At 53.6% G+C, this 57,671-nt stretch carries 54 protein-coding genes and 1 tRNA gene (2 of these 55 running past the window's edge); 33 read left to right on the top strand and 22 right to left on the bottom strand.

Translation table 11 applies throughout. The features are described 5' to 3' along the window. On the top strand, window positions 1-282 hold the end of the coding sequence (gene thiS / locus AMM48_RS00870; protein WP_102782552.1) for a sulfur carrier protein ThiS. Its footprint begins 717 nt before the window's first position; the window shows 282 of its 999 coding nt (coding positions 718-999); its start codon lies off the left edge, out of view; the stop codon is at window positions 280-282. 127 nt (window positions 283-409) lie between these two features. Here thiS and AMM48_RS00875 read toward each other — a convergent pair whose 3' ends face one another. From AMM48_RS00875 to AMM48_RS00885, 3 genes are all read right to left on the bottom strand, one after another. Continuing rightward, window positions 410-1,171 carry a DsbA family protein gene (locus AMM48_RS00875; RefSeq protein WP_102782553.1) on the bottom strand — a complete coding sequence of 254 codons (762 nt, stop codon included), beginning with the start codon at window positions 1,169-1,171 and terminating at the stop codon, window positions 410-412. A 76-nt stretch (window positions 1,172-1,247) separates the two neighbouring features. Continuing rightward, entirely contained in the window at window positions 1,248-1,961 is a 714-nt protein-coding gene (locus AMM48_RS00880; RefSeq protein ID WP_244271069.1) for a hypothetical protein, read from the bottom strand. After that, on the bottom strand, window positions 1,958-3,325 hold the full coding sequence (locus tag AMM48_RS00885; protein ID WP_022733484.1) for a M48 family metalloprotease: 1,368 nt from the start codon (window positions 3,323-3,325) through the stop codon (window positions 1,958-1,960). Before AMM48_RS00885 ends, AMM48_RS00880 begins: the two co-directional genes overlap by 4 nt. Between AMM48_RS00885 and AMM48_RS00890 the strand changes: the two genes are divergently transcribed. Together AMM48_RS00890 and AMM48_RS00895 are read left to right on the top strand one after the other, a co-directional pair. After that, window positions 3,312-4,700: a gamma-glutamyltransferase gene (locus tag AMM48_RS00890; RefSeq protein ID WP_102782554.1), complete on the top strand. Its 1,389-nt coding sequence runs from the start codon at window positions 3,312-3,314 to the stop codon at window positions 4,698-4,700. The two genes, AMM48_RS00885 and AMM48_RS00890, sit on opposite strands and share 14 nt — an antisense overlap. Window positions 4,701-4,782: 82 nt before the next feature. Next, window positions 4,783-5,934 carry an aminotransferase class I/II-fold pyridoxal phosphate-dependent enzyme gene (locus tag AMM48_RS00895; RefSeq protein WP_102782555.1) on the top strand — a complete coding sequence of 384 codons (1,152 nt, stop codon included), beginning with the start codon at window positions 4,783-4,785 and terminating at the stop codon, window positions 5,932-5,934. A gap of 79 nt (window positions 5,935-6,013) precedes the next feature. Here AMM48_RS00895 and AMM48_RS00900 read toward each other — a convergent pair whose 3' ends face one another. Next, the gene (locus AMM48_RS00900) at window positions 6,014-9,091 is read right to left on the bottom strand and encodes an Rne/Rng family ribonuclease (protein WP_102782556.1); all 3,078 of its coding nucleotides are present in this window, start codon (window positions 9,089-9,091) and stop codon (window positions 6,014-6,016) included. A 691-nt stretch (window positions 9,092-9,782) separates the two neighbouring features. On the opposite strand from AMM48_RS00900, the gene AMM48_RS00905 reads away from it, so the two are divergent. The 8 genes from AMM48_RS00905 to AMM48_RS00940 all read left to right on the top strand — a co-directional run bounded on the left by AMM48_RS00905 (window position 9,783) and on the right by AMM48_RS00940 (window position 20,293). Further along, complete coding sequence (locus tag AMM48_RS00905) at window positions 9,783-11,078, top strand: N-acetylmuramoyl-L-alanine amidase (RefSeq protein WP_102782557.1); 1,296 nt, start codon at window positions 9,783-9,785, stop codon at window positions 11,076-11,078. Window positions 11,079-11,397: 319 nt separating this feature from the next. Continuing rightward, complete coding sequence (locus AMM48_RS00910) at window positions 11,398-13,809, top strand: penicillin-binding protein 1A (RefSeq protein WP_244271070.1); 2,412 nt, start codon at window positions 11,398-11,400, stop codon at window positions 13,807-13,809. A gap of 255 nt (window positions 13,810-14,064) precedes the next feature. Beyond that, window positions 14,065-15,636 carry an alkaline phosphatase D family protein gene (locus AMM48_RS00915; protein ID WP_102782558.1) on the top strand — a complete coding sequence of 524 codons (1,572 nt, stop codon included), beginning with the start codon at window positions 14,065-14,067 and terminating at the stop codon, window positions 15,634-15,636. Between the two features lie 171 nt (window positions 15,637-15,807). Next, window positions 15,808-16,936 (top strand): peptide chain release factor 2 gene (gene prfB, locus AMM48_RS00920; protein WP_102782559.1). Its coding sequence is split into 2 segments (ribosomal slippage): window positions 15,808-15,876 and window positions 15,878-16,936, totalling 1,128 coding nucleotides; the frame shifts between segments, so codons are not numbered across the junction. Between the two features lie 265 nt (window positions 16,937-17,201). After that, window positions 17,202-17,456 carry a hypothetical protein gene (locus AMM48_RS00925; protein WP_022733494.1) on the top strand — a complete coding sequence of 85 codons (255 nt, stop codon included), beginning with the start codon at window positions 17,202-17,204 and terminating at the stop codon, window positions 17,454-17,456. A 134-nt stretch (window positions 17,457-17,590) separates the two neighbouring features. After that, entirely contained in the window at window positions 17,591-18,196 is a 606-nt protein-coding gene (locus AMM48_RS00930) for a nucleoside deaminase (protein WP_102782560.1), read from the top strand. Between the two features lie 46 nt (window positions 18,197-18,242). Beyond that, a complete protein-coding gene (locus AMM48_RS00935) occupies window positions 18,243-19,760 on the top strand; it encodes a DNA-3-methyladenine glycosylase 2 family protein (RefSeq protein ID WP_244271071.1) in 1,518 nt (505 codons plus the stop codon). Further along, a complete protein-coding gene (locus AMM48_RS00940; protein ID WP_244271072.1) occupies window positions 19,760-20,293 on the top strand; it encodes a methylated-DNA--[protein]-cysteine S-methyltransferase in 534 nt (177 codons plus the stop codon). Before AMM48_RS00935 ends, AMM48_RS00940 begins: the two co-directional genes overlap by 1 nt. Window positions 20,294-20,340: 47 nt before the next feature. Here the strand turns inward: AMM48_RS00940 and adhP are convergent, their stop codons facing one another. The 5 genes from adhP to AMM48_RS00965 all read right to left on the bottom strand — a co-directional run bounded on the left by adhP (window position 20,341) and on the right by AMM48_RS00965 (window position 27,116). Further along, window positions 20,341-21,366, bottom strand: coding sequence for an alcohol dehydrogenase AdhP (gene adhP, locus AMM48_RS00945; RefSeq protein ID WP_102782562.1), 1,026 nt, complete (start codon window positions 21,364-21,366; stop codon window positions 20,341-20,343). Window positions 21,367-21,489: 123 nt separating this feature from the next. After that, window positions 21,490-22,314 (bottom strand): ferritin-like domain-containing protein, encoded by an 825-nt coding sequence (locus AMM48_RS00950; RefSeq protein ID WP_102782563.1) that lies wholly within the window; start codon window positions 22,312-22,314, stop codon window positions 21,490-21,492. 142 nt (window positions 22,315-22,456) lie between these two features. Then, a complete protein-coding gene (locus AMM48_RS00955; RefSeq protein ID WP_244271073.1) occupies window positions 22,457-23,290 on the bottom strand; it encodes a response regulator in 834 nt (277 codons plus the stop codon). A gap of 162 nt (window positions 23,291-23,452) precedes the next feature. Beyond that, entirely contained in the window at window positions 23,453-23,917 is a 465-nt protein-coding gene (gene bcp, locus AMM48_RS00960) for a thioredoxin-dependent thiol peroxidase (protein WP_022733501.1), read from the bottom strand. Between the two features lie 157 nt (window positions 23,918-24,074). After that, window positions 24,075-27,116, bottom strand: coding sequence for a bifunctional [glutamine synthetase] adenylyltransferase/[glutamine synthetase]-adenylyl-L-tyrosine phosphorylase (locus AMM48_RS00965; protein WP_279627463.1), 3,042 nt, complete (start codon window positions 27,114-27,116; stop codon window positions 24,075-24,077). Between the two features lie 220 nt (window positions 27,117-27,336). Between AMM48_RS00965 and AMM48_RS00970 the strand changes: the two genes are divergently transcribed. Beyond that, entirely contained in the window at window positions 27,337-30,861 is a 3,525-nt protein-coding gene (locus AMM48_RS00970) for an AsmA-like C-terminal domain-containing protein (RefSeq protein WP_102782565.1), read from the top strand. Between the two features lie 99 nt (window positions 30,862-30,960). On the opposite strand, the gene tyrS is transcribed toward AMM48_RS00970, so the two are convergent. From tyrS to AMM48_RS00990, 4 genes are all read right to left on the bottom strand, one after another. Next, window positions 30,961-32,214 carry a tyrosine--tRNA ligase gene (tyrS, locus tag AMM48_RS00975; RefSeq protein ID WP_102782654.1) on the bottom strand — a complete coding sequence of 418 codons (1,254 nt, stop codon included), beginning with the start codon at window positions 32,212-32,214 and terminating at the stop codon, window positions 30,961-30,963. 147 nt (window positions 32,215-32,361) lie between these two features. Beyond that, entirely contained in the window at window positions 32,362-33,024 is a 663-nt protein-coding gene (locus AMM48_RS00980; RefSeq protein WP_102782566.1) for a cupin domain-containing protein, read from the bottom strand. A gap of 104 nt (window positions 33,025-33,128) precedes the next feature. Then, on the bottom strand, window positions 33,129-33,899 hold the full coding sequence (locus tag AMM48_RS00985; protein ID WP_198413485.1) for an SDR family NAD(P)-dependent oxidoreductase: 771 nt from the start codon (window positions 33,897-33,899) through the stop codon (window positions 33,129-33,131). Between the two features lie 85 nt (window positions 33,900-33,984). Next, a complete protein-coding gene (locus tag AMM48_RS00990; RefSeq protein WP_102782568.1) occupies window positions 33,985-34,548 on the bottom strand; it encodes a TetR/AcrR family transcriptional regulator in 564 nt (187 codons plus the stop codon). Between the two features lie 124 nt (window positions 34,549-34,672). Between AMM48_RS00990 and AMM48_RS00995 the strand changes: the two genes are divergently transcribed. Continuing rightward, the gene (locus AMM48_RS00995) at window positions 34,673-35,788 is read left to right on the top strand and encodes an anhydro-N-acetylmuramic acid kinase (RefSeq protein ID WP_102782569.1); all 1,116 of its coding nucleotides are present in this window, start codon (window positions 34,673-34,675) and stop codon (window positions 35,786-35,788) included. 48 nt (window positions 35,789-35,836) lie between these two features. On the opposite strand, the gene AMM48_RS01000 is transcribed toward AMM48_RS00995, so the two are convergent. Further along, complete coding sequence (locus AMM48_RS01000) at window positions 35,837-36,475, bottom strand: alpha/beta hydrolase (protein ID WP_022733510.1); 639 nt, start codon at window positions 36,473-36,475, stop codon at window positions 35,837-35,839. A gap of 245 nt (window positions 36,476-36,720) precedes the next feature. Here AMM48_RS01000 and cysE point away from each other — a divergent pair, with 245 nt between their 5' ends. The 13 genes from cysE to AMM48_RS01065 all read left to right on the top strand — a co-directional run bounded on the left by cysE (window position 36,721) and on the right by AMM48_RS01065 (window position 47,221). Then, a complete protein-coding gene (gene cysE / locus AMM48_RS01005) occupies window positions 36,721-37,449 on the top strand; it encodes a serine O-acetyltransferase (protein WP_102782570.1) in 729 nt (242 codons plus the stop codon). 97 nt (window positions 37,450-37,546) lie between these two features. After that, the gene (locus AMM48_RS01010; RefSeq protein ID WP_022733512.1) at window positions 37,547-38,029 is read left to right on the top strand and encodes an Rrf2 family transcriptional regulator; all 483 of its coding nucleotides are present in this window, start codon (window positions 37,547-37,549) and stop codon (window positions 38,027-38,029) included. Window positions 38,030-38,089: 60 nt separating this feature from the next. Further along, window positions 38,090-39,217 (top strand): cysteine desulfurase family protein, encoded by a 1,128-nt coding sequence (locus tag AMM48_RS01015; protein WP_102782571.1) that lies wholly within the window; start codon window positions 38,090-38,092, stop codon window positions 39,215-39,217. Window positions 39,218-39,245: 28 nt separating this feature from the next. Beyond that, complete coding sequence (locus tag AMM48_RS01020) at window positions 39,246-40,469, top strand: IscS subfamily cysteine desulfurase (RefSeq protein WP_022733514.1); 1,224 nt, start codon at window positions 39,246-39,248, stop codon at window positions 40,467-40,469. 74 nt (window positions 40,470-40,543) lie between these two features. Beyond that, a complete protein-coding gene (iscU, locus tag AMM48_RS01025; protein WP_022733515.1) occupies window positions 40,544-40,948 on the top strand; it encodes a Fe-S cluster assembly scaffold IscU in 405 nt (134 codons plus the stop codon). 44 nt (window positions 40,949-40,992) lie between these two features. After that, window positions 40,993-41,334 (top strand): iron-sulfur cluster assembly accessory protein, encoded by a 342-nt coding sequence (locus tag AMM48_RS01030; RefSeq protein ID WP_022733516.1) that lies wholly within the window; start codon window positions 40,993-40,995, stop codon window positions 41,332-41,334. A gap of 172 nt (window positions 41,335-41,506) precedes the next feature. Further along, window positions 41,507-42,151: a Fe-S protein assembly co-chaperone HscB gene (hscB, locus tag AMM48_RS01035; RefSeq protein ID WP_244271074.1), complete on the top strand. Its 645-nt coding sequence runs from the start codon at window positions 41,507-41,509 to the stop codon at window positions 42,149-42,151. A gap of 26 nt (window positions 42,152-42,177) precedes the next feature. Next, on the top strand, window positions 42,178-44,076 hold the full coding sequence (gene hscA / locus AMM48_RS01040; RefSeq protein ID WP_102782572.1) for a Fe-S protein assembly chaperone HscA: 1,899 nt from the start codon (window positions 42,178-42,180) through the stop codon (window positions 44,074-44,076). Window positions 44,077-44,222: 146 nt separating this feature from the next. Next, complete coding sequence (locus AMM48_RS01045) at window positions 44,223-44,558, top strand: ferredoxin family 2Fe-2S iron-sulfur cluster binding protein (protein WP_022733519.1); 336 nt, start codon at window positions 44,223-44,225, stop codon at window positions 44,556-44,558. A 60-nt stretch (window positions 44,559-44,618) separates the two neighbouring features. After that, complete coding sequence (iscX, locus tag AMM48_RS01050) at window positions 44,619-44,816, top strand: Fe-S cluster assembly protein IscX (RefSeq protein ID WP_022733520.1); 198 nt, start codon at window positions 44,619-44,621, stop codon at window positions 44,814-44,816. A 182-nt stretch (window positions 44,817-44,998) separates the two neighbouring features. Continuing rightward, entirely contained in the window at window positions 44,999-45,697 is a 699-nt protein-coding gene (gene tenA, locus AMM48_RS01055) for a thiaminase II (protein WP_102782573.1), read from the top strand. Between the two features lie 112 nt (window positions 45,698-45,809). Next, window positions 45,810-46,955, top strand: coding sequence for a tRNA 2-thiouridine(34) synthase MnmA (mnmA, locus tag AMM48_RS01060; RefSeq protein WP_022733522.1), 1,146 nt, complete (start codon window positions 45,810-45,812; stop codon window positions 46,953-46,955). 189 nt (window positions 46,956-47,144) lie between these two features. After that, window positions 47,145-47,221 (top strand) — tRNA-Met (locus AMM48_RS01065). Window positions 47,222-47,439: 218 nt separating this feature from the next. Here the strand turns inward: AMM48_RS01065 and AMM48_RS01070 are convergent. After that, entirely contained in the window at window positions 47,440-48,327 is an 888-nt protein-coding gene (locus AMM48_RS01070; protein ID WP_102782574.1) for a LysR family transcriptional regulator, read from the bottom strand. A 112-nt stretch (window positions 48,328-48,439) separates the two neighbouring features. Between AMM48_RS01070 and gstA the strand changes: the two genes are divergently transcribed. The 5 genes from gstA to AMM48_RS01095 all read left to right on the top strand — a co-directional run bounded on the left by gstA (window position 48,440) and on the right by AMM48_RS01095 (window position 51,899). Further along, the gene (gstA, locus tag AMM48_RS01075; RefSeq protein WP_102782575.1) at window positions 48,440-49,048 is read left to right on the top strand and encodes a glutathione transferase GstA; all 609 of its coding nucleotides are present in this window, start codon (window positions 48,440-48,442) and stop codon (window positions 49,046-49,048) included. After that, window positions 49,048-49,428, top strand: a complete 381-nt coding sequence (locus AMM48_RS01080; RefSeq protein ID WP_102782576.1) for a nuclear transport factor 2 family protein — start codon at window positions 49,048-49,050, stop codon at window positions 49,426-49,428. The genes gstA and AMM48_RS01080 overlap by 1 nt, the downstream gene beginning before the upstream one ends. Before the next feature lie 3 nt (window positions 49,429-49,431). Next, entirely contained in the window at window positions 49,432-49,653 is a 222-nt protein-coding gene (locus AMM48_RS01085) for a 4-oxalocrotonate tautomerase family protein (RefSeq protein ID WP_102782577.1), read from the top strand. Between the two features lie 471 nt (window positions 49,654-50,124). Further along, window positions 50,125-51,444: a diguanylate cyclase gene (locus AMM48_RS01090; RefSeq protein WP_102782578.1), complete on the top strand. Its 1,320-nt coding sequence runs from the start codon at window positions 50,125-50,127 to the stop codon at window positions 51,442-51,444. Continuing rightward, window positions 51,444-51,899 carry a GNAT family N-acetyltransferase gene (locus AMM48_RS01095; RefSeq protein WP_102782579.1) on the top strand — a complete coding sequence of 152 codons (456 nt, stop codon included), beginning with the start codon at window positions 51,444-51,446 and terminating at the stop codon, window positions 51,897-51,899. Before AMM48_RS01090 ends, AMM48_RS01095 begins: the two co-directional genes overlap by 1 nt. Window positions 51,900-51,987: 88 nt before the next feature. On the opposite strand, the gene AMM48_RS01100 is transcribed toward AMM48_RS01095, so the two are convergent. The 7 genes from AMM48_RS01100 to AMM48_RS01130 all read right to left on the bottom strand — a co-directional run bounded on the left by AMM48_RS01100 (window position 51,988) and on the right by AMM48_RS01130 (window position 56,859). Then, window positions 51,988-52,356 carry a type II toxin-antitoxin system HicB family antitoxin gene (locus tag AMM48_RS01100; protein WP_158246413.1) on the bottom strand — a complete coding sequence of 123 codons (369 nt, stop codon included), beginning with the start codon at window positions 52,354-52,356 and terminating at the stop codon, window positions 51,988-51,990. A gap of 48 nt (window positions 52,357-52,404) precedes the next feature. Then, window positions 52,405-52,503 carry a type II toxin-antitoxin system HicA family toxin gene (locus AMM48_RS01105; RefSeq protein WP_102782581.1) on the bottom strand — a complete coding sequence of 33 codons (99 nt, stop codon included), beginning with the start codon at window positions 52,501-52,503 and terminating at the stop codon, window positions 52,405-52,407. Window positions 52,504-52,680: 177 nt separating this feature from the next. Continuing rightward, on the bottom strand, window positions 52,681-53,184 hold the full coding sequence (locus AMM48_RS01110; RefSeq protein WP_102782582.1) for an SRPBCC domain-containing protein: 504 nt from the start codon (window positions 53,182-53,184) through the stop codon (window positions 52,681-52,683). After that, window positions 53,174-53,518 carry a metalloregulator ArsR/SmtB family transcription factor gene (locus AMM48_RS01115; RefSeq protein ID WP_102782583.1) on the bottom strand — a complete coding sequence of 115 codons (345 nt, stop codon included), beginning with the start codon at window positions 53,516-53,518 and terminating at the stop codon, window positions 53,174-53,176. Before AMM48_RS01115 ends, AMM48_RS01110 begins: the two co-directional genes overlap by 11 nt. A gap of 95 nt (window positions 53,519-53,613) precedes the next feature. Further along, on the bottom strand, window positions 53,614-54,654 hold the full coding sequence (locus tag AMM48_RS01120; RefSeq protein WP_102782584.1) for a DMT family transporter: 1,041 nt from the start codon (window positions 54,652-54,654) through the stop codon (window positions 53,614-53,616). Window positions 54,655-54,878: 224 nt separating this feature from the next. Then, complete coding sequence (locus AMM48_RS01125) at window positions 54,879-55,787, bottom strand: EamA family transporter (protein WP_102782585.1); 909 nt, start codon at window positions 55,785-55,787, stop codon at window positions 54,879-54,881. A 172-nt stretch (window positions 55,788-55,959) separates the two neighbouring features. Then, complete coding sequence (locus AMM48_RS01130; RefSeq protein ID WP_102782586.1) at window positions 55,960-56,859, bottom strand: LysR substrate-binding domain-containing protein; 900 nt, start codon at window positions 56,857-56,859, stop codon at window positions 55,960-55,962. A gap of 160 nt (window positions 56,860-57,019) precedes the next feature. On the opposite strand from AMM48_RS01130, the gene AMM48_RS01135 reads away from it, so the two are divergent. Together AMM48_RS01135 and AMM48_RS01140 are read left to right on the top strand one after the other, a co-directional pair. Next, window positions 57,020-57,364 carry a hypothetical protein gene (locus tag AMM48_RS01135; protein ID WP_102782587.1) on the top strand — a complete coding sequence of 115 codons (345 nt, stop codon included), beginning with the start codon at window positions 57,020-57,022 and terminating at the stop codon, window positions 57,362-57,364. A 133-nt stretch (window positions 57,365-57,497) separates the two neighbouring features. Then, window positions 57,498-57,671 carry the 5' portion of an AraC family transcriptional regulator gene (locus tag AMM48_RS01140; RefSeq protein ID WP_102782588.1) on the top strand. The gene runs 762 nt beyond the window's last position, so only the first 174 of its 936 coding nucleotides appear in the window; its start codon is at window positions 57,498-57,500; the stop codon falls past the right edge of the window.

Raw genomic sequence — 57,671 nt, forward strand, 5'->3', positions numbered from 1 at the left:
GGCATTCTTAATCCGGTGAACATCGCCCTGATCAAGCAAAACGCCAGTGTTCCGGTTTTGGTTGATGCCGGGGTCGGGACGGCGTCGGATGCGGCCTTTGCGATGGAGCTTGGCTGTGACGGGGTTTTGATGAATACCGCCATTGCCGGTGCCAAGGACCCAATTCGTATGGCGCGTGCGATGAAGCATGCGATCATTGCCGGACGTGAATCGTTCCTGGCTGGACGGATGCCAAAGAAACAATATGCCGATCCGTCATCGCCATTGGCCGGGATCATCTGATTACGCTTGCTCAACGGTAATCCGTGCAAACAAAAGGCCGTTTCATGAACGAAACGGCCTTTTGTTGTTTATTGGGTATACGAAACGGCTTGACTGCAAATGTAGTCAGTCAGCGTCTGATCCGCGATCAAGATGCCTTTTCAAGACCCGCCTGTACCAGCGCGTCGACCCGTTCCATATCCGCACCCGAGACCATGGTGCCATTGATGATAAAGGCCGGGGTGCCACTGATCCCGACAGTCTGTGCCATGGCGGAATATTGCGCCAGCATGCCATTGATTTCCGGCGATTGCATATCTGCGCGCATCTGATCAACATCAACACCGGCAGCAGCCGCCAGATCATTGATGCGGTCTTCGTCAAGCAAACCGCGATTTGTCATGAAGGCCTGATGGACTTCAATGTATTTGCCTTGCTTGGCCGCAGCCAAGGCGGCACGTGCTGCCGTTGCACTTTCTTCGCGCAGGATGGGAAGTTCGACGAAAATGGTCCGGACCTTGCCATCAGAATTTTCGACAATCTCCATCACGCCATCAAGCGCACGTTTGCAATAGCCGCAATGGTAATCAAAAAACTCAATCACGGTGACGGGCGCATCGGCGGGGCCAATGGATGGAACCGAGGCATCCGCGACCAGTGCATCCCAGACCGGGATGATGGCTTCGGATTGCTGACGGGACTGTTCAGCAGCCTGCCAGCTCTGAACATTCTGGATCGCACGCAAAAGAACATCCGGATTCTTAATCAGATATTCCTCGATCATCGCGTCGATTTCGGTTTTCTGCGCCGGGCTGAATTGGTCATCTGCCTGTGCAGCCGGAACAGCAAACAGCATGACTGCGGCAATACTAGCACCACCAAGAAGGCGTTTAACGATCTGAGAATTCATAGGACGTCCTTATTGTCATTGGGCAGTATTTTACCCGACGGAAAATATCATTGCTCTGTGATACGGGATCGAGTGGCTAACGGGAAAGTAAAATCTGCGTTAGGTATGTTACGCTGGTCACAGCAGCATACTTATCCTTGCCTGACGCGATACCGATCCAGACCAACCGAACCTCCTCACCCGGTGCATCTGGCCAATACCGGCGATAGACGCCCGCAAGGTCGAAATATTCGCGTTGCCATTGGCCATAGGTCACCTGACTGTTCCCAACCGGGATGCGGACGGTGTGATCGGTTGGTGGTTTGCCCGTGCCAAGGTCATTCTCGGCCCAGTCGCCTTGATCTTGCAGGCGAAATCCCAGAACAAGCTCAACGTCACCGACCTGTGCGGTGCTGTTTTGTTGCCAGTCAAACGACAAATAAGGGGATGCGAGCACAAGAATGTTGGTGCGACGCCCCAACTCAAACGGGCCTGCCGCCGGGCGTGCAGCCAGTGCAATTTTGCCGTCCTTGTCCTGCCATTCAAGGGCCACCGAGGATGGCGCACCTGTCGTAGAAGCATTGGTCTGATGATTGTATTGCCAGTATTTTGGCGGGTTCGAGAGCGAAAAAGGCGCATAAAGCAATTTTAAATCGCCGCCGACATCGACCCCGGACCCGGGCAATGTGCACGCAGATAAATGCAAACCCGCTGCCACAAGAAGGCCAAACAGGCAAAAACGACGGTGACCTGTAATCAGTGCTGACGTCCATGCATCAAATTGTGGGTGGTTGCCAAGGCAACCGGTCACTTCGGTGCGTCTTTCTCTGCGTTCTTTTTGTCTTGCCCGTCTGGATCGGTGGCCTGAAGAATATCCTGCGACCGCAACCAAGTAGCAGTCCCTTTTTCCAATTTCCGTTCTGCCTGAACCGCGTGATAGCTCGCGGCCTGCCGGTCGCCGGAAAGAAGGCTGTATTCAGCCTGTGAAAGCGATGCTTCGCCTTCATTGCCAAGGCGGCTTTCGACGATGGCACGGAAACGCCACGCAGATGAATTGCCACGTTCACGTGACAGAACCCCGATCAGATTGGCTTTTGCCGGTTCGAGCATTGCCGGGTCGCCGGTTTCAATCATCGCATGGGCCAAAAGCAAACGAATAAGCGGCGCGCCACCAGAAAGATCTACTGATTTTTGCAAGGGCGGCACGGCATCTGCAGCGCGTCCGAATTCAAGCAGAACCTGACCTTCAAGTTCTTCGAAGTAGGGGTTTTCAGGTTCATCAGCGATCAGACCTTTGATGATTTCAAGGGCGGGATCAAGCTGCGAATCGCGATAATAGGCAATGGCGCGCGCATAGCGTGCTGCGATGCTGGTATCGGTTTCGGGATAGGTACGTAACGTATTCTGGATGTGATTGGTAAAGGCATAAAGTTTGGCGCGCATGCGGGCATGGCGTTCATACAGCTCCGGGCTGACTTTTTTGTCCTTAAGGTCGGAGTTGGCCACAAAGTTTGCCAAAAAATCAACACGTTCTGTGGTCAAAGGGTGACTGCGCAGATACGGGTCCTGACTGGCGGTGCTGAGAAGTTCCTGACCTTCAAGCTTTTTCATGAAGTCCAGCATTCCGCGCGATGAAATGCCAACATCTGTCAGGAATTTAACCCCCGCCTGATCTGCGCTGCTTTCCTGTGTCCGCGAATAGGCCAGAAAGTTACGTTGAGCAACATTTTGACCGCCCAGAATTGCCGCGGTACCAACATCGGAACGCCCGGCTGCAACACCGGCTGCGACACCAGCCAAGGTCGAAAGAATGGAGATTGCAGACGCATTACGCAGCTGATCATGAATGCGCGAAAGGTGCCCACCGGCAATGTGCCCAGTTTCGTGGGCCATGACGCCCATAACCTGTTCTGGAGTATCTGCTTTTAACAACAGCCCAGTATTGATAAAAAGCTTTTGGCCGCCTGCAACAAATGCGTTCAGGCTGTTGTCGGAAACGATGTAAACAGACACACCATTCGCATCGAGCCCCGCCGCCTGAAAAATCGGCGTGGCATACATACGTAAGGTTTCCTCGATCTCGGTATCGCGGATAAAAGAACGACCCTGTGCGAAAACCATGCTAGGCAGGGCAACAAGGAAAATGGCAGTGAGAGTTACAATGCGTCTGAGCAAAATGTGCGTTCCATATTTTCGTTCATCTGATGTCGGGTCGCGTCCGACGCGCAAGCCATCATGGCGGATCGCGGTCGCAATCGCAATGACTGCTGGTATGGCGGCTTGCAGTTCTAATGAACCTGAAAATATTGGTCAAATAGGGGCAGTAAGCGGTTATCTCGGGGGCGTGGTTGCTGATGAACCGCGCGCTGTACGCAATGCACGCGATGTTCTTTCTGCCGGCGGAACGGCTGCGGATGCTGCTGTCGCTCTTTATGCGACCATGACAGTCACCAAGCCGTCGGTTGCGGGGATCGGTGGTGGCGGTGTGTGTGTTGTCCATGATCGCGTATCGAAAAAAGTCGAAGTTCTTGATTTTTGGCCGCGCCCGGGCACCCGGACGTCATCTGATCAGATTGCAACGACCATTCCAGCTGTGCCGCGCGGGCTTTATGCCCTAAGTGCGCGTTATGGTCGTCTTGAATGGCGCTCGTTGCTTAGTTCTGCGGAACAATATGCCCGTCTTGGCGTGCCGGTGTCGCGTTCGTTGGTTAATGATATTGAAGCCAACCAGGACCAAGTTTACGCAAGCCCGATGCTGCGCAACAGCTTTATGCCCAATGGCAAGGTGGTGCAGGTCGGCGACCGCATTCGGTCGGTTAACCTTGCAGCCCTTCTGACATCCTTGCGGGTTCAGGGGCCGGGCGAGTTTTATAACAGTGCCCTTGGTGCGCGTGTTGCCGATGCTGTTCAGGAAGCCGGTGGGACGCTGACGGCGGATGATCTGCGCAATTACCGCCCGGAATGGAAAACCGCGACCGAGGTCAAGGTTGGCAATGAAACCCTTTATCTTGCCTATCCGCCGCGATCCGATAGTGGTCCGTCGGTGATCAGTCAGGGCGAAGAACTTGGGGACATCTTAAACCGTTACCTTGCCGATATTACCGCAGGTGACAATAGCGCACAGGCCGCGTCAGGGCGCAGTGGCTTTGTTGTTGTGGACCGTGCGGCCAATGCGGTCGCCTGTGTCACCACGATGAACAAACCGTTTGGTGCCGGACTGGGGGCTGAGGCCTTCGGCCTTGGCCTTGCCGCCGGGGATGTTGCCCATGCTGCGACCCCCTTGATCGGGCCAGCTTTGATGGTGAACCCGTATGTTTGGGAATATTACTACGGTATTGCAGGCACCGGCACACCGGCAGGTGCGACCAAACAGATTGCAACCATGGCCGAAGATTTGATTGGTTCAGGGGCTGCGTCAGGGATTGCGATGAGTACAGACGGGAAAGCGTCGGTCAATGTCATTCGCTGCCTTGAAGGAACGCCACCTCATCCGGAAAGTTGCCGCTTCATTGCCGATCCGGCAGGCGGCGGCATGGCCGGAACCCGATAAACCGATACATACAGGTTTGAGATCACAGGGCAGGGCGTCGGTCTTGCCCTGTTGCTTTTCACGATAATGCAGGACCCCACTCATGGCATTGAAACAGTCGCTTCGCGGTGCAATTTCACCCTTTATCGTTATGGACGTGATGCGCGCGGCCAATGCGCGCGAAAATGACGGTAAGGCTGTCTTTCATCTTGAAGTCGGTCAGCCGGGGACGCCTGCACCTCGCAAAGTGCGCGAAGCCGCGGCCAAGGCGCTTGAAGCCGATTTGATTGGCTATACCAATGCCATGGGCATTGATCCCCTACGCGAAGCCATTGCGGGGCATTACAAATCCAAGTTTGATGTATCGGTTGATCCGACACGGGTCTGTGTTGCCAGTGGTTCGTCCTCGATCTTTGTGTTGGCGTTTCTAGCGGCCTTTGATGCGGGTGATCGAGTGGCGATGGCCGCACCGGGGTATCCGGCCTATCACAACATTCTAAGTGCGCTTGGGATTGAGACGGTCAATCTTCCTGCCGGACCAGAAACCCATTATCAGCCGACGGTTTCAATGTTGCGCGACCTTGAGGACCCGATTGACGGTTTGATCGTTGCCAGCCCGTCAAACCCCGCGGGCAGTATGATTGATGTTGAAACATACCGGGAACTGGCAACCTATTGCCGGGAAAATGGCATTCGCCTGATCAGTGACGAGATCTATCAGGGGATTTCCTTTGGTGACGTCAAGGATTGCACTGCACTTGAGTTCGGCGATGATGCGATCATCATCAACAGTTTTTCCAAATATTTCTCGATGACCGGTTGGCGCTTGGGTTGGGCAGTTATCCCGCCTGATTTGATGCGCGCGGTGGAATGCTTGCAGCAGAACCTGTTTATTTCAGCGCCTGCATTGTCGCAGATTGCTGCCGTTGCCGCTTTTGATTGCGAAGACGAACTTCAGGCCAATATCGCGGCCTATGCGCGCAACCGTGAAATCCTGCTTGATGGTCTGCCGAAGGCCGGGTTCACCAAATTCGCCCCGGCGGACGGTGCATTTTATCTCTATGCCGATGTGCGAGAACTGACTAACGACAGCGAAGCATTCTGCAAACGGATGCTTAATGAAACCGGCGTTGCCACCACGCCGGGTACTGATTTTGATCGCATGCGCGGCAAGGGCTATGTGCGGTTTTCCTTCGCGCACAGCGAAGCAACCATGATCGGGGCGGTCAAGGCATTGCAGAGCTGGAAACGTTAAACCGATCTCGATTTACGAACCTGAAACAAAAATGGGCTGCCTGAAGGCAGCCCATTTTTTTATGTTCGGAGCAAAAGTCTTAGCGACCAAGGCTCCACCAACCGCGTTTCTTCGGCTCGGATTTTTTATCTTTTGCCGGTTCAGCAGCCGGAGCTGGTTCTGATGCCGGTGTCGGTTTTTCAGCAGCAACCGGTTCCGGTTTTGCCTCGGCCTTAGGTTCAGGTGCCTTTTCTGCCGGTTTCTCGGCTTTCGGTGCGACCTTTTCTTCTGGCTTTGGTGCCGGTGTGGCTGCCTTAGGTGCAGCTACTTCCGCCGGTGCAGCAGCAGGGGCTGCTGCGGTGGCGTCAGGTTTGCTGTTTGCATCTGCTTCAGGGGCCGGGCCGCTCTGGATCGGGATGTTTTTCACATCACCGCGATCATTGCCGCCGTCGTTGTTGCCGTCTTTGCCACGAGGACGATCATTGCGATCACGGCGGTTACGACGGTTGTCATTGCGATCACGACGCGGGCGCGCAGGGGCCGGTGCAGTTGTACTGCGTGAACGTCCTTCGCGAACACCTTCCTGATCAAAGCTGTCAGCATCCTGACCTTCGCTTTCGGCGTCAATCACGGTGCTTGCTTCGGCACCGTCCGGTGCTTCGTGATCACGGTTACGGCGTGCTGCTGTCAGGGCCGGATCATCATTTGGCGACCGTGTGCTTTTGGCTTCAAAGTCCTGACGACGCGAACGGCGACGACCACCACGTTTGCCGCGACGGCGACGTTTGCGCTGGCTTTCTTCGTCGTCGTCATCTTCGTTGTCGCTGTTCTGATCGGCATTGTCATCATTGCCTGCTTCGGCGTCTGACGCTTCCTGCTGCTGATCATTGCGATCATCACGGTCATCGTTGCGACCACGACGGCGACGACGGCGACGGCGACGTTTTCCGCCCTGTTCTTCGTCATCCTGCGCGGTGTTTTTGGCCGACGGAGCTTCTTCTTCTTCCTCGTCGTCATCGTCAGTATCGACCGGGTTTTCAATCGCGGTGAGTGAAACACTGTCGGTATTGAGGACGGCAGGAACGTCTTCGAGCTCATCGCCTTTTTTCGCGCGCGAACGTTCGATCCGGTGATCCGGAGAAATCAGGCTGTCATCGCCAAAGATCATCACCGTGAAACCGTAACGCTGTTCGATCTCGGCGAGCGTTTCGCGTTTGCGGTTAAGGATATAAAGGGCGACTTCACTTGCAACATGAACGGTCAGGGAGCCGGACCGGCGACGCATGCCTTCTTCTTCGAGCACGCGCAGCAAATGAAGGGCCGCACTTTCGATTGAACGGACAAGGCCGACACCACGGCAATGGGTGCAAACTTCAAATGCACTTTCAACCAGCGAAGGACGCAGACGCTGACGCGACATTTCAAGCAGACCAAACGGGCTGATACGACCGATCTGAAGACGTGCACGGTCATTGCGCATGGCTTCTTTGATCTTGCGTTCAACCGCACCCTGATTGCGGTGATCTTCCATGTCGATGAAATCGACAACGATCAAACCGGCCAGATCGCGCAGACGCAGCTGGCGTGCCAGTTCTTCTGCAGCTTCAAGGTTGGTCTTGTAAGCAGTTTCTTCAATGTTGCGTTCACGGGTCGAGCGGCCGGAGTTAACGTCAATCGCGACCAAGGCCTCGGTCGGGTTGATAACGATATAACCACCCGATTTAAGCTGAACGACCGGGTTTAGCATCGCATCAAGCTGGCTTTCTACCTGGAAACGGTGGAACAGCGGAACGCCCTGATCTTTATAAGGCTGCACACGCTTGGCATGTGACGGCATCAACATTTTCATGAAGTCTTTAGCGATCCGGTAACCTTCGTCACCTTCAACCAGAACTTCATCAACATCACGTGCATAAAGGTCACGGATGGAGCGTTTGATCAGATCGGCTTCTTCGTAAATTAGGCAAGGTGCCTGACTTTGAAGGGTGGTTTCGCGGATACGATCCCACAGACGCATCAGATAATCAAAATCGCGTTTGATCTCGGCTTTGGTCCGTTCCGCACCCGCGGTACGAACGATTACAGCCATGCCGTCCGGAATTTCCAGCTCGGCAAGAATGGATTTCAGACGCTTGCGATCTTGCGCATTGGTGATCTTGCGTGAAATGCCACCACCACGCGGGGTGTTGGGCATAAGAACGCAATAGCGACCTGCAAGCGACAGGAAGGTCGAAAGTGCAGCACCCTTGTTGCCGCGTTCTTCCTTAACAACCTGTACCAGAAGGATCTGGCGGCGTTTGATAACTTCTTGAATCTTGTAACGTTTCTGAAGCTGACGGCTGTGCGATTCGACAAATTCGTCGGCATCGTCACCGCCAAGGTCTTCGATGTCTTCTTCGTCTGATTTCGCGTTGATTTCAGAAACCGTGTCGCCATCACTGCCATCGGCATCAATGTCGACAGTCAGTTCAGCGACTTCTGCTGACATCGCGGCATTGCCACCTGTCGGAGTGTCATCACCATCAGAACCGGTGTTTGCATCTGACGTGTTATCCTCAGAAGGTGAGGCGTCTTTTGCATCTGCATCGGCCGTTGAAGCATCTACTTCATCGGATTTCTTGCGACGGTTGCGCGTCCGGCGACGACGCGGTTTGGCGTCTTCTTCGTCCGAGCCCGTGGTCGCATCGTTTTTGCTGTCAGGGGATGTTGTTGCGTCCGCAGTTGCGGTTGCTTCGACTGGCGAAGCATCCCCATCTGCGGCTTCAACCGTCTCGTCCTTGTCCTTCGCACGCGGTTTGCGGCGCGAACGCGAACGCGTCGGTTTCTTTTCTTTTTTCGGGCTGTCTTCACCGTCGCTGACATTGTCTTCGACAATTTCAGCATCCTTGACGTTGCGCGTATGGCTTTGCGTCAAGGCTTCGCGGTCAGCAACCGGGATTTGATAATAATCGGAATGGATTTCGCTAAAAGCAAGGAAACCATGGCGGTTTCCGCCATAGTCGACAAATGCCGCCTGCAATGACGGTTCTACTCGCGTCACTTTCGCGAGATAGATGTTTCCCTTGATTTGTTTCTTCGTCGAAGTTTCGACGTCGTATTCTTCTAAGCGATTTCCGTTAATAACAACGACGCGGCTTTCTTCCGCGTGCGTTGCATCGATGAGCATGCGTTTAACCATTCGGAACCTGTTCCTGGAGGCCCCGCCAGTTCAATGCCTAAAGCGTAGTTGTGCTGATATGCAAACAAACCGGCGTGACCGGAGGCGCCGTACATTGAGTCCGCGATATGTCCTGTATGTCTCTGGTTCATCGCGTGTCGGCTGCTCTTCCGGTTTGGACCTGGTCTTGGTGTTGAAAAAAAAACTTGGTTGCGTATTTTCGAGCGCGCCAAGACAGCCTTTTTTAGGAGGGCTCTATCGGGAGCGGGAATTGCCGCGTCACCGAGACACCGACCGTAAGAACTGCTCTAGTCGCGTCCTCAACTTGGTGGATTTTTAGTGTCTTACCACAAAGCATTAGGAATCTCGTTTGCAACATATCTGGTTTATGCGTCTGCGACAAACAGTTTTGTTACATCTTTTGTCGTGTTTTTGGTCTCTTGTTCAAAAATCAGGAAGTTTTCCGCTCTATTTCGCCGCGCACGGCCAATGTCGGGCAAATCTATGAAAACGCAATGTTTTTAACCGGGGCATTAAAATGCCTTTGTTCTCGAAAGGGTGATCATCCTTGTGATTAGGGTCTGAACCCATTTCAAGCATTCAATTGGGTTCAGACCCTAAAGTCAGCCTTTGGTCAATTGCCCGTTAACCAACGCGTTGCTATAAGCGCTTATCAATGGCTCCAATCGTGAAAATGGGCACAGCAGGGTAAATGGCATCACCAGCGGCAAACGTGCATTGCAATGCACAAAATGGAAAATGGTCCGGTCGTGTCGGTAACGCTGCTCGCAAAACCGGGCAGGCGGTTACGTTGCTGTTTTTGTTCCTGTTTTCCCTTAACTTTGCCATGGGAACAGCACTGGCCGACAGTGCCAAAGTCCTTGGTGCGCGCCTTGGCGTGTATCCGGATTACACCCGTTTTGTTATTGATCTGGATCGGAATGTTGATTTCACATATTTCCTTCTGCCCGATCCGTATCGCATCATTATCGATATGCCCGAAATCGACTGGAGCGCGCCTCCGGGTAATGTAACGTCGGGCGGTGGACTGATTTCCGGCTTGCGCTATGGCTTGTTTAAGCCCGGTACGTTCCGGGTTGTTTTGGATGTTGCCGAGCCATCGCTGGTATCAAAGATTTTCTCGCTTCCGGCATCGGCGGATAAACCGAACCGGCTTGTCGTCGATTTAACCCCGGCCAAGCGCGAAGCCTTTATGGAGGCGTCGCGTGAAAGCATGGTCGCCTATTCCGCACGCAGCCGGAATGACACCAGTGCAACCGAACAAAGTGCTGATGTGGCTGTCAAATCGGGACGTCCGGGGGATAATAAGCCGTTGATTGCAATCGATGCCGGTCATGGCGGTGTTGATCCCGGTGCCATCGGGGTTGATGGTGTTTACGAGAAAAACCTGACCCTTGCGGCGGCCCGGCAATTGGCCGATACCCTGACCGCATCGGGCCGGTATCGCGTTCTTTTGACCCGCGATAAGGACGTTTTCCTTAAATTGCGTCAGCGTGTCGAAATTGCGCGTAAAAACGGTGCAGACCTTTTCATCTCGTTGCATGCCGATTCTATCGCCAATCCGAAACACCGCGGCGCGTCTGTTTATACCTTGTCTGAAAACGCGTCGGATAAAGAAGCCGCCGCACTGGCATCCAAGGAAAACAAGGCCGACGTGATTGCCGGTCTTGATTTGTCAGACGAAAATACGTTGGTACAAAGTATCCTGATTGATCTTGCCCAGCGCGAAACCATGAACCTGTCGGCAACCCTTGCGGCCAATATGGTCAGCCAATTGGCGAAAAGCATCGAATTGCAGCGCAGAACGCACCGTTTTGCCGGGTTTGCGGTGCTTAAGGCACCTGATATTCCCTCGGCACTGTTTGAGATGGGGTATCTTTCAAACGCGCAGGATGCCAAGCTTCTGCAAAGTCCCGCCCACCGTAAAAAAGTTGCCGAGGCTGTCATGCGGGCCATCGATATTTATTTCGATACCCACAAATTCTAAGACAGCGGCCTTTCCGGTCCGTGTGAAAATTCGAAATTATGCCTGGACGGGGCTTTTTCACACACGCAAAAGCCCAATATCGTAATGATGGGATCGGGCCGGTTGAAAAAGCAATGTCGATGGAAAAAACAATGACAGTGCGAGCTGTCACAACCTCGTCACTTTTAAACCGCTATAGTCATCTTAAGTGAGGGGGATATGCCTCAACAGCGGCGTGTTCCTTTGGGATGATTGCATTTGGGGGGATTGTGCATGATGATGCGCGATCTTTCCGATCCGGCCAACAAAACGAAAAAGACCTGCATAAATGCGAATATTAATGATTATCTTCGGCTTTCTGTTTTTGATGGCTGTCGCGGGTGGCGCCGGTGTTATGGCGATCTTTTGGCATTTTGGTCAGGATTTGCCTGACTACACACAGCTTGAAGACTATGAGCCCCAGGTCATGACGCGTGTCCATGCGGCAGATGGTGCCTTGATTGCGGAATATGCCCGCGAAAAACGCGTGTTTGTGCCAATCACCGCCATTCCGCACAAAGTCACGGACGCCTTTGTTGCCGCCGAAGATAAGAATTTCTGGTCGCATCCGGGAATTGATTTTGCATCGGTACTGCGCGCTGCTGTGACCAATGTCGTCAACCTTGGCACCGGGCGTCGTCCGGTTGGGGCGTCGACAATCACCCAGCAGGTCGCAAAAAACTTCCTTTTGACCAACGAAGTTTCCTACGAACGGAAAATCAAGGAAGCCATCCTGTCATTCCGTATCGAACGCGCCTTTTCCAAGCAGCATATTCTTGAGCTGTATCTCAACGAGATTTACCTTGGCAGTGGCAGTTACGGCGTTGCCGCAGCGGCCCTTCGCTATTTCGATAAATCGCTTGATGAGGTGAACGTCGAAGAAGCTGCCTATCTGGCGGCACTGCCAAAGGCCCCCTCAAATTATCATCCGGTCCGCAACCACGACGAAGCCAAAGCGCGTCGTAATTGGGTCATTGGCCGGATGCTTGAAGAAAAATACATCACCGAAGCCGAAGCACAGGCTGCATGGGCGGCCCCGCTGATTGGCAAAACACGTGAGTCGGTCGATACCTATCAGGCTGATTTCTTTGCCGAGGAAGTACGCCGCCAACTGGTGGATCGCTACGGTGAGGGGATGCTTTATGACGGCGGACTTTCGGTTCGATCAACCGTTGATCCGCGCATGCAGACGATTGCCGACAAAGCCCTGCTTGAAGGATTGGTGGATTATGACCGCCGCCATGGCTGGCGCGGTCCGATCACGACAATTGAGCTTGCCGATGACTGGCAACAAAAACTGCGTGAAGTTGAAGTCCCTGCCGATATCCCGTGGGACCGGGCTGTTGTCTTGTCGACGGATGCTGATGAGGCAATTCTTGGCCTTATGACCGGTGAGCAGGGCCGTATTCCGAAGCGATTCCTGACATGGGCGCGTCCGTGGCAAAAAGGTCAAACATTGGGACCGGTGGTAAATAAACCGTCCGACGTGATCAATGCTGGCGATGTGATCTATGTGAAGCATTTTGCCGAACTGGATGGCGAACAGCTGCCCCCCAACACGTATGGTCTGCGTCAGATTCCCAATGTGAATGGGGCGCTTGTGGCGATGGATCCGCACACCGGACGTGTCTTGGCAATGTCGGGTGGCTTTTCGCACGACCTGTCAAAATTTAACCGCGCAACACAGGCGCGTCGTCAGCCGGGTTCGGCGTTTAAGCCGTTCGTTTATCTGGCGGCCCTTGATCAGGGCTTTACCCCGTCTACACTGGTTCTTGATGCACCGTTCGTGATTGATCAAGGGCCGGGGCTTGGAAAGTGGAAGCCGGGCAACTACAGCGGCAAGTTCTATGGTCCCTCGACCATGCGCCTTGGGATTGAAAAATCGCGAAACCTGATGACCGTTCGTTTGGCTCAGACCATTGGCATGCCGGTGGTTGCCGATTACGCCGAACGTTTCGGGATTGTCGATAAACTGCCAGAAGTTCTTTCCATGGCGCTTGGTGCGGCGGAAACGACAGTGATGCGTTTGACCGCGGCCTATGCCGAACTGGTCAATGGGGGCAAAAAAATCACCCCGACCCTGATTGATCGTATTCAGGACCGTCGCGGCAGTGTGATTTATCGCCGTGATGAACGTGACTGTGCGCAGTGCCAGGATGTTGCGTTCCGCAATCAAATGCCGCCAGATTTGCCAGATACCCGTGAACAGCTGACCGACCCGGCCAGTGCGTTCCAGATGGTCCACATCATGGAAGGCGTGATTCAAAGCGGTACAGGCCGGACGATTGCTGAACTCGGGTACCCTTTGGCCGGTAAAACCGGAACAACCAATGATTCCCGCGATGCATGGTTTGTCGGTTTTGCGCCTGACCTTGCGGTTGGGGTGTATGTCGGCTTTGACGATAACCGATCCCTTGGTGATCGCGAACAAGGTGCAAGTGCCGCAGCGCCGATCTGGAAAGAGTTCATGCGCGGCGCACTCGAAGGCACCAAAGCCATTCCATTTCGAACACCGCCGGGTATCCGTATGGTCCGGGTGGATTCCCGTACCGGGCTTCCTGCCGGTCCGGGGGCCCAGGATGTGATCTGGGAAGCCTTCAAGCCCGGCACCATTCCGGCCTCAAATGATAATGTCATTGATGGCGGTTATGACGGAAACAGCGGATCAGACGGCGGCAGTGGTGCCGTTTCGGGACCAGGCGGAATTTACTGATCACGCAGAAATGCGATAATCGTAAATTTGATGTTTATGACACTCAATATATGAACAAAGCCGGATGTGAGCAGCATCCGGCTTTTTCTGTGTTTGCGAGTGTTCGTCTGAAAGAATTTACGTTCGTTTGGGCCGAAAATCCCCCGTCAACCGTCATCAAACATTGATAAAATCATCAACCGTGTGACACTGGCATGTCACGCAGTTTTGTCATGATCTTCAAGATTTCAGTTCACGCCTTGAAGAGGTTTAAAAATGACTTTTCGTCTTTCCCGCCGCAAGTTCCTCACCACCACGGCAACAGCTGGTGCCGCATCGACGATGGGTGGTTTTTTCATGCCGTCGATTTCGCGTGCTGCGAATCGCCCTGTGATTACCCATGGCGTACAAAGTGGTGATGTTACCGCGAACACGGCCTGCATCTGGGGGCGTGCTGACCGTGCATCAAAGATGGTGACCGAAATTGCAACGACCGAAGGGTTCAAGAACTCGGTGCGTATTCCGCATATGAATGTCGTGCCCCAGCGTGATTTCGCGGGCAAATTGACATTGCAGGATTTACCTGCCGGACAGGACATCTTTTACAAGATTCATTTTGAAAACCTTGACGATGGCCGCGCGTCATCCGAACCGCTTATCGGTCATTTCAGAACTGCCCCGGCAGCCAAACGCAATATCCGGTTCGGCTGGTCTGGAGATACCGCCGGGCAGGGCTGGGGCATTGATGAGGACCGCGGCGGTATGAAAACATATGCCACCGTAACCAAGCACAATCCCGATTTCTTTATCCATTCGGGTGATACGATTTATGCTGATGGGCCGTTCGAAAAACAGGCGAAAATGCCAGATGGTGACGTTTGGAAAAATGTCACCACCGAACACACCGGCAAGGTTGCAGAAACGATTGACGAGTTTCGGGGTAACTACAAATACAACATGCTTGATAAGAACGTTCTGGAATTCAACCGTATGATGCCGGTTTATTATCAATGGGATGATCACGAAGTTCTCAATAACTGGTATCCGGGTGAAATATTGACCGGTGATGACCGTTATAGCGAAAAGTCGGTTTCGCTTTTGGCATCGCGGGCCAATCGGGCCTTCCGGGAAATGCTGCCGATTACCGAGTTTGATACCGAACCTGGCCGTGTTTATCGCAAGGTGTCCTATGGACCGTCTCTTGAAATTTTCTTCCTTGATATGCGGACCTATCGCGGGCCGAACGATGCTAATGATAGCCCGGTTCCAACCAATGATACGGATTTCCTTGGCCGCACACAGATTGAATGGCTTAAACGCAGCCTGCTAAATTCAAAGGCAACTTGGAAGGTCATCGCAGCAGATATGCCGATTGGCATGATTGTGTATGACGACTGGAAGACCAAAAGCACATTCGAAAATTTGGCAAATGGGGATGGTGCACCAAAGGGACGTGAGTTGGAAATCGTCGAACTTCTGCGGTTTATCAAATCGGCCAAAATCAATAACACGGTCTGGCTGACAGCTGACGTGCATTACACCGCAGCCCATTATTATGATCCGAACAAAGCCCAGTTCCAGGATTTCGAACCGTTCTGGGAATTTGTTTCAGGTCCGCTCCATGCCGGGACATTCGGCCCCCAGGACATGGACAATACATTCGGCCCACAGGTGAAATTCACCAAGCACCCCAGCAAAGAACAAGGCATCAACCTGCCGCCATCATTTGGAATGCAGTTCTTTGGTCTCGTCGACATTGATGCCGACACTGAACAGTTCCGGGTGTCGTTGCGCGATGTTGCCGACGAAGAGCTTTACACCGTGACACTCGATCCGGTTTATAGCTGACGCTTAGTTTTCGGGCCTTGTCCTGTTGATGAAACCCGGCACATTCACTGTGCCGGGTTTTTGCATGGTTGCAGGGGTTTCAACTGAGACAAAAACTGTTATAACCGCCGCCTACATAGCCATATGTCATGTATGGCCGAACAGAATTTCATATGAATAACGGAGACATCAATGCGCGCTGAAGCACAGGCATTGGTCGATGAAATCAAGCAGTCGATGGCACTGCTGAGGAGGCATCTTTGACTGGGATAACGCACTTAGGCGCCTGGACGAACTGAATGCACTGGCCGAAGACCCAACCCTTTGGGACGATGCGGCCAATGCGCAGAAAATCATGCGCGAACGTACCCAACTTGACGATGCGATTAACGGCTATAAAAAGCTCGCGCAAGAGCTTGATGACAATGTCGAACTGATCGAACTTGGCGAAGCCGAGGGCGACGACGATACTGTTGCGGAGGCCGAAGACGGCCTGCGGTCTATCCACAAGATTGCCGCACAGCGTGAACTTGAAAGTCTGCTTTCAGGTGAAGCCGACAGCAATGATGCTTATCTTGAAATCCATGCCGGTGCCGGTGGTACTGAGGCACAGGATTGGGCAAGCATGATGGCGCGCATGTATTATCGTTGGGCAGAGTCCAAGAAATACAAGCTTGAGATGCTTGAGGAAAGTGATGGCGAGGAAGCCGGTATCAAGTCGGTGACCTATAAGGTTTCCGGTCACAATGCTTATGGCTGGCTGAAGAATGAAGTTGGGGTGCATCGTCTGGTGCGGATTTCGCCCTATGACAGTTCGGCGCGTCGCCATACCAGCTTCTCGTCCGTTTGGGTCTATCCGGTGATTGATGACGATATCAATATCGAGATCCTTGATAAGGATCTTCGCGTTGATACTTACCGGGCATCCGGGGCGGGTGGTCAGCACGTTAACCGTACCGATTCTGCGGTGCGCATGACCCATATTCCGACCGGGATTGTTGCCCAGTGCCAGAACGACCGATCGCAGCATAAAAACCGCGATACGGCGATGAAGATGCTTAAAGCCCGTCTGTATGAGGCGGAACTTAAAAAACGCGAAGCCGAAGCACAGGCTGTCGAAGACAACAAAACCGATATCGGTTGGGGCCATCAAATCCGGTCCTACGTCTTGCAGCCTTATCAGATGATCAAGGACCTGCGCACAGGAACCGAAACATCCGATACTCAGGGTGTTTTGAACGGTGATCTTGATGCCTTTATGGCGGCTGCCCTGGCGGCAAAAGTCACCGGATCAGCAGGCGAAATCGAAGATATCGATTGATCGCACCAAAGTGATCGAAATGAGAACACCCCGCCGGTTTTGGCGGGGTGTTCTATTTCAAAGGCTTGGCGTGTTTACCGGGCGCTAACCTGCATAATTCTGCGCTTTGCCCGTAAAAATTCCATTTCTGTCACACAATTGCCGGATATGCCTGCCACGGTGTGGCTAAGCGACACCTGCCAAGCAATAACAAATGACCAGATCATGACTGGTTCCTGGCAGGAACAGCTCTGAGCAAACGTCTATCATTCAGGTGAAGTCCAAAATGGCCCAACAGTCCCTTGGCCCGGTCGCAGTCGGCGACCAGTTCAAACTTGCTACTCCCAACGGTCCGGTCTTCGTGGTGGTTAAAATCCGTGAAATGAAGCCCGTTGATCATGCCCAGATCACAAAAGTCCGCGATACCAAATCGCCAACCCTTATTGCCGTTACCACATTGTTGAACCGTGATTTCTATATTCCGGTTGCGCCTGAAAACCGCCAAACTCCTGATAACGACGGCATATTGCGCGGTTCCTGACAGGCTTACCGTGTGATTATAAAATCGGGCAACAGGCTGTTTCACGAGAATGTTCGCAAGAAAGAAGTTGGCATGGCGGCCCACACGCGGTGAAATGGATCAAATTTTAATCCATGCCATCAGGGGCCGCCAACATGTCACACGGAACGTTGCAAACGGAACTGCTTGATACCCTGTTTTCCGTTCTGGAAAACGATGTTTTACCTAAAACACGATCAGGCGTTGCGGCGGGGAATAAGGTCTTTGGCGCCGCTATTTTGCGTAAATCCGACCATGCGCTGGTGATTGCCGAAACCAATAATGAAATGGAAAACCCGCTGTGGCATGGCGAAGTCCATTGTTTGAAGCGGTTCTATGAAATGCCGGCCGATCGGCGACCGGTAACCTCAGACCTTATCTTCCTATCGACCCACGAACCTTGTTCGATGTGTCTGTCGGCGATCACTTGGGCCGGATTTGATAATTTCTATTATTTCTTTTCGTATGAGGATTCCCGCGATGCGTTCGCCATTCCCCATGATCTGAAAATCATGCAGGAAGTCTTCACCCTGAAAGACGGTGAATACAATAAATCAAACGCGTTCTGGGACAGTCATTCGATGATGGGCATGATCGCCGAATTGCCCAAAGACCAGCAGGACGCATATATCGCGCGTGCGCAGGCCATTTCCGATCAGTATGATCAGCTTTCCACACAGTATCAGGATACAAAATCGGACAACGACATTCCGCTGAACTAAAGCAGGTTAGCGGTTTGACGTTTGAGTCCGAAACTGGCGAGTTTTATTGTCGCATTCTGCTACACTGTGCGGCATGGAACAGCTCAATAATGACATATGCTATCAAGCACTCAAAACCCGGGACCGTCGGTTTGATGGGCGGTTTTATACCGCCGTTCTGACCACCGGGATTTTCTGTCGTCCGATTTGCCCAGCCGTGACGCCCAAACGGGTGAATGTCGAATTTTATCCCAGTGCAGAATCAGCAATCGCCCATGGGTTCCGTCCGTGTTTGCGGTGCCGCCCCGAAGCCGCTCCCGGCAGCCCCGCCAGTGCCGGTGTGCATGCCACGGTCGCGCGCGCGGTGCGTCTGATTGATCAGGGCATGCTGGAAACCGGTTCTATTGCCGATTTGGCAGATCGGTTGGGGGTAGGGGACCGGCATCTGCGCCGGATTTTCAAAGAACATACCGGCGTTACCCCGCAAGATCACGCCAAGGCGCGCCGATTGCTCCGCGCCCGTCAGTTGATTGTCGATAGCAACCTTTCCATGACAGATATCGCTGACATTGCCGGGTTTGGCAGTTTGCGCCGGTTTAATGATGCGATGAAAAAGGCCTATGGGCAGGCGCCAACGGCGTTTCGTCGTGGCCTGAAATCGCCACCACTCGCGGGCATGAAAAAAGATGACCCATGTGCGCGTCGCGATGATGATTTGGTTTTGCGCCTGCGCGCCCGACAGCCATTTGATGCCAATTACCTTTTGGCATTTTTCCGTGCGCGCGCCATTCCCGGTCTGGAATCGGTTGGCGATCGTACGTATGTGCGGGGCTTTCGGATTGGCGATTTGATTGGTCTGATGATTTGTCGTTTCCCAAATGATAACAGCGGGGTAGAGGTGATCTTGCGCGGGCCTGCCCGTGGGGCGGTTCTTGAAATTGGGTCCCGGGTACGACGTCTGTTTGATCTTGATGCCGATGTCCCGTCGATCACCGCACAATTCGCCAATGACCCGTTGCTTGCCCCGTTGATCGATAAACGTCCGGGGCTGCGTGTGCCCGGATGCTGGGATCAATTTGAATTGGCGATCCGTGCTGTCTTGGGGCAGCAGGTTTCGGTGGCTGCGGCCCGAACGCTGGCCGGGCGATTGGTACAGGGATATGGCGACGCGTTGCCGGATGATTTGACCGAGGATACCGGCATCACTCACGTGTTTCCACAGCCTGAAACACTAATGGGTTTGGATCTGATTGGCATTGGATTAACACGACGGCGCGCCCAAACCGTGTCGGATGTGATTGATATGTTTGCCGCCCCCGATTGCGATCAGAAAAGTGGCGATGCCTTGATCACGGAAATGACCGCGATCAAGGGGATCGGACCATGGACCCTGAATTATTTTGGCCTGCGGGGTTTAGGCGATCCCGATGCCTTCCCGGCCGCCGACCTTGGGATATTAAAGGCATCTGTCATGGGCGGGGGGCCAGATAAAGCCAAGGCACTCGAAACACTTTCGGAAAGCTGGCGGCCATGGCGTGCCTATGCGGCGCAATATCTTTGGTCTGCCCTTGAAGGAGAAGGATGATGACAACAACCATGACCACCAAAATCAATGTCGTACGCCATGATAGCCCGATTGGGATGCTGAGCCTTGCAAGTGTTGAGGGCAAACTGGTGCATCTGGATTTTGACGGCAATGATGATCGACTTAAAACCATTCAGAACCGCCGTTTCAAAAATCTTGAATGGGCTGAAAACGGTAACGTTCCAGCATCCGTCATCAGATGGCTGGAGGGGTATTTTGATGGTGAATGCTCAGCTTTGCCGATGGCCGATATCAATATGATCGGTACAGATTTTCAGAAATCCGTGTGGGATGCACTGATCACGATCCCGTTTGCCACAAGCGTATCCTATGCCGGGCTGGCCGATCAGCTGGGCAACCCAAAGGCCGTGCGGGCAGTTGCGCGCGCCAATGCGTTGAATCCGGTGTCGATCATTGTGCCGTGTCATCGGGTGATTGGCTCAAACGGCACCCTGACCGGCTATGCCGGTGGGCTGGAGCGCAAGAAGTGGTTGTTGGAGCACGAAGCCAGCATTTTGGCAAAAGCAGCCTAACGCCAAAACGGGCAGCCGTCTGGCTGCCCGTTTTTTCCGGGATGATGTTATGAGATCGACATCACGATACGGCCATCGATTTTGCCTTTGCGCATGCGGTCAAAGATCGAATTGATGTTTTCCATCGGTTCGGTGGTGTAATGCGAATGCACCTTTCCGTCGCCCGCAAAATCAAGCGCTTCCTGAAGGTCCGCGCGGGTGCCGACAATCGACCCACGGATGGTTTTGCGCGATAGAACTGTATCGAAAATATCAAGTTCGAATTTTCCGGGCGGCAATCCACATAGCGCCATGGTGCCATGACGGCCCAGCATGCCAACCCCTTGGGAAAAGGCGGATTTGGAAACGGCTGTGACCAGTACCCCGTTGGCACCGCCCATTTGTTTTTGGACTTCGGCAACCACATCGGTTTCCTTGGCGTTCAGGGTCCAGTCTGCGCCAAGATCCTTGGCCAAGGTCAGCTTGTCGTCACTGATATCAACCGCAATGACCTTCATGCCCATGGCCTTGGCGTATTGAACAGCCATATGGCCCAAACCGCCGATACCCGAAATAACCACCGTTTCACCCGGTTTGCATTCGGTTTCCTTAAGCCCCTTATAGACCGTGACACCGGCACATAACACAGGCGCTGCATTGCCAAATTCAAGCCGGTCCGGCAGATGCCCGACATAGTTCGGATCGGCCAGAACATATTCAGCAAAACCGCCATTGACCGAATAGCCGGTATTGATTTGTTCACCGCAAAGGGTTTCCCAGCCGGTAACGCAGTGATGACAATGACCACAGGCCGAATGCAGCCACGGCACGCCTACACGGTCTCCTTCCTTGACGGATGTGACACCTTCGCCAACTTCGAAAACAATCCCGACACCTTCGTGGCCGGGGATAAACGGCGGATTGGGTTTTACCGGCCAGTCGCCTTCGGCGGCGTGCAGGTCGGTGTGACACACGCCCGACGCTTCGATTTTCACAAGGATCTTGCCCGGTGTGACTTTGGGCACTGTGACTTCTTCGATCGACAAGGGTTTGCCAAATTCGCGGACTAAGGCAGCTTTCATCGTGGCAGGCATGTTCGGACCTCCTGACGGAAGGAAAAGACCCGTTTGCTTGGGTCTGTTTAATTCACGTCAAAAGAATAGGGCGATGGATGTTTGAAAGCCTTGCTTTGAATCAATCTTGCCGGAAAAGATCAATCAGGCGTCATAACCGATATCAGGCAGTTCAAGCACATAGTCCTGATAATAATCAGGCGGCATGCCGGCTTCGTAACGGGCTTCGTCGTTAAAGGGGGGCTTTAACGATCCACGGAAATGCTTGCGCAGCATGTCGTGCCAGGTTGTGTAGTATGGAAGACCGCGCTGATCGCAGACATATTCGTAGTATTTCCGGCCTGCTGCGACGTGGGCGATTTCATCATGGGCGATGATTTCGAGAATACGGGCACTTTCGGTGTCCCCGTGGGCAATTAGCCGTTCAATGGTCGGCGGGGCGGCATCAAGCCCGCGTGCCTCAAACACCATCGGTACCACGGCCAGACGCGGCAAAATGTCATAGGCCGTATCCATCGATGTTTCCCACAACCCGTCATGAGCCGGAAGGTCGCCATAGGCCGCCCCCATTTCGCCCAGTCGTGTAACGATCATTTTAAAATGACGGGCTTCGTCATCTGCGACCTGAACCCACGCATCATGGAAGTGTTTTGGCATCTCTGCATCGGGAAAGCGCACGCATAAGTCCCATGCCAGATCGATGGCATTGAGTTCAATATGGGCCAGCGCATGCAAAAGGCTGATACGTCCCTGAACACTGCCTTTTTTGCGTTTGGGCATTTTGTTGGGTGGCAGCAGTTCCGGCTTTGCCGGGCGTCCCGGACGATCAGGAAGATCGGTTGACCCAACTTCCGTGATCTCGCCACTACGCCACAGTGCAGCCATTTCAGCGGTTACATTGGCCTTCTCGATGGCATCTACGGTGAGCAGGGCACGCTTGGCGGCTTCGGCGAGGGTCAGTTTGGTCATGATCATCCGGAACTGGTGCAGGAGTTAAGGCCACGCTGTGTCTGACATCTGCCAGACGTCTGGTCAATGAACAAAGAAAAAGGGCGTCCAGCATGATAATGCCCGAACGCCCGCAAAGATGGATGGTCACCTGATCGTTTGATCAGGTGATGTTAAAGCGCGCAAGGGCTTCTGCCAGATCTTCGCCAAACGAGTTCCCCTTGCGGATGATCGCAGTTCGGCAGGGCAGGTCCTGCAAAGACGGATGGTTCGGGGCATCCGATGTCAGAACCGCGGTTGGGATGTTGCGCGTTTTGGGCATGGCTTGCAGCGCATTGGCAAGATCAACGCCGCTGAGTTCATCGATGGTCTTGGCGACAATGATGAAATCTGGGCGGGTGCGCACAGCAAGTTCGATGGCCTCAAACGAGGTCTGGGTCACGGAGCTGCGATATCCGCAAGCAGCCAGTTCACGCTCAACAATCACCGCCATTGAACGTTGCGGAATGACCAAAAGGGCCTCGACATTGGTTTGTTTGAGCCAGTTGGGGTCAATGTCTGGTGTTCGTTTTGATGGCAGTTCGCGGACAAACTCGGCAGTATCTGTGCCGCCTGCGGTCATGTCACCGTCAAGAAGGGTCTGGATTTTATCGACAAAGGCCTGAATGTCTTCGACAGCACCTTCATTGAGTTCCTTACAGGTCGTGACATAATCTGCAAGACGATGGCTGGTCAGATTGATCAGCGGGGCAGCGACCGATTTGCCTTTGTACCGCAAATTGAAAACTTCGCGCTGAATGGCTGTCAGGTGGATGGGGTCGGCCTTGCCACGCGCATTCTGCAAATGGACATCAATCGAATTGATGATGTCGTGGGCTTCATCACGAAAGTCTGCAAGCATCTGATCGTCAAGATCGACAACATTCTTGTTCATTGAATTACCCGCCTTGCCGGTGAACCGGTTTGTTTTCTCCTGATAGGTGAAATTTATGCTCACCTATATTCCCATATTCAAATTCTTAGCCTGAGAAACAAGGTAAGGCAACCAAATCAATATGGGCCTCATCGGTCACGACATTGAACTTAAAGCATTTTAAGATCGAATAAAAAAAGGCCCGACAGGATGATTGTCGGGCCTTTACGTATCATGGCGCAGATTTTAAAGGGCGCGGACGGCTTCAAGAACCTCTGCGACATGGCCTTTGACTTTGACCTTGTGCCACGCATTACGGATTGTGCCTTGGGCATCAATAACAAAGGTGGTTCGTTCAATGCCCATGAATTTCCTGCCATACATGCTTTTTTCCTTCCACACACCGTAATCTTCGCAGGTGGTGCCATTCTCGTCAGAGGCGAGAATGAAGTTCAGATCATGTTTGGCTTTGAACTTGTCATGGCGATCCGCACTGTCTTTGGAAATGCCAATGATCTGTGCGTCAACGGCACTAAAATCTGGTTCTGCATCACGGAATTCGCAGGATTCTGTCGTGCAGCCCGGTGTCATGTCCTTGGGATAGAAATAGATCACCACCGGCTTGCCGCGTAGATCAGACAGTTTCACACTGCCGCCACCGTCGGTCGGCAGTTCAAAATCCGGGGCTGTCGCGCCTGTATCAAGTGTCATGTTCTATCCTTTGTCTGTTCGTGCGCATGTGTGATCCGCAGTGTCGCGCATCCATCGTTCGCCGTGATTGAAGGCGCGGGCATAAAAATATAATCCATTATAGGGATGGCAAGGGCATCCGGATCATTGATATTTTCACCGTTATCGTAGGCTTTCATCAGCTTTCAGGGATCGGGCCCGCTTTTTCGGCCGGATCGCTAATGATCAGGTCATAGATGGCCTTGGTTTTGGTGGCTGTTTCGTCGACCTTGGCCTGCAATTGTTCGAAATCGTCGCATTTCCCGGCTGTGGCCAGCATTTTGCGCAAATCGGTGCTGGCCGTTTGCGGATCAAACGGGCCCTCGGTGGTGAGCCGCAACATGGCCTGTATCGCCAGCCAGAACGATCCGGAATTGGCAAGAAACTTTGCCTGTTCCCCATCCAGAATTCCCGCTGCATCAAGATTTTTAAACACATCGCGGGTGGTTGGCGACAATATTTCAGGATGATCATGGGCGTGGCGCAATTGCAGATACTGCGCAATGAATTCAAGATCAACGAGACCACCACGCCGCATTTTGATTGCCCAAGGGTGATTGTCGCCCTTGCCAGCATCCATGCGGTTTCGCATGTCAAAGACTTCGCGCACCAACCGATCAGGGTCCCGCTTTTTGCACAGCACCGCATTGGTCGTCGCAACGACCTTTTTACACAGGTTTTCCGGACCATAGACCGGACGCAGGCGGGTCAGCGCCATATGTTCCCATGTCCATGCGTCGTTGTTTTGATAGGTATCGAAACTTTTGAAATGGGTCGCAAGCGGGCCTTTTGATCCACTGGGACGTAGGCGCAAGTCGGTTTCAAACAAGATACCCTCGGCGGTCGGGGCCGACAGGGCATTGATGTATCGCTGACTGAGACGGATGTAATAATGCCCCGGTGACAACGGCTTATCGCCATCTGACTCTTCGGCGTCTTCGGGCACATCATAGATAAAGACCATATCAAGGTCCGAGCCCGGCGACAGTTCCTGACCGCCATGCTTGCCAAGTGCAAAGACCGCCAAGCCGCCATCTTCGAATTGTCCATGTTTGGTGGCAAAATCATCGGCAATGCGTGGGAAAAGGGACCGAATGGCAACATCGGCAACATCGGCAAGGGCGCGTCCCGCAGCATGCGGGGTATGACGGTTCTGGATGGTTTGCACGTCAATCTGGAATTTCTGGTCATTGGCCCAGCGCCGGGCGCAATCAAGCCAGTCTTCGACCATGTCTTCGCGCGACAGGCGCGCGTCAAGTTCCATGATCATATCCTGCGCATCGGGCAGTTCTTCGTGAAAGCCCGACATCAGCACATAGTCAAGGACCGCTGCGTTCCGGCCAATGTATTTGGCCATGCGGGGTGCGGTCCCGGCAATCTGGGCCAGCAGTTCAAGAAGTTCCGGGTGGGCGGTAAACAGTGAGAAAACCTGAACACCTGCCGGAAGTCCTTTGAGGAAATCATCAAAGGCGCGAAATGCCATGCCCGGATTGGTGGTTTTGGCCAAGGCACCAAGCAAGGTTGGCATCAGTTCAGTCAGGATTTCGCGCGCACGACGCGACCGGGTGGCACGATATCGGCCATGGTGCCAGCCGCGCACCGTAACCGATACATTTTCGGCATTCTCAAACCCCATTTGGCGCAAATTTGCCAATGTTTCGGGGTCGTCTTCTGTGCCGGTGAAGACAAGGTTGCCGGTCGCACCGGCCAAAGGAACGTCATCTTCGAACAGTTCCGCATAATTGTTTTCAACGTTGCGCAAATGCAGCAACAAGTCAGCAATAAACGCGGCCCGGTTGGGATAGCCAAGGAAGGTTGCCAATGCATGCAGGCCTTCATCACTTTCCGGCAGGGTCTGGGTTTGTTGATCATCGATCATTTGCAACCGATGTTCGACGGTGCGCAGGAACGCATAGGCGCTGAGCATTTCATCGCGGACATTTTCTGATACTTGACCGAATTCGGTCAATTCGCGCAATGTTTCGCAGGTTGCCTTGCAGCGTAGGGAAACCTCCCGTCCGCCCCAAATCAGTTGCTGGGTCTGGGCAAAAAATTCGATCTCGCGAATGCCGCCGCGGCCAAGCTTGATGTTGTGGCCCGGTATGTTGATCTTGCTGCCGCCTTTATGGGCGTTGATCTGGCGTTTGATCGAATGAATGTCCTGGATCGCCAGAAAATCAAGGTGCTTGCGCCAGACAAAGGGGCGCAATATTTCAAGAAACGCATTCCCAGCATTGTGATCGCCGCCAACAATGCGGGCCTTGATCATGGCCGCACGTTCCCAGTTCTGCCCCACTGTTTCATAATAGGTTTCAGCCGCCAGCATCGATAAAATCGGTGGGGTTGATGATGGGTCGGGGCGTAATCGTAAATCAGTACGAAACACATATCCGTCGCCGGTACGTTCTTCCATGATGCGGGCAATATCGCGGACCATACGCACCAGATCCTGATGGATACGGTCCGGATCGACATAGGTCACAACATCCTGATCATACAGGAAGATCAGGTCGATATCGGATGAATAATTCAACTCACCTGCACCAAGCTTGCCCATGCCAATGGCAAAAATGCCGCTGTCTTTCAGTGGGTTTTCCGGATTTGGTAGATCATATTTGCGAAGACGCGCCAAGGCGGACAAACAATGGGCTATGGTAAAGCCAAGGGTAAGCTCAGCGGTGTCGCTGATAGCAGAGGTGATTTTTTCAAGCGACCATGCGTTTGTGATATCGGCAATGGCGATCACCAATGCGGCATGGCGTTTTGCAATGCGAACGGTCGCCATGGTGGTTGGTTGATCAAGCGGGGCGGCCTTGGCACTTTCACGGACCGGATCAAGAGCCGTTTTAAAAGCATCATCAAGGCCATTGGCAAAGACATCACAGACCGTCCCCGGATCGCGCAAACACAGGTTCGTCAGATACGGGCTGTTGCCAAAAAGAGCAGCCAAAACAGACGATGTTTGCGCGTTTGTCGCAATCTCGACAATTTGATCAGAAATACTTTCAAAGGCAGGACGTTCTGCCAATGCCCGCCAACGCTCAAATGCGGTAGCAGTGCGTTCACGATCAAATGGTTTGGGAAGATCATGTGATATCCAGGAAAGAGACACTTTATTGCTTTCCTTGTATTGCGAAAGGGTGACGAACCGGGCTATGCACAGATTTACGGCTGATAGCATAAGACCTATGATGGTATCGTGATCCCGAGGGTCGGGGAAACATGTTTCTAGTTACGACGCCGACCTTATCTTTTCTGTGGATCGGTAAAAAGGGATAAGATCAATAACAGTTTGTTTCTTTTACCGGTTTTAGCACGGTGTTGCGTGCGATAAACTGTATTGGACTGTTTTTGGCTATTGGTAAATCTGTGTATGACACCGAGAATTCAAGGTAAATAGGGTGCGCCTGTTAAAAACCTTTTCTGGATGGTTGGGGCTGATTTTTGGGGCCCTCGTCCTGTTTGTCGGTGTGTTTGGCGCGGTTACCGTCTGGCGCGTCGCACAGGGACCTGTCTCGCTGCATCGTATTACGCCTTACATCGTGGATCGTCTTAATCAGTCGATGGGCGAAAACCGCCTGTCTGTTGACGATCTTGTTTTGTATTGGCGCGGTTGGGACGAAAAGTTTGATGTGCGCCTGCGTGATGTTTCGGTGCGTGGGCCAGACAATAGCGAACTTCTGCAAGTCCCCGAGGCAGACGTTGTGTTTTCAACCAAGGCACTTTTTGAAGGTGTCCTTGCCCTGCGCGAATTAAACCTGATCGGGCCGCGGATACGGCTTGAACGGGGACGCGATGGCGCGGTGAATGTTGGATATGCCGCCGAAGGAGATGTGTTGGATGACGCAAATCGATCAGCGGATGGCAGCAACCTTTCGACAGAAGACAGCGCATCACCGGACGTTTTAAATCAGTCAGAGCGCGCGCCATCCCTTGTGATTGATCTGCCGCCAGTTCCGGGGGACGATCAGGGGACTGATGCGTTGCCGGAGGATGGTGCAAATGGCACCGATCCTGGATCGAGTGTGCATTCCGGCAGTCAGGCGCTGCGCGATATTGTTGATATTCTGTCTGGCGCACGGACAGACTTCCCCGCAGCGGATTACTTTGAAAGTTTCGGCGTTGTAAATGCTGACCTGCAGGTGCGTGACGAAAAGCTTGGTGTTATCTGGGCCGCTCCACAGGCAGACATTCTTTTGTCACGCGGGAAGTTTGGCGTTTCGGCCGAAGCATCCATGCAGGTTTCAGCTGGTTCTGTTGCAACCCGTATCGATGTCACCGGTGACTACAGCACCCGAACCGGCGAGATTGACCTTACCGCCAAGCTTGGCGAGATCGAGCTTGCGGAACTTGCGACCATTTCAAATGTATTTGATGGCCTGCGCGATGCTTTTGTACCGGTTTCCGGGGGGCTTAAGGCAAAGTATGACGCGAATGGCGAGTTGATTTCGGCCAGTGCGGATTTGTCTGTCGGAAGTGGCGTTGTTTCCTTGCCCGAAGAAATGCGCGCAACCTATCGTGTGACGGGTGGGCGTATTGCCACAAGCTATGTGCCCGGTCGGATCAGCTTTGATGATGTGACCCTGAATGTCGGTGCTTCGGTGGCAAGCCTTAAGGGGGTTGTCCTTGATCCGTTTTCAGACTGGAGAATCAATCTGGATGTGTCGGCAAAAGACGTTGCGACCAATGATTTGAACCGGTTATGGCCGGAAAACGTCGGGTATGATGCGCGCGAATGGGTGATTGAGAACCTGTCTGAGGGCATTGTTCATCAGGCAACCATGCATACTGAGCTGCATCAGGATGAAGCCGGTGAAGTCATTCTCGATGCTCTGGGCGGGCAGATGACCATGTCGGGGGTCACGGTACATTATCTTGGCGAGATGCCTGTGGTTCTTGATGCGGCCGGGCGGGCTGAGTTTGATGCAACCAGCTTTAAAATCTATGCCGATCAGGGCAATGCGGATGGCCTGACTGTTGAAAATGCATCCATCGAATTCACCAAGCTTGATGAACCTGTCCCATCGGCAGATATCGAAGTCGTCGCCCACGGAAGTGTGCAAAAAGCCCTTGAGCTGATTGATGCCGAACCGCTTGGTTTTGCAAAGCGTCTGGGGATTGACCCCAAGCAGATCACAGGCGATCAGGCAACCCGCGTAAGGCTTTATTTCCCACTGTTGCGTGCGGTCACATTTGATGATGTCGAGGTGGCCGCTGCCACCCGGATTGAAAATGCCAAGGTGACGAAAGCATTTCGCGATCTTGATATCGCAGACGGCGCATTTGAATTGCAGGTCAATACCAAGGGGCTTGATCTTAGCGGTGATGCCGCCATCGGGCAGGGGCGAACCAACATCAAGTGGATTGAAAGTTTTGCCGATAAAGCCGCAGTGCGCAGCCATTACACCCTGTCGGGGGACCTTGATTTGTCGGCTTTGGCAAAAGTCGATCTTGATGTTTCCCCCTATTTAACTGGCGTTGCAGATGGAACTGTCGACATCAAGGTGGGGGGAAACACCGTTGGTGTGACCGGTGATGTTGGCCTTAAACAGGTGGCGGTTAACATTGACGCGGTTGAGTACCAAAAGGCGGCGAATGTTCCTGCAACGGCGACATTTGATCTTGTCGTTCTTGGTGATAACAGCGGCAGTCTGAATGCGTTTAGTGTTTCTGCACCACTGCTTAACGCCAATGGCAAAGCGAAATGGAGTGGTGACAGCAAGATTTCCGATGTTTGGGCGCTTAACCTTGATAGCTCGAATTTCCGCGATAACCTTGGTCTTTCGGGATCGGTTCGGTTGTCTCAGGATCAGAAATTGTTTGTTGATCTGAGCGGACAGCAATTTGATTTGCGGTCCTTTGTTGAGGACCACACGAACGATGCTGCGACCACAACGTCAGAAAATCCGATTGGGCAGGATGCAATGGTCACCCTTGCGGGGGATCGTTTCCTGATCAAGGGGGGTGAACCCACATTGACGGGGGGCAAAATCATCCTTAACAAGATGGGTGAAAATCAGGAAATCGAAATCAATGCCCAACAGGCGATTTTAACCCCCTGGATTGTCAGTGATGACAGCGATCAGAATGATCTGCCTGCGGGCAATAACCCCAACAGTGGTGGGATCGGAGAGAGGGCATCACGGGTTGGTGGCAAAACAGATGTTTTCGTGAATGTTGATCAGATGGTCATGGCCAATGGCGAACTGATCAATGAGGTTGAAGGCGCGATCCATATGATCGGCGACGAATGGGACAGCCTCGTTCTGAACGGGACCTTTGGGGATCGTGCCAACATTTTCGCTCAGGTTGAACGCACGGATTTCAAAACCCGTACAGTCAGGCTGACATCTGAAAATGCCGGGCGATTTTTGCGCGCGCTGGACATGTACGACAATCTTCTGGGCGGACGCATGGTTGTCGAAGGAACGGTCGATGAGGGCGATGAAGCCCAACCGTTCACCGGCAAGATCAACATTGATGAATTCCGGGTGGTGAATGCACCGATTGCCGCACGGGTACTCGGCGCGGCCTCGCTCACAGGCTTAGGTGATGTTTTGGCGGGCAATGGCATTGCCTTTGACGAACTGAACGGTGACTTCACCTATGTCAACGATGTGCTGACCCTTGGCAAGGTGGCGGCAAACGGCACAGCTGTTGGTGTGACGGCCAATGGATCGATTGATCTTGCGAAATCTGAAATCCGCTTGGCGGGATCAATTGTGCCAATCTATGCGTTGAACTCTGCCCTTGGTGTTATTCCGATCCTTGGCGACCTCCTGGTTGGGGAAGAGGGCGGTGGCATCTTTGCCCCGACATACACCATCGAAGGCGATCTGAATGAGCCGGATGTCGATGTGAACCCGCTATCGACCTTTGTGCCGGGAGTGTTTCGCAACCTCATTACCGGGGCGGAACCGGGGTAACGTCCTCAGGTTAATATCGTCGGACCAATGGTATCGTATTTAAACAAAAACCCCGCAGCACAGGCTGCGGGGTTTTTGTCTTTTGATGAGATGCCTTGATCAGACCGGCTTGATCAGCACGTGACGTTTTTTGCCCGCAGAAACCTTGATCACACCGTCTTTATTGATGGCATCGGCATTAATCGTGGCGTTTTCGTCGCTGACTTTTTCGTCATTGATTTTGGCCCCACCACCCTTGATCAGGCGGCGTGCTTCACCGCCGGTTTTGGCAAGGTCCGCCCGGCGGAACAGATCAAATGCCGGAATGCCCGCATCAAGTTCAGCCTTGGCAACTTCGACGGTTGGCAGGTCGTCGGCAAAAACGCCTTCTTCAAAGGTCTTGCGCGCGGTTTCAGCAGCGGCAAGGGCGGCTTCTTCGCCGCGGCACAGCTTGACCGCTTCAAGGGCGAGAACCTTTTTGGCTTCGTTAATCTGCGATCCTTCGAGCTTTTCGTATTCCGCAATCTGTTCGAGCGACATTTCGGTAAACAGACGCATGAATTTGATGACGTCAGCATCTTCGGTGTTGCGCCAGAACTGGTAGTAATTATAGGACGACAGTCGTTCTTCGTTGAGCCATACAGCACCAGACGCCGTCTTGCCCATTTTGGTCCCTGACGCGGTGGTCATCAGCGGCGTGGTCAGGCCAAACAGTGACTTTTCATCAACACGACGGCCAAGCTCGACACCATTGACAATATTGCCCCACTGATCCGATCCGCCCATCTGCAGCGTGCAGGCATAGTTACGGTTCAGTTCTACAAAGTCATAGGCCTGCAGGATCATGTAGTTGAATTCAAGGAAGCTCAGCGACTGTTCACGTTCCAGACGAATTTTAACCGAGTCAAAGCTCAGCATCCGGTTGACCGAAAAATGCCGCCCAAAATCACGCAGGAATTCGATGTAGTTCAGTTTATCAAGCCAGTCGGCGTTATTGACCATGATCGCATCGGTCGGGCCATCACCAAATGTCAGGAACTGCTGAAAGACCTTTTTGATGCCAGCCATGTTGGCGGCAATGATTTCATCAGTCAGAACCGGGCGGGCGTCGTCACGGCCGGTTGGATCACCAACACGCGTGGTACCGCCGCCCATCAGGACAATCGGCTTGTGGCCAGTTTTTTGTAACCAGCGCAGCATCATGATCGATACAAGCGATCCGACATGCAGGCTGTCTGCGGTGCAATCATAGCCCACATAGCACACCACCGTATTTTCCGTCGCATAGGTATCAAGACCTTCGAGGTCCGTACATTGGTGGATATAACCGCGGTCATTCATGACGCGGAGAAAATCAGACTTAAGTTCAGTCATGTTTTTTTGCGCTATGTTGGTTGTTATGGATAAAAACGGCGTCCGAAATCGACGGACGCGATGATCTAGCACATTCATCGCAAGATGGGCAATGTCGTAACCAGAAAGACCGACATCGCCCGCTGTCGGAACCAATTGGCCTCCGGGTTAACCAACACTGCCAAGATGCCCGGTCTTGACATAGATAAGGCATCCTTCATCGGTGAAAGGTGAATGGGTGCTCAGGTGCGGGTTACGTAACCAGCTTCCAGCGGGATAGATGCCATGCTCGTCGGCAAAGATGCCTTCGATGACAAATATTTCTTCGCCTCCCCAATGCCGGTGCGCGTTAAATTGGGTCCCCGGTTTCCAGCACACAAGCGCAACGTTTTCAGTTCCATGTTGATGCAGGGGTAGAACGGTAAGACCTGCGACGAGGCCGGATACAAAACGCGCAGCCCCGGTATCAAGCGTCACTTGCTGCGTGTCGTCGGCGGCAAATTGATGAAGTTTGACCAGCATGGTGCAACCCTGCTTGCTAAAGGGTTTGTGACGTGTGCCGATGGGGTTGCGGATATAGGTGCCCGGGCCGTAATCGCCGGTTTCATCCGAGAAAGTACCATCAAGAACCAGAAACTCCTCACCGCCATCATGGGTGTGAGCGTCAAAGGATGCATTGGCGGCAAATCTGACAATTGTTGTCGCCCGTGCAACTTCGCTGCCAATCCGGTCGAGCATCATGCGCTCGACGCTGCTCGCGGGGGATTGTTGCCAATGATAATCTTCCGGTCGAATGACGACCCGTTCGGTGAAATCTGCATTTAGCCGCATCGCAAAGCTCCTGTTTAATTCTGCATCTTGGTATGAACTGACCGGACAAGGGACTTTTGTCCGATCAGCTTGTTCAAGTCGGTACTGGAAAGCCGGACCGTTGTTTACTGGCGGCCCGCCATGACCCCACCATCGACCGAAAGAACCGTGCCGGTGATCCAGGATGCCTTTTCCGATGCAAGGAAAAGGATAGCTTCGGCGATGTCCGCAGGCTGGCCATTCCGGCCAAGGGGATGGAAGCTGTTAAAGCCGGGCAAGACTTCCTTGACCTGCTCGTCACTCATAAAGGTGTTATAAACCGGCGTTTCAACGACCGCCGGTGCAACGGCATTAATGCGGATGTTATGTTCTGACAGTTCGATGGCAAGATTCTTGACCAGTTGATGGACACCGGCATTGGCAGCAGAATAGGCCGCCGACGGTGTCGCGCCGATGGCTTGCAATGCCCACATCGAACCGGTCTGGACAATCGTGCCGCCACCCCGGCGCTTCATGACTTTGGCCGCAGACTGAGCCGCAAAGAACTTGCCTTTCAGAATGATATCAAGGAACCGGTCATATTCGGCCTCGCTCAGTTCCAGAAACGGTTTGGGTTCAAATATTCCGGCATTATTGATCAGGATGTCTAAACCACCAAAAGCAGTTTCAGCGGACTCTGCAAGTGCTTCAGCCGTGGCGGGCAAAGCGATATCGGCTGCAATCAGGTGAATGCGACTTCTGTCCTGTGAAATAGAGTCGGCCGCATCTTCAAGTTTAACTGCGTTGCGACCATTCATTACGATATTCGCCCCCGCCTGATGCATGCGTTTTGCAACTTCCAGTCCGATCCCGGAGCCGGCACCTGTGATGATTGCTGTTTTGTTTTCGAATAACATAATTACTACCTACTAGTTGGATGGTTGAATGGGGAAATAAGAACAGAACTTGGAGGTTCTTCGAAGGATTACATGTTGTTTGGTTCTAGTTGGTCAAGCGTGACAGCAGCAATGCAACGGCATTATCGAAAGTCGTTACATCCTGACTTGCGTGGGCCATTAACTGGGCCCCTTCAATCAGGGCAAGGCAGCTTGCTGCTTCGAGTTTGCTTTCCGACAGATTTTTGATCGAGCCGTCTGTCTGAGCTGTTTCAAAAAGTGTTTCCAGCCATTTCAGACTTGCGTCATGAAAGTGCGAGATTTCCCTTAATGTTGCGTCATCAAGACTGTTTCTGTCGGAACTGAGCGCGACACACAGGCAAATGGTTTTTCCGCCTTGCAAGGCATCCCGATAAATATCGATATACCCGCGCAACTGACCGTCTGCGGCGTGTCTGCTTTTGGCGAGCTCTGAAAGGGTATCTTCAAAAACGAGCCGATAGCGTTCCATCATCGCCTGTCCAAGTATTGCCTTGGTCGGGAAATGATGATGGATGCTTGCCTTTCGAATGCCAACAGCGGTTGCAAGGTCGGCATAGCTAAACCCGTCAAAACCACGTTGACGCGCAATCGTTTCGGCAGAATCAAGAAGGGCTGTTTTTGTGTCCATAGCAAACCTACTAGCAGGTAGATGATGGCGCGTCAATCAAATTCATCAATGCATTCCATTCGAGCTTGTCGTGATCTGTGGTTCGACGATAAGCTTCGATCAGGAATTTTTGCGGAGTGCATAGATGGGAACAGGCTGGATCAAGGCAATCGGAATGATGAGCGGCACGTCACTGGACGGGGTCGACGCGGCACTGATTGAAACCAACGGGACCGACGTCCGTCGTACCGGGCAATCTGTTTTTATTGCCTATACCGCTGATTTGCGCGAACGCATGCGGGGATGCTTTGGCAATCGGTTTGCCACCAACAGCGAACAGGTGATCGCGGACGACTTGACCGATGCGCATGTTGATGCCGTTAGCATGTTGCTGGACAAAGCCGGGATTGCGGCCTCTGAAATCGATGTAATCGGGTTTCATGGGCAGACGGTTTTTCATGAACCTGCTGTCGGGATCACCCGTCAGATCGGGACACCTTACATGCTGGCGGAAAAAACGGGCATTCCGGTTGTGGCCGATTTTCGTCTTGCCGATGTAGCCGCCGGGGGTGAGGGCGCACCACTTGCCCCAGTTTACCATGCGGCCCTGATGAAAAGTGCAGGCGTTGAAATGCCCGTCGCGGTTCTAAATATCGGCGGTGTGTCTAACGTGACATGGATCGGCCCGGATGACGCGCTGCTGGCGTTTGACTGCGGGCCGGGCAATGCGCGCCTTGATGACTGGATGCTGCGCCATACCGGGACACCGGTTGATATGAACGGTGCAACGGCATCGTCCGGGCAGGCCGATCCGATGGTTGAAGTGAAATTTCTTGAAGATCCGTATTTTGATCGCGTGCCACCAAAATCCCTTGATCGTGAAGACATGGCCGCAACCATTGATGGGCTGGTGGCTGAGGCAAAGCTAAGCATGGCGGATGGGGCGGCGACCCTTGCCAATTGTACGGTGGCGGCCATCGTTGCCGGAGTGAACCATCTGCCCGCAGCCCCCAAAGGCTGGTTCGTCTGTGGCGGTGGGCGGCACAATCAATATGTCATGGCAAAGCTTCAGGAGCGGTTGGGTGTTTCGGTGCAATCGGTTGATGTGCTTGATTGGGACGGGGATGCGGTTGAGGCCGAATGTTTTGGCTATTTGGCCGTGCGCCATCTGCGCGATTTACCGCTGAGCTTTCCGGGCACCACCGGGGTGGCGGAGCCCTGTTGCGGTGGAAGGCTGTATCAAACGAAAAAGGCCGCCTGATCAGGCGGCCTTTGGTCTATTGTCGTTGCCTACTCGCGGCGGGTCGCTTTACGCGCCACGCTTCTCAAGATAAGCAGCCGTGTGCTTGATTACGTCGTCTTGCTGTTTGGCAAAATAGTGATCGGCACCGTCAATCGTGCGCAAATCCACTTCAATACCCTTCTGGGCATTAAGCTTGTCAGCCAGTTTATTGACCGACGCCAGCGGAATGTTGCTGTCCTGCGTGCCATGGATCATCAGACCCGATGACGGGCAGGGTGCCAGGAAGGTGAAGTCATATTCGCTGGCTGGCGGTGCGACGCAAACGAACCCGTCAATTTCCGGGCGACGCATCAAAAGCTGCATGCCGATCCAGGACCCAAACGAATACCCTGCGACCCAAGTGGCGCGCGCATTGGCGTTATAGGTTTGCATCCAGTCAAGAGCCGATGCCGCATCAGACAGCTCACCGATCCCTTGATCATAGACGCCCTGCGAGCGACCAACGCCGCGGAAGTTGAAGCGCATGACCGAATAACCGCGATCCTTGAACATGTTAAACATGTTAAAGCACAATTTATTGTTCATTGTGCCGCCCTGCTGGGGGTGCGGATGGAGAATGAGTGCGATGGGCGAATCGTCAGCGCTGTTATGGTGGTAGCGACCGTCAAGGCGACCTTCGGGGCCGTTAAAAATGACCTCAGGCATGGATCAGACTGCTCCTGTCCACGAATGGAATAATGTGTGCAACAAAAATATCCGAGTGTTTTTGTAAGTTTTTTCGTGTTTGCGCATAAATTGCTTTGGGCAAATACTTGACCAAGTTACTCGGTTATCCTATATTCCGGCTAACGCAATGGTGCCATGTAAACCCGATCTTACGTCTTGCGTAGGGCCGGGTGTTGGCGTGGCTGCCGGGAATCGAAGATACTAATTACACAGTGGACCGCCCCATGTTCAAGCTAATTCGTCAGGAAATTGACGCGATGATTGCCCGCGATCCAGCGGCACGCTCCCGTTTGGAGATCGCGCTCTGTTATCCGGCGTTTCACGCAATCATGGGATATCGCGGCACACACTGGCTGTGGCAGCGTGGTTTTCGTATCACAGCCCGCTTCATTTCGCAGATTTTCCGTTGGCTGACCGGGATCGAAATTCACCCGGGCGCAAAAATTGGCAAACGGTTCTTTATCGACCACGGCATGGGCGTTGTGATTGGTGAAACGGCCGAGATTGGCGATGACGTAACACTATATCAGGGCGTCACCCTTGGTGGAACGTCGCCGAGCGTTAATAGCGACGGCCAACGTGGCCTTAAACGCCATCCTACGCTTGAAGATGGCGTGATTGTTGGCTCGGGCGCGCAAATTCTCGGCCCGTTTACCGTGCGCAAGAATGCACGTGTTGGCGGTAATGCGGTGGTGCTGTCGGAAGTGCCCGAAGGTGCGACTGTGGTCGGGATCCCCGCCAAGATCGTACGCCACGAAGCCGATGATCGTTTCTGTGCCTATGGTACGCCGATTGGTGATCTGCCTGATCCCGTGGCGCGTGCGCTTGAAGAACTTGGTCGTGAAGTAACAGAACTGCGTGGTCAGGTCGCCGAGCTTAAAACAGATAGCAAGTCATCTGATGATGGTGATGTGATTGCCGACAAGCCACGTATCGTCGCGTCATCGGAATGAGTTAGGCGCAGGTTCGCGCCACGAATACGAACAGAGCCCGCTGTCAGGTTTGCAACCAAAATAGCATAACCGGAGCAGCAAGGCAGGAGGATGAACCGTGAAGCTGAGTACCAAAGGCCGCTATGCCGTGATGGCGATGGTCGATCTTGCTGAAAGCAGCAAGGACCGACCGGTAGCACTTGCGGATATCGCGGACCGTCAGGAAATTTCACTGTCTTATCTTGAGCAGCTTTTTGGCAAATTGCGCAAAGGCGGCTTGGTCCGTTCTGTGCGTGGTCCGGGAGGCGGGTACCTTCTGGCGCGCACAGCGCAGGAAACCCGCGTTGCCGATGTGATCTTGGCTGTTGATGAGCCGATCCGCGCGACCCGCTGTAAGTCCGGGTCGCCAAAAGGATGCAAGGCCAATCAGGGACGTTGCCAAACCCATGAATTGTGGGAAGAACTTGGCAATCAGATTTACCTTTATCTGGCGTCCGTTAGCCTGGCCGATGTGGTTGGACGCAACGTCAGTGGTTCCTTGCGGGTTTTCCCGTCGAAAACCACGCAAATAGAAGAGCCGTCACAGGTTGCGGCACAGTGATTAGTCCTCTATATCGTGCGTATAGGGACGGCAGATGCGAATAAGGATGATTTTAAACTGATGACCGATCAGGTTTACCTTGATTACAACGCAAGCGCGCCGCTGTGCTCCGAAGCACAACAGGCAATGATCGCTGCGATGGATATCACGGGGAACCCGTCCTCAGTTCACGCCAGCGGCCGTGCAGCTCGCAAGATTGTCGATCATGCGCGCCGTACCATTGCCGATCTGCTTGGGGGTGATCCCGAACGGGTGATCTTTACAAGCGGCGGGACCGAGGCAAACAACCTTGCCCTGAATGGGCTGGAAGATGTCACGGTTTTCACCAGTGCGGTTGAACACCCATCGGTGATCGAGGCCCGGTCCGATGCCAAGCGCATCCCGGTTGATGGCGATGGGGTGATTGATCTGGCGGCCCTTGAGGCAATGCTGAAAGACGCATCGCAGAAGGGTGAAAAGGTTTTGGTTTCGGTCATGCTGGCCAACAATGAAACCGGTGTCATTCAGCCCGTCGCAAAGGTTGCTTTGCTGGCGCGCGAATACGGGGCAAAGGTCCATTGTGACGCAGTACAGGCGTTGGGCCGTATACCGTTCGACATGGGACGTCTGCTGGTTGATATGGTGTCGATTTCGGCCCACAAGATCGGCGGGCCCAAAGGAATCGGTGCCCTTGCGATTGCGCCCGGTGTGATGCTGGTGCCGCAAATTCGCGGTGGCGGTCAGGAAAAATACCGCCGTGGCGGCACGGAAAACGTTTTGGGCATTGCAGGCTTTGCTGCCGCAGCCCAGCGCGCCGAGGCCGGAATGGCGAAAATGACGGAGATCGCAGCAAAGCGCGACCGTCTTGAAACGGAATTGGCATCAGAAGCTCCTGAGCTTGTGATTGCCGGAAAAGGAACGGAGCGGCTGGTGAATACAAGTTGCCTGATCCTGCCAGGAATGCCCGGGGAGACCCAGGTGATGGCACTGGATTTAGGTGGTGTTGCAATCAGTTCGGGATCTGCCTGCTCGTCAGGCAAGGTACGTGAAAGCCATGTGCTTAAGGAAATGGGAATTTCCGATACCGGGTCGGCCATTCGGGTCAGTTTGGGATTGGAAACGACCGACGAAGATATCGATACGTTTGTCCGAGTTTGGAGCCGGATGAGGGGTAATGCAGCGCGCAAGAAGGCGCGTCACGCTGCCTGACAAGAGAGTGAGTGAGGAAGTCTTAATTATGAACGAGCTTAAAGCAAAGCCGATCTATCTGGATTACCAGGCAACGACGCCGACCGATCCGCGGGTGGTGGATGCGATGCTGCCATACTTCACCGAGAAGTTCGGTAACCCGCATTCGCGCAACCACAGCTTTGGCTGGGAAGCCGAAGACGCGGTTGAAGTCGCACGCGGGCAGGTTGCCAAGGTCATTGGTGCCTCGGCCAAGGAAGTTATCTTTACTTCGGGTGCGACAGAATCGAACAACCTCGCACTTAAAGGTGTGATGAAGTTCTATGGTAAGAAAAAGCCGCATCTGATCACGGTCGTGACCGAGCATAAATGCGTGCTCGACAGTGCCCGTCACCTTGAGCAAGAAGGGTACAAGGTTACCTATCTTGGCGTTAAGGATAACGGCCTGATCGACCTTGAAGAACTTAAAGCGGCGATCACCGATGAAACCGCACTCGTGTCCGTCATGGGTGTGAACAACGAAATCGGTGTGATTCAGCCCCTTAAGGAAATCGGTGCCATCTGCCGTGAACGCAAAGTGTTCTTCCACACCGATTGCGCACAGGCTGTTGGCAAGATTGATCTTGATGTCGAAGACATGAACATTGATCTGATGTCGATTTCCGCCCACAAACTTTACGGCCCGAAAGGCGTTGGTGCATTGTTCGTGCGCCGTCGCCCACGTGTCCGCGTTATCGCACAGATCACCGGTGGTGGTCAGGAACGTGGCATGCGTTCGGGCACGTTGCCGACACCGTTGCTTGTTGGTTTTGGTAAGGCGTGTGATATTCTGTCAAACGAAATGGCAGAAGAAAACGCACGCATTACCGAGCTTCGCGATTATACGCTCAAGAAGTTCCGTGATCGTCTGGCTGATATTTACCTCAACGGTGACGAAGAAGCCCGCGTTTCGGGTAACCTCAATGTTTCATTTGCGTACGTCGAAGGCGAAAGCCTGCAGATGGACATCAAGAACATTGCGGTTTCTTCGGGCTCGGCATGTACGTCGGCATCGCTTGAGCCGTCTTATGTGCTGCGTGCGCTGGGTGTTGACGAAGAACTCGCCCATACGTCGCTACGTATCGGGATTGGCCGTTACACGACCAAGGAAGAGCTTGATGAAGCGATCGAGTCAATCAGTGTTGCGGTTGAGCGTCTTCGCGAAATGAGCCCGCTTTGGGAAATGGCCCAGGAAGGCATCGACATTAAGTCGATCGAATGGGCTGAGCACTAAGAACGACGGACGACGACTTATCGACGTTTTTTATCTCGTGAGAGAGACACAGAACTTTTAGGAGGATTCCTATCATGGCTTATAGTGAAAAGCTGATCGACCATTACGAAAACCCGCGTAACGTTGGTTCGATGGACAAAAATGAAACGTTCGTCGGTACCGGTCTTGTTGGTGCTCCGGCCTGTGGTGACGTTATGAAGCTGCAGATCAAAGTAACCCCGGAAGGCATCATCGAGGACGCGAAGTTCAAGACCTTCGGTTGCGGTTCGGCCATTGCGTCGAGCTCGCTGATCACCGAATGGGTCAAGGGCAAATCGCTTGATGAAGCTGGTTCGATCAAAAACTCGCAGATCGCAGCAGAACTGGCCTTGCCGCCGGTTAAAATTCACTGCTCGATCCTGGCCGAAGATGCGATCAAAGCCGCTATCAGCGACTACAAAACCAAAAACGGTCAGGGCGAAGTCGAAGCTGCTGAATAAGCAGCTTTGCCTTTCCCCCGTTTTCGGGAATTTGGGAGAAGACCATGGCATTACCGTCACCGATTTCTGTCACGTCAGAAGCGCTTGTTCATATCAAGGCGTTGCTTGATAGCCGCGGCAAACCGTCCGAAGGCATCCGGCTTGGTGTGCGCAGCAAAGGGTGTTCGGGCTTGTCCTACACGCTGGAATATGCCGACGAAGCCAGTGGCTTTGAAGAAGTTGTCCAGCTTGAGGATGGCGTGAAAATCCTGATTGACCCAAAAGCCATGATGTTCGTTCTTGGAACAGAAATGGATTATGAGGTCACCAAGATGGAAGAAGGGTTCGTCTTCCGCAATCCCAACGAAAAAGGTCGTTGTGGTTGTGGTGAGTCCTTCCACATCTAGGATCGCCTACGGATTGTCAGGTCTTTACCTGCTTTGAAGATGGTTATGGCCCCAGTGAGTTCGCAGGAATTCACCGGGGCCGTCGCCTGAATGGGACTGTTTGCATCTGCATATGTCCTGTTCGACGTCAGATGTAATTTGAATTTGTTTTAAATCCTCGGAAGTGCATAGCGTGAGCAACACCGGTACCGAAGATACGGGTACGATGAAACACCCCGCACATAAGGTTTGCTGGTCCTGTAAGGGGCCTGTTGAGGCCAGTGCGCTGTTTTGCGATACATGCAACGCCATTCAGGCCCCGGGTCAGCTTGATCATTTCAAGCGGTTTGGTCTTGAACGATCCTTTGTTGTCGATATCGATGCGGTTGAGGCGACGTACCTTAAGCAGCAACAAAAACTGCACCCGGATCGTTTCGCATCAAAATCGCCCCGTGAACAGGCCCTGTCATCGCAGCAGGCCGCCAGCCTTAACGAAGCCTTCGAAACGCTGAAAAATCCGGTCGCACGGGCGCATTATATGTTGCGTCTGGCCGGGGTTGAGCCAGAAGGCGGCGGCGGGCATACGGTCAATGATCCTGAACTTCTGATGGAAGCGATGGAAATGCGCGAAGCCCTTGATGATGCTGACAACCGTATGACGGTTGATGCCATGATCAAGGATACCCGCAGACAGGCGCGTGCATGCGAAAATGATCTTGCCGATGCGTTTGCCAAGGATGCCTTTGACACGGCAAAAAAACTGACCACCCGTCTTAGATACCTGATGAAAATGACCGAGGAAGCGCGCGCGAAGAAATCGCGTCTCGCGGCAGCCTGATCATTTCAAGATAACGGATAGAATTCATGGCCTTGCTACAGATTCACGAACCGGGCGAAACGCCACTTCCCCACGAAGACGAACGCCAGATTGCGGTCGGTATCGATCTTGGGACCACCAATTCGGTCGTTGCAATTTCGCGCGATGAAACCCCTGAAGTCCTACGTGACAAATCGGGTGGCAATGCGATCGTGCCGTCTGTTGTCTATTACGGCGAAGATACCCCCGTGGTTGGCGAAGCCGCGCGTGATCATATCAACACCGATGCAAGTCGGGTTGTCTCGTCGGTCAAACGCCTGATGGGGCGCGGCATTGAAGACGTCAAATCGCTTGCGGGCACTTTGCCCTATGACGTTGAAATTCCAGAAAAATCCGATGATGATAGCGCTGGCCCGATGATGGTGCGCCTTAATGTCGGTAACCGCGTTTTAACCCCGGTTGAAGTATCGGCTGATATTTTGCGTGCCCTTCGTACGCGCGCCGAAGAAAGCCTTGATCAGCCGGTCGAAAAGGCGGTCATCACCGTGCCAGCCTATTTTGATGATGGTGCACGCACCGCGACCAAGGATGCCGCCAAACTGGCTGGCATCGAAGTCCTGCGTCTGGTCAATGAACCAACCGCCGCCGCGCTTGCCTATGGCCTTGATAACGGGGCAGAGGGGCTTTATGCCGTTTACGACCTTGGCGGCGGGACGTTTGATATCTCGTTGCTTAAAATGCAAAAAGGCGTTTTTCAGGTCAAGGCAACCGGCGGGGATGCCGCCCTTGGCGGTGATGATTTTGATCACGCCATTGCCGAACATCTTTTGGCCCTGCGTAAAGACGGCGGGGCGACCGATTCCCTTGATGCGTCCGATGCCAAACGTCTGCTTAAAACCGCGCGTAAGGTTAAAGAAGGCCTGACCGATAGCGATGCGGTCGACGTTGCGGTGGATCTTAATGGTTCTGAGACCACCCATTCCGTGACCCGTTCCGATTTCGAGGCGATGATTGCCAAGCTGGTCTCGCGCACAACCGCGATCACGGAACAAGTTCTTGATGATGCGGATGTGTTGCCTGAAGACGTCAAGGGCGTGGTGCTTGTTGGTGGCTCAACCCGTGTGCCTGCAGTGCGCAAAGCCGTAGCAGATTTGTTTGAGCAAGAACCGCTTTCCAACATTGACCCGGACGAAGTTGTTGCCCTTGGTGCGGCCCTTCAGGCCGAAGCATTGACCGGTGGCTCGGATAATCTTCTTCTGGATGTGACGCCGCTGTCGCTTGGTCTGGAAACCATGGGTGGGATTGTTGAAAAGGTCATTGACCGCAACACCCCGATCCCGGTCGCCAAGGGACAGGAATTCACCACCTATCAGGATGGTCAGTCCGCCATGATGATCCATGTGGTGCAGGGCGAACGTGAAATGGTTGATCAGTGTCGATCGCTTGCCCGTTTTGCCCTGACCGGTATTCCGTCGATGGCTGCCGGTGCCGCGCGCATTCGCGTACAGTTCAATGTTGATGCCGATGGTCTTTTGACCGTGTCGGCGCGTGAAGAAACCACCGGTGTTGAGCAGGAAGTCGCGGTCAAGCCGACCTATGGCATCAATGAGGTGGATATGGCCAACATGCTGCGCGACAGCATGGTCCATGCCCGCGAAGATATGCTGATGCGCCTTCTGACCGAGGCGCGCGTTGAGGCAAAACGCAACATCCTTGCCGTTCAGGCCGCAATGGACGCAGACCGCGCATTGTTAACGGCTGAGGATGACAAAAACATCAATGACGCCATTGCCAAACTTGAAGCGGCAATGGGCGGCGATGATCGTGATGTGATTAATGACGCGGCTGAGGCGCTTGAAAATGCATCGCGCCCGTTTGCCGAAAGCCGGATGGATAGCCGCATCCGTCAGGCCCTGACCGGGCAGAATGTGGATGCTGTTAACTAAACACGACCCGAATAATTGACAAACCGGCCACTTGCGGCGATTGTCCCGTGCAACCGCCAAAGGTCAGGTCGGACACAGCACCCAAATCTTTGATTGGGTGTTAAACAGAGATCGAACAAAAAGTATTACCGAGGAGAAAGGCACAGATGCCTAAGATCGTTTTTGTTGAGCCGGATGGCACCGAAAAAGAATTCGACGTCGCCGACGGTTTGTCCGTTCTGGAAGCCGCCCATAAAAACGGCATCGACCTTGAAGGTGCGTGCGAAGGTTCGCTTGCGTGCTCGACCTGTCACGTCGTTCTAGACGAAGACTGGTTTGATAAACTTGACGAGCCGTCAGAAGATGAAGAAGACATGCTTGACCTTGCTTTCGGCTTGACCGAAACCTCGCGTCTTGGCTGTCAGATCATCATGAGTGACGAACTTGATGGGCTGCGCGTTAAGCTGCCGTCAGCGACCCGCAATATGATGGTCGACAAGTAAGTTTGACCTTCTTTTTGACCGGATGCACATCGTGGCATTCGGCCACCAAAGGAGACTGATATGCGCTGGACAGATATTCAGGACATCGCGATCGAGCTTGAGGATGCCCATCCTGAGAAGGATAACCTCAACCTGCGCTATACCGACCTGCACAAATGGGTCTGCGCGCTTGAAGGGTTCGACGACGATCCCGAGAAATCGAACGAGAAAATTCTCGAAGCCATTCAGATGGCCTGGATCGACGAACGCGAAGATTGAGAACGTGTATGTATGTGGCCTCCCGCCGTCGCGGGAGTGACGGCATATATCACGTGTCATTCCCGCGCAGGCGGGAATCCATCGCACCATCGTTCCATATCGTTAAGGCCAGCCCGGAAATATTCCGCAGGCTGGCCTTTTCATATCCGCATATATGCATAACCGATCAGAGCAGGGCGACCATGAACCAAACCTTCACCGACATCATCCCGGCCGACAGCCTGTTTGGCAAATTGCGCGCCCAAGCCCCCGACGCATGGCAAAGCTATGTCTGTCATGATTTCATCAAGCAGCTTGGCAATGGCACGCTGCCCGAAGCATCGTTTAAGCATTACCTCATTCAGGATTACCTGTTTCTGATCCAGTTTGCGCGCGCCTATGCGCTGGCGGTTTATAAGGCCGAAGACTTAAAAGCGATGCGCCAGTTTTCCGGCACTGTGCATGCGATCCTTGATATGGAAATGAGCCTGCATCTTGAATTTTGCAAAGGGTGGGGTCTTTCCGAGGCTGACATCATCGCAGAGCCCGAAGCACGGGCGTGTGTCACCTATACGCGCTATGTGCTCGACCGTGGCGTTCAGGGCGATGTGGTGGACCTTCAGGTCGCTCTGATGCCCTGTATGGTGGGCTATGCCGAAATCGCAAACCGCTTGATGGCAAGTTCTGATACAGTACTTGAAGGCAATCCATATCGGGCATGGATTGAAATGTATGCGTCCGATGAATTTCAGGATGTGGCAAAGGCCGAAATTGATCTGCTGGAACATACCGCGGCCAAGCGCGGCGGGCATGCCCGGATCGAAAGCCTGAGTGAAACATTCGCCATGGCAAGCCGCCTTGAAGCCGATTTTTGGCAAATGGGACTTGATCTGGCAAAATAGGGTGAAATCCCTTATATGAGTGAGAACCGAATTTTACGGGTGGTTTGAAGGCTACCCCGTTTTTATTAACCTCTTGTCGCTGCGGCCTTGACCCGCGGATGGGTGAGAAAAAATGAACTCTCTTGGCTTTGATAAAGCCCCGGAAGATACCCGTGTGGTTGTTGCCATGTCGGGCGGGGTCGATAGTTCCGCCGTTGCGGCCCTTCTGAAATCAGAAGGCTATGACGTGGTCGGTATTACGCTTCAGCTTTATGATATGGGGGCCAATGCCCCGACCCGCGCGAAATCCTGTTGTGCCGGGCGCGATATTTATGATGCGCGCAAGGTGGCCGAGGATATCGACATTCCCTATTACGTGCTGGATTACGAATCACGCTTCCGCGAAGAAGTGATTGATGATTTTGCCGACAGCTATATGCGCGGCGAAACCCCGATCCCCTGCGTGAAATGCAATCAGACCGTCAAATTCCGCGATCTGCTGGAAACCTCGCACGACTTGGGTGCGGATTGCATGGCGACCGGCCATTATGTGCAGCGTAAACTGGGTGCCAACGGGCAGGCGCAACTGCACCGCGCAGCCGATGCCAACCGCGATCAAAGCTATTTCCTGTTTACCACCAAACAGGAACAGCTTGATTTCCTGCGCTTCCCGCTCGGCCATTTGATGAGCAAGGCCGAAACCCGTGCTTTGGCCGCCAAGTTCGGCCTTGAAGTGGCCGACAAGCCTGACAGTCAGGACATCTGCTTTGTCCCGGATGGCAAATATGCCCGTCTGGTCGAACGTCTGCGTCCCGAAGCCGGTGAACCCGGCCAGATTGTTGACGTTGATGGCAATGTCATGGGCGATCACCGGGGGCTTATCCATTACACGGTTGGTCAGCGTCGCGGGCTGAACATCGGTGGCACAGCAGAACCGCTTTATGTGGTCAAACTGGTCCCTGAAAAACGTCAGGTCGTTGTGGGGCCAAAGGCGGCTTTGGCCAAGAAACTGGTCTATGTCAAAGACCTCAACTGGCTTGATGGCGATCAGATTGATGAAAACGGCGTTGAAGTCGAAGTCAAACTGCGCTCGGCCATGCAGCCGACGACAGCCACCGTTTACCCCGAAGCCGCCGGTGAAGCCCGGATTGAGCTTCACGATGCCCAGTTTGGCATCGCGCCGGGGCAGGCGGGTGTGTTCTATCAGGGGGAGCGCGTCCTTGGTGGCGGCTGGATCACCCGCGAAGAACTGATGGCCGGGGCGGCAACTGCGGCCTGATCCCCAATGGATCAGCGACGGATCAACGATTGATCAATCATTATGGGGGCGAGGGCAGATGTTCCTCGCCCATTGGTTTTGTGGACATCTTTTTTGATCAAAACGTCAAAAAGGCGCTTGACGGGGAGCCATCCCTGACTTAAAAACCGCCTCGTTCCAAACGTCACGGAACACCACAGAATATCCTGTGGCCGAGTAGCTCAGCTGGTTAGAGCAGCGGAATCATAATCCGCGTGTCGGGGGTTCAAGTCCCTCCTCGGCTACCAATTAAAAACCCCCTCATGGCTTCGCCTGAGGGGGTTTTTAATTGGTAGCCTTGGATCGGGCTTGCCCCCGTGGGTTCACGAGAAAGCGAGGCACGCAGCTTTCGAGAGACGTTGTGCGAAACGCGCAACGGTCCGCCGGGCTTTGCCCAAGGATAAAAAGCAGCCCAAAGGCTGATTTTTACAATTCCCTCCTTCGTACGTGTCGCGGAGTGTCAGGCTTAAGTCGCCCCAGCCTGCATCTGAAGCGTCCGCCAGATTTCACCCATTACCCGACCCATGGTTTGATCGCGTCGTCGTATCGCGAAGACTTCGGTGTGGCGGGGGCGAAATCCTTCGATATTAAGCACGACGAGTTCGCCGCTTTTGAGCTCATCCGTGATCATGTGTTCGGGGAGGCCACCCCATCCATGTCCATTCATAATGATCGATTTTTTGGTGGCAAAATCCGATACGGTCCAACGCCGCCCACCAGCAAGGACGTCGCGTGTCTGATCGTAATCCGGCCCGCCGGTGCCAGAGACGATGACCTGAACATAGCTTTGCATTTCCATGCGCGATCGCATGCCACTGCGTTGGGCGACGGCGAAGCTGCGATGCGCGACGGGGCGTATTACGACAGAGCCGACAGGGGTGGTTTCGACGTGATCGATCTCTACACCCTCCAGACCCGCGACAATCAGATCGGCATCCCCCTTCATTAGTCGAGCCAGGGGACCGCCCATCATCTCGGTTGCGACAGCGATGTGGGTATTGGGGAACTTGTCACCGAGCTGACCCAGAACTTTCAGGATAGGTTCGAGCGATATGGTTGCCGTAAGCGTGATACGTACGAGCGGTTCCTGTGTACTGCGCAGTTCCTGCGCTGTCGCCTGAAGCTTGCGAAACTGATCAAGCACGCGGGTCGCCTCGCGCAAAAAGACCTCGCCCTCCGATGACAGGCGAGGGCGGTAGTCTTCGCGTGAGAAGATGGCAAAACCCAGCTCATCTTCGAGCTTTCGAACTTGATGGCTGATCGCCGATTGCGCCTTGTTCAGCCGGTCTGCAGCGCCGCGAAATGTGCCGGTGCTGACAACTGCGTCAACGGCAATGAGTTGTTCCAGGTTCATCCGTGCCTCAACATGATCTTATTTATCGATCATTAATATGAAAAGTCAATATTATCAATTGCTCGTTTAGGTTGGCATACAGAGGCCATACATCAAACCAAAGGAGCTACCTATGAAACTCTATTACATGCCCGGCGCATGCTCGCTCGCCAGCCACATCATGTTGCATGAAGTGGGTGCCCGTTTTGATATCGAAGGCGTGGATACTCAGGAAGGGCGCACCGAAAGCGGCCGTACATACCGCGACATCAGCCCGAATGGCTATGTTCCGGCACTTGAGATCGAAACGGGTGATTACCTCAGCGAAGGTGTCGCAATCCTCCAATACATTGCGGATACCCACCCGGACCGTGCCTTTTCGCCAAAGCCCGGTTCGATAGCTCGTGCGCGCCTTCAGCAGTTTTTAAACTTTGCCGCGGCAGAGCTGCATAAATCCTGGGGACCCCTTTTTACTGATGGGTCGAGCGAGGCGGATAAATCCGCAGCAAAGGGCAAGGTCGCGACAAAGTTTGACCATCTCGAAAGCGTTTTGGCGGACGGCCGTGATTACCTTGTCGCGAACCAGTTTTCCGTTGCCGATGCTTATACGTTTGTTCTGGTGAACTGGGCGAATGTCAAAGATATCGACCTCGATAACTGGCCATGCCTTGCCAAGTTCGTCAAACGCGTTCAAGCCCGCCCGGCAACGCTGGCTGCGATGAAGGCCGAGGGGCTTGTGTGATGAAATCCGCTGATAAATTGGAAGTCGAAGCCTTGATGGAGCGCTATTTCGATGGCCTTTATCATTCCGACAGTGAGGTTCTGCGCACGGTGTTTCATCCCAAGCTTGCCTACATCAATGCCAGCGAAGGCAATCACGAGTTCATGGATATTGAGGCCTACATGACGCGGATCGATAACCGCGAACCCCCGGCCAAACGCTGCGAAAATCGCAGCGAAAGCGTTGATCGGGTCAAGTTGATCAGTCGTCAAATGGGCTTGGTAGAAGCTCGCATGACGATGATGGGCCGGGATTATCAAGACCTGCTTACGCTGATTCATACCGATGCGGGCTGGCAGGTGCTCACCAAGGTTTTTGCCTATCAGGAAAAGGAGGGGTGAGCGATGCCCTATGTCAATATCAAGGTAACCCGCGAAGGTGGGCCGGACGGAACCGGCCCAACACCAGCGGAAAAAACGCAATTGATCAAGGGCGTTACGGACCTGCTCCAGAACGTTCTGAATAAGTCGCCAGCAACCACGTTCGTCGTGATTGACGAGGTGTCACTTGATGATTGGGGCATATCGGGACGATCCGTGCGCGATATCAGGGCGACACAAAGCTAAGCCCTGATCATTTATGCAGACACGACTAAATCAACAGTACGCCGGTTCCCAAAAGTTCGGGCCGGCGTACATCAAATCGTCGAGTTCGTGCTGCTTGGCAGGATCGGGAGTTGGCAGGACCGGAAGTAAACAGAACGACCGAAGGCGGTGGTGGGACCTAATATGATAATGGTTGTGGCCGTAAGAAAAAAAGGGGACAGTCCCCTTTTTCCTCATGGATCAGAACGACACGGACGATATTGAAAACAAGAACGAACAAACGCAAACAGCGGGTGAGACTGTTTGACAAAACGGCCTGCTTTGCGGGCTTTTTGTCTGTTTCCTTATCCCTCCTGCCTTGGTCTCTGGAAAAGTCCTAATCTCTAGATGTGGATCAATTAATCGCCTTATTCTTTCTGCTATCTTTCGTTCCTGCTTACGTATAGCTACATTTAAAACCACAACCTTGTTTCGGGAAACCCACGTCCACAGATGCCTGACGCCCTCCTTTTGTCCATTTCTGTGTTCCTTGCCGTCATTGCGGTTGTTGCGCTGGCTTATGCTGCTCATGTGCGCAGGCGGGAACGGGCGCGATTGGAGGTTCTCGACGCGGTATTGGCAAACGTCTCCGACGGTGTTCTGGTGCTTGGTGCCGATGGATCGGTCAGAAACATTAACATCGCCGCAGCTGAGATGTTTGACCGGACTGAGGAAGAGATCTCGGGGCGCCGTCTTAACGACTTTCTTTCTGATGCCCCTGAACGTTCTGATGAACAGCAGGCAGACGAATATCGCACCGACGCAATCCGATCAAACGGCGCCACTTTCCCGGTTGATGTTCGGTTTTTGCAGCTCCCAGGGCAGTGCGAAAGTGTGCTGGTCGTGCATGATCTGTCGCGCGTTCGGCCAGACGCGACCGAGGAAGAGCAACGCTTTAAACAAAGCCAGTATTTTGCACGCATCGGGACGTGGGACTGGCGCGTGGATACGGACGAGCTTTACTGGTCTGACGCGATTTATGGCATGTTCGGCTATAAGCCGGGCGAGGTGACACCGACCTATCCGCTGTTTTGTGATGCCGTGCATCCGGACGACAGGGAACGCGTTCGCGAAGGCGAAATTCGCTGCATTGAAACCGGCGAAAATCACGATGAAGAATACCGTGTTGTCTGGCCGGATGGCTCCATCCGATGGCTGCGCGAAACCGGCAACGTCACCAAGGACGAAACTGGCAAAACTGTCAAAATGATGGGGGTCGTTCGCGACATTACCGAGGAACGCGAAGAAGCCGATCAAATTCGCGAACTCGCCTTCCACGATGCCTTAACCCGTTTGCCCAACAGGACCATTTTCGAGGATCGTCTATCAAAGGCCATTGACCGCGCCAAACGTCATAAGAAAAAGGTCGCCGTGATCTTTATCGATCTGGACGGTTTCAAACAGATCAATGATGAACTCGGCCACGCCGCCGGGGATCGCGTTCTGATCAATACCGGACAGCGATTGATCAATGCGCTCAGGGCGTCTGATACGGTGGCGCGAATTGGCGGTGATGAATTTACAGTCATCCTTGAGGATCTGGAAACCGACGCCGAGATCCATAATATCGCCGAGAAGATCCTTGTTGCTGTTTCCACGCCAACGGAACTGGGCCAGGGGACGTGTTGGGTTGGGGCCAGCCTTGGTATTGCGATCTATCCCGATCATGCCCGAACGCTCGATACCCTTATCCATATAGCCGATCAGGCGATGTACACCGCCAAGGCCGAAGGAACGAACCTTTATCGCATCGGCTGGGAGTTTGAAAACTGATGACGCCGATGATCGATATACGCTCCGCCGCAAAAGCCGACCGTGACGCCTGGTCCGGTCTGTTTCGCGACTATATGGCGTTTTATGGCTGTGAGCCGTCCGACGCGGTGCTTGAGACAACCTGGTCATGGATCATGGAACCCAAGGGGCCGATGGAATGCCTGCTGGCGGTGAATGGCAATCAGGTCGTGGGGTTCGCGCAATATCGTGCTGTGCCCGAAACCCTGACCGGTGCCTGGTTCGGCCAGCTTGACGATCTTTTTGTTGCGCCCCAAGCTCGCCGCGTAGGCGCCGCACAGACCCTGATGGAACGGCTGGAAGACATCGCTCGCATGCGAAGATGGTTCAAGCTGACTTGGATCACGGCAGATGACAATGCGACGGCGCGGCGCCTTTACGATCAGATCGGCAAGGCTTCGAACTGGGTGGTTTATGAGCAGATGCTTGAGGGGTGAGGTCTGAAAGGCCGCTATCTTCTCTTCCTTGGCATCAGTCGACCATCGGGACCAAAAAAGGGGACAGTCCCCTTTCTATTTTTTACCCTTAAAGCGCCTTACGCCCAGCCTCCTCAAGAAAACTCGAAACCGCACGCTTGCCGTATTTCGCTTCGATTAAATCAATCAGGTTGGCATCAAGTGTCAGGTTGATCCGTCGCTTTTTCCCCGGAATGGTCGCGGTAATCGCGACAATCCCGATCGCGCCATCTTCAAGGCCGACGGCTGCCGACGGTGCGGGAATTTCTTCGCCGTCCGCGTGCATGCCTTCAATGTGGAAGTTAAGGGCTTCTGTACCCATTTCCACCAATTCCGTCATGGTATCTGCTGCGGACACACAGCCCGGGAAATCCGGAAAGGAAATCCCGAAGCCGCCATCATCGTCGGTATGTACCAAACCCCAATAGGTCTGTTTCATTCTGTTGCAATCCTGTTTCCCATTTCCCGTAAGGAACCGGAAAGCCATTTACAGCAGCTTTATACCCGATTGCCTTTCAATGCTTTTGACGGTGCCTTCGGGGAGATCCCGTTTGGGATGTGGCACTGTCACGCGGCCCCCTTTCATCAGTTATATGCGCATTGTGCGCATTAATTTGGATAAGGTCAAGGGTTATGCGCATAATGCGCATGCGTCACTGCGCACAATTGGCCCATTTGTAGATATGAAAACCGCTGGATGCTTCGAGGCATAAACGAAAAAAGGACCGGGCAGTTCCGGTCCTTTTGCATTTGGGGCGCTAGCTTACGCCGTCAATTTCACGAGCAACTCGTCAAGCCGTTCAAGGGTCGAGGCCATGCCTTCTTCCATGCCCATATCAATGACCGTTTGCAGGTCTTCGGGCGAGTTGTAAGAAACCACTGTCTCGGTCAGCGTATGCGCTCCCTGATCCGTAAATGTCATGGCAATGTGAGAACGCGGCAGATCGGGATTGATGACCCCGGTCTCGTCGGTAAAGCCGTCATAACCGGTATAGCCGTCAATCGGAGTAATCGTTTCGTAATCCGTGCGGCTCCAGTAATGGGTGCCATTCGGGTCGATCATGGCAAAATGCCAATGCCCGCCTTCGCGGAAATCAAAAGACTTGGTTTTCGTTGTCAACGGCTTGGGCGCGTACCATTGGTCGAGAAGTTCGCACTTGGTATAGCAATCCCACACCAGTTGCCGTTTTGCAGAAAATTCGCGCCGGACGGTCAGGGTACTTTTTTGCATGCCGGCGATAAAGTCAAAGCGCAGATCAGGTTTCATCGGTTTCTCCCTGAAGGGTTGTCAGTAGATTGTCGAGATTGTCAAAGCGGCTTGCCCAGATGGCGCGCTGTTGCTCGAACCATTGCTCTGCCGCCGCCAATTTGTCGGGATTGAACGTGCAGGTGCGCACGCGCCCCTGTTTTTGTGAGGCAATCAGTCCTGCCTGTTCCAGCACGCTGATATGCTTCATGAAGGACGGCAGGGCCATATTATACGGCGCTGCCAATTCCTTGACCGGTGCCGGACCTTTTACCAAACGCTGGACCACCGCCCTGCGGGTCGGATCGGCAAGCGCGTGAAAGAGGGAGTCGAGTGGTTCATTATGCTTATCCATGTGGCTAACTATAATTTCATTAAAAAGTTAGGTCAACAGCTAAGTATATGAGCGGGATGTTGTCTCTATGCCCCGGTTGTTTCGGGTTTTGATCCCTACTCGATGACCGGGTTTTTCCTAAGGCGCGAAAGCAATCGGCCATCAATCACCGCCAACCCAAGCCCAATCACGCCCATCCCGGCGATGTGCTGCGGCAACAACGTTTCACCGAGAAACCCCACGCCGAGCAAAATGGCACTGACCGGGATCAGGAAGGTGACGAGCAGAAGGTTGCTTGCACCCGCCCGTTTGAGGATCGCGAAATACAGGATATAGGCCAGGGCGGTGCTAAGTGCTGCGATCCCCAGCACGGCCATAATGGTGGTGGGCGAGGGGACGGGCAGGTGCCACGGGGTATCAACCACGGCGGCCAATGGGACCAGCATTAGGCTCGACGCGCTGGTCATGCCCGCCGCCGTCAGGATTGGGGATGTGGAACTAAACCGGCGGCCATATACCCCGGCACAGCCATAGGATATCGCGGCTAGCAGAACAGCGCAGGGGGCGAGCGTGGAAAGCAGGTCTGTCGCGGCGGATGTCTTTGCCTCAGGCATACCGATCACGACAAGAACCCCGGCAAAGCCGATTAAAACGCCTGCTGCCTTACGCAGGTTCAGTTTTTCGGTGTCGGTGGCGATATGGGCAATAATGATGGTGAAAAGCGGGGTGGTGCCATTCAGGATCGCCGCCAAGCCACTGGCGATATGGGTTTGGCCCCAGACAATCAGCGAAAATGGCACAAGGTTATTCAGCGCCCCCATCACCGCAATCGCGCCCCAGAATGTCGGATCACGCGGGATCGGAACATTGCGCAGCAACACCACCCACCACAGGATCAGCGATGCAATCGCCACCCGGCACAGCACCAGCGTAAAGGGTGGCAAATCGACAAGCGCGATTTCGGTAAAGAAAAACGATCCACCCCACAGGATCGACAGCACAATCAGCATCAGCCAGCTTTTGCCATCCATTTGCGCGCCATTGGGGCGCGTCTTTGATGTGCTGTGCTGCGGCGGGACGGAAGGCCCGCAAATCCGTCGGCTATTGGCATATTCGTCAAGTTCAAGGCGGCGTGTCTTTGTTTCATGGGGCAACATCGTTTGTTCCATCCTATGTGGGGCGTGATGACAAACGGAGCCTATGGCAAAACCAATCGGACGGCTGGCCACTTTCGGACGTGAATGCCAGCCAGGATGTAGGCATATGATGTTGCGAGGATGATGGATGTCTGGCGGACTTGATTGCCGCCGTGGCCTCCTTAAACGCAAAACGGGGCGGCCCGAAAATCGAGCCACCCCGTTTTTGTCTGATGTGAAAATCTTTAGTCCGCAGGGACTGTTTTATTCCTCATACTAATGAATTTTGGCAGTTTGGCAAAGATGGTGATGTTACCCAGCAGGATCATCGCAAGGCCCGATGCACCAATGGGTGTCCAGACATAGCCTTCAAGGAAGGTAGATACCGTCAGGGCCACGACCGGGAACAGCACGGTGACATAGGCCGCCCGGCCAGCCCCAACCCGGTTGACAAGTGCCAGATAGGCAAGGAAGGCAACGACCGACCCCGGAATGGCAAGATAGAGCAAGCCACCGATATAAAGCGGTTCTGTCGGCATCACCGGTGTTTGGCCGCGCAAACCTGCAAAGACAAACAAGAGCACCGTACCATAGACCATGCCGCGCGCGACCGCATCGCGGTTGGGAATGCCCATGGCATGCAGTTTGACCGACACCATGTTGCCGCAGCTAAACACCGCCGTCCCGCAAAGGGCCAGCAACATGCCGGTGATGGCATGCGGGTTATGCGACAGCGCGTAAATCTGATTGGCAAACAGACAGGCAATCCCGGCAAGACCAAAGGCAGCCCCAAACACAAAGCGCATCCCCGGACGGTTGCCATAAAACGCCCAATTGCCCAGCGCGTTAAAAATGGTCGAGGTGGTAAAGATCACCGCGACAATGCCACTGGCGATGTAGGCGGTGGCGGAATACATCAGGATAAAGTTGATGCTAAACAGCCCGCAGCCCAGAAGCACGCACCACGGATGGGCGCGCCATGGCACCGGACGCCATTTGCGGCTGATCAGCAAGAACCCGCACAGCACAATGGCCGCCAGGGCAAAACGGTAAAAGATCGATGTTTCAACCGGGATCGGCCCGATCTGGAGCTTGATAGCATACCAAGTAAATCCCCAGCAGGCGGTAACGATGACAAACAGAAGGGCGGTCATATGCGGGGCTTTCAATCAAAGACGGGCGCGATTGGTGGCGCGCGAGGGGGTGGCCAAGGGTGTGCAACGGATATGTGGGGCATACCCGATCCGCCTGATTAAGCCCGAAAACCGTTGCGATGGCTTTCACGTTCTTGCGGTGTTTTTTATGTTCTTTGCGCAGAAGGCAGGATCAGGCAAAAAGCCGCATGCCGCGTTCCGATATTTTCCTGAACCCGGCGACGACGTGCGTGGCAAGGGCTTCTTCGACTGCACCGAAACCATCGCGTTTGGCAAGGGTCATGCGGTATTCGCCCAGTTCCGGCAGGCCATGGCGCGGGCCAAGATGCACCAGATCATCGGAAATTACGCTGATCGGTAGGGGCGCAATCGCAAGATCGGCACGCACTGCGGCAATCTGGGCCTGACAAAACTCGCTGGTGTAGGCAATGCGGTAATTGACGTCGGCTTCGTCAAGCGCCTTGAGCGCCATGGTCCGCCAATAACATCCCTGTTCGGCCATCGCCATCGGGACCGGGCGTTTATCAAGGGCTGTGCCATGCCGCGCGCCAAGCCATACAAGCGGTTCGGAATGTATTGGTGGTTGCGGGTCAAGTTCGGGGTCGTAGCTAAACACCGCCACGTCAATTTCACCATCGGCAACGCGATGGCGCAAATTGTAGGTTGGGCCAAGATGGACGTCGATATCGACATGCGGGTGGCTGTCGGCAAAGCGTTTGAGGATTTCGGGAATGGCGATGATGCCGGTGTCGTTGGGAACACCCAGCCGCACGATCCCGGAAAATTCCGGCGCATGAAAATGTGACATGGCTTCGTCATTGAGTTTGAGTAACCGCCGCGCATAGCCCAAAAGAACTTCGCCGTCTTCCGTCAGGCTGACACGGCGGGTTTCACGTTTGAACAATTCACGTTCCACCATGGCTTCCAGCTTTTTGACCTGCAGGCTGATGGCCGATGCGCTGCGATGAACCTTTTCGGCGGCGCGCGAAAAATTACCGGTTTCGCAGATGGCAACAAAGGTCCGGGCAAGGTCCAGATCAAGGTTATGGATCAGGGCGGGAGTAGTGTTCATCGCCAGCCTCATTGTTTTGGTGAATGGCATCTCGTTGTGAGCGCTGCCACCAACAGAAAACCATATCTATGAGAATATCTAATCCATGATGTTAAATCTTCTCGTTTGTCTCATCAATGAGAAATGTTCATTGTTTAAAAAACAGCGATTGGAGATTCTCATGACCGCATCCTTCATATCCTACGAAAACACTCAACGAAGCAGTGCATCACAAGCGTGTGCTCAGGCTGGTGTGACGCTGTCATCCTCAAAATACGAAAGTTTTACCAGGCGTTTCCTGAATGCCTTGACGGCATGGCGCGAAAATCGTCAGAAGCAAAAATCATTGAAGAAAACGCTGTCGCTTGATCCGGAAACACTTCGCGATATTTCGGGCATGACGGCGGCCGAATTGTCCGAACAGATGCAGGGCACAAACGGCCGTCAAACCGGGCGGGGGGTTGCCGCGCACGATGTGCTTGCCGGTATGGTTCTGGCGTGGCCCAGCCCAAAGAAAAAGGATTGAGGCGTCTTGAAAACGACATCCGTGCTGCCCTGTTTTCACATTCTTGCGCAAAACAGGGCAGGGATGCGCGCACGGGACTTTGCAATTTAGATACATGGTGCGATGATCTGTGTTCAGAAAGTCAGGAATACCGATGCCAGAACCGCAATTCGCATCTGTCCCCGGGGCCGAGCAGGCAAAGTTCGAACCCAATGGGCGCTATCAGAAATTTGAAGTCTTCAATCAGTTGATTGGCGATGCAAATCTGCTGCGTGCGGGTGATTTTGGTGACAGCATTTCGGTGGCGCACTGGCGGCGTAAGGCCGAT

The sequence above is a fragment of the Thalassospira sp. GB04J01 genome, assembly GCF_000751115.1.
GTDB classification, from domain to species: Bacteria; Pseudomonadota; Alphaproteobacteria; order Rhodospirillales; family Thalassospiraceae; genus Thalassospira; species Thalassospira lucentensis.

What these genes read in the sequence shown, in the direction of transcription:
- AMM48_RS00875 (WP_102782553.1), bottom strand. Translation starts at nt 1,171, where the DNA reads ATGAATTCTCAGATCGTTAAACGCCTTCTTGGTGGTGCTAGTATTGCC.
- AMM48_RS00890 (WP_102782554.1), top strand. Translation starts at nt 3,312, where the DNA reads ATGCGTCTGAGCAAAATGTGCGTTCCATATTTTCGTTCATCTGATGTC.
- AMM48_RS00895 (WP_102782555.1), top strand. Translation starts at nt 4,783, where the DNA reads ATGGCATTGAAACAGTCGCTTCGCGGTGCAATTTCACCCTTTATCGTT.
- AMM48_RS00900 (WP_102782556.1), bottom strand. Translation starts at nt 9,091, where the DNA reads ATGGTTAAACGCATGCTCATCGATGCAACGCACGCGGAAGAAAGCCGC.
- AMM48_RS00905 (WP_102782557.1), top strand. Translation starts at nt 9,783, where the DNA reads ATGGCATCACCAGCGGCAAACGTGCATTGCAATGCACAAAATGGAAAA.
- AMM48_RS00910 (WP_244271070.1), top strand. Translation starts at nt 11,398, where the DNA reads ATGATTATCTTCGGCTTTCTGTTTTTGATGGCTGTCGCGGGTGGCGCC.
- AMM48_RS00915 (WP_102782558.1), top strand. Translation starts at nt 14,065, where the DNA reads ATGACTTTTCGTCTTTCCCGCCGCAAGTTCCTCACCACCACGGCAACA.
- AMM48_RS00925 (WP_022733494.1), top strand. Translation starts at nt 17,202, where the DNA reads ATGGCCCAACAGTCCCTTGGCCCGGTCGCAGTCGGCGACCAGTTCAAA.
- AMM48_RS00930 (WP_102782560.1), top strand. Translation starts at nt 17,591, where the DNA reads ATGTCACACGGAACGTTGCAAACGGAACTGCTTGATACCCTGTTTTCC.
- AMM48_RS00940 (WP_244271072.1), top strand. Translation starts at nt 19,760, where the DNA reads ATGACAACAACCATGACCACCAAAATCAATGTCGTACGCCATGATAGC.
- adhP (WP_102782562.1), bottom strand. Translation starts at nt 21,366, where the DNA reads ATGCCTGCCACGATGAAAGCTGCCTTAGTCCGCGAATTTGGCAAACCC.
- AMM48_RS00950 (WP_102782563.1), bottom strand. Translation starts at nt 22,314, where the DNA reads ATGACCAAACTGACCCTCGCCGAAGCCGCCAAGCGTGCCCTGCTCACC.
- bcp (WP_022733501.1), bottom strand. Translation starts at nt 23,917, where the DNA reads ATGACACTTGATACAGGCGCGACAGCCCCGGATTTTGAACTGCCGACC.
- AMM48_RS00965 (WP_279627463.1), bottom strand. Translation starts at nt 27,116, where the DNA reads ATGCTATCAGCCGTAAATCTGTGCATAGCCCGGTTCGTCACCCTTTCG.
- tyrS (WP_102782654.1), bottom strand. Translation starts at nt 32,214, where the DNA reads ATGACTGAACTTAAGTCTGATTTTCTCCGCGTCATGAATGACCGCGGT.
- AMM48_RS00980 (WP_102782566.1), bottom strand. Translation starts at nt 33,024, where the DNA reads ATGCGGCTAAATGCAGATTTCACCGAACGGGTCGTCATTCGACCGGAA.
- AMM48_RS00985 (WP_198413485.1), bottom strand. Translation starts at nt 33,899, where the DNA reads ATGTTATTCGAAAACAAAACAGCAATCATCACAGGTGCCGGCTCCGGG.
- AMM48_RS00990 (WP_102782568.1), bottom strand. Translation starts at nt 34,548, where the DNA reads ATGGACACAAAAACAGCCCTTCTTGATTCTGCCGAAACGATTGCGCGT.
- AMM48_RS00995 (WP_102782569.1), top strand. Translation starts at nt 34,673, where the DNA reads ATGGGAACAGGCTGGATCAAGGCAATCGGAATGATGAGCGGCACGTCA.
- AMM48_RS01000 (WP_022733510.1), bottom strand. Translation starts at nt 36,475, where the DNA reads ATGCCTGAGGTCATTTTTAACGGCCCCGAAGGTCGCCTTGACGGTCGC.
- cysE (WP_102782570.1), top strand. Translation starts at nt 36,721, where the DNA reads ATGTTCAAGCTAATTCGTCAGGAAATTGACGCGATGATTGCCCGCGAT.
- AMM48_RS01015 (WP_102782571.1), top strand. Translation starts at nt 38,090, where the DNA reads ATGACCGATCAGGTTTACCTTGATTACAACGCAAGCGCGCCGCTGTGC.
- AMM48_RS01020 (WP_022733514.1), top strand. Translation starts at nt 39,246, where the DNA reads ATGAACGAGCTTAAAGCAAAGCCGATCTATCTGGATTACCAGGCAACG.
- iscU (WP_022733515.1), top strand. Translation starts at nt 40,544, where the DNA reads ATGGCTTATAGTGAAAAGCTGATCGACCATTACGAAAACCCGCGTAAC.
- AMM48_RS01030 (WP_022733516.1), top strand. Translation starts at nt 40,993, where the DNA reads ATGGCATTACCGTCACCGATTTCTGTCACGTCAGAAGCGCTTGTTCAT.
- hscA (WP_102782572.1), top strand. Translation starts at nt 42,178, where the DNA reads ATGGCCTTGCTACAGATTCACGAACCGGGCGAAACGCCACTTCCCCAC.
- AMM48_RS01045 (WP_022733519.1), top strand. Translation starts at nt 44,223, where the DNA reads ATGCCTAAGATCGTTTTTGTTGAGCCGGATGGCACCGAAAAAGAATTC.
- iscX (WP_022733520.1), top strand. Translation starts at nt 44,619, where the DNA reads ATGCGCTGGACAGATATTCAGGACATCGCGATCGAGCTTGAGGATGCC.
- tenA (WP_102782573.1), top strand. Translation starts at nt 44,999, where the DNA reads ATGAACCAAACCTTCACCGACATCATCCCGGCCGACAGCCTGTTTGGC.
- mnmA (WP_022733522.1), top strand. Translation starts at nt 45,810, where the DNA reads ATGAACTCTCTTGGCTTTGATAAAGCCCCGGAAGATACCCGTGTGGTT.
- AMM48_RS01070 (WP_102782574.1), bottom strand. Translation starts at nt 48,327, where the DNA reads ATGAACCTGGAACAACTCATTGCCGTTGACGCAGTTGTCAGCACCGGC.
- gstA (WP_102782575.1), top strand. Translation starts at nt 48,440, where the DNA reads ATGAAACTCTATTACATGCCCGGCGCATGCTCGCTCGCCAGCCACATC.
- AMM48_RS01080 (WP_102782576.1), top strand. Translation starts at nt 49,048, where the DNA reads ATGAAATCCGCTGATAAATTGGAAGTCGAAGCCTTGATGGAGCGCTAT.
- AMM48_RS01085 (WP_102782577.1), top strand. Translation starts at nt 49,432, where the DNA reads ATGCCCTATGTCAATATCAAGGTAACCCGCGAAGGTGGGCCGGACGGA.
- AMM48_RS01090 (WP_102782578.1), top strand. Translation starts at nt 50,125, where the DNA reads ATGCCTGACGCCCTCCTTTTGTCCATTTCTGTGTTCCTTGCCGTCATT.
- AMM48_RS01095 (WP_102782579.1), top strand. Translation starts at nt 51,444, where the DNA reads ATGACGCCGATGATCGATATACGCTCCGCCGCAAAAGCCGACCGTGAC.
- AMM48_RS01100 (WP_158246413.1), bottom strand. Translation starts at nt 52,356, where the DNA reads ATGAAACAGACCTATTGGGGTTTGGTACATACCGACGATGATGGCGGC.
- AMM48_RS01105 (WP_102782581.1), bottom strand. Translation starts at nt 52,503, where the DNA reads ATGAAAGGGGGCCGCGTGACAGTGCCACATCCCAAACGGGATCTCCCC.
- AMM48_RS01110 (WP_102782582.1), bottom strand. Translation starts at nt 53,184, where the DNA reads ATGAAACCTGATCTGCGCTTTGACTTTATCGCCGGCATGCAAAAAAGT.
- AMM48_RS01115 (WP_102782583.1), bottom strand. Translation starts at nt 53,518, where the DNA reads ATGGATAAGCATAATGAACCACTCGACTCCCTCTTTCACGCGCTTGCC.
- AMM48_RS01120 (WP_102782584.1), bottom strand. Translation starts at nt 54,654, where the DNA reads ATGTTGCCCCATGAAACAAAGACACGCCGCCTTGAACTTGACGAATAT.
- AMM48_RS01125 (WP_102782585.1), bottom strand. Translation starts at nt 55,787, where the DNA reads ATGACCGCCCTTCTGTTTGTCATCGTTACCGCCTGCTGGGGATTTACT.
- AMM48_RS01130 (WP_102782586.1), bottom strand. Translation starts at nt 56,859, where the DNA reads ATGAACACTACTCCCGCCCTGATCCATAACCTTGATCTGGACCTTGCC.
- AMM48_RS01135 (WP_102782587.1), top strand. Translation starts at nt 57,020, where the DNA reads ATGACCGCATCCTTCATATCCTACGAAAACACTCAACGAAGCAGTGCA.